Origin of the sequence: Streptomyces aquilus (assembly GCF_003955715.1) — a bacterium.
Classification (GTDB): domain Bacteria; phylum Actinomycetota; class Actinomycetes; order Streptomycetales; family Streptomycetaceae; genus Streptomyces; species Streptomyces aquilus.
This window is the reverse complement of sequence record NZ_CP034463.1, coordinates 5,924,355-5,980,779: the sequence shown is the minus strand read 5'-3', so window position 1 is coordinate 5,980,779 and position 56,425 is coordinate 5,924,355. Positions and strand designations below refer to the sequence as shown.

The window sequence follows — 56,425 nt, the reverse complement described above, 5'->3', positions numbered from 1 at the left end:
TCTCCTGTCGTCCGGGGTTTCACCGTAGGCAGGACGGCCGTCAGGGCGCTTCTCCGGAATTGCGGTCCCTGCGCGGGAATCCGCCGGCCCAGAACAGGGCGTAGCAGCCGGGGATCAGAGCCGCCCCGCGCCCCACATGCTTGGCCCGGTACTCGCTCGGCGCCAGCCCGGTCCGTGGCTTGAAGCGCGCGGAGAAGGTGCCGAGGCTGCTGAAGCCGACGAGGTGGCAGATCTCGGTGACGGACAGATCGGCGCCGCGCAGACACTCCTCGGCGCGCTCGATCCGCCGGTGGGTCAGATACTGCCCGGGTGTCTCGCCGTAGACCTCCTTGAAGGCCCGGATGAAGTGATACCGCGAGTAGCCGGCACGGGCGGCCACGGCCTCCAGGTCGAGACCGGGGTCGGCCCAGTCCCGGTCCATGGCGTCCTTGGCGAGCCGCAGCTGCCGGGTCCTGTCCCTGCGGTCGATGGTGACACGGGGCGCCGACATCGTCGTAGGACATGAAGAAGGCCCCCGGGGCGGACACCGACCGGGGACCTTCAGCTCATCTGCGGCTCTGCGGACCAGACGGGTCAGACGGCCTCGACCATCGCCGCCGGAGCCGCGGCGGACTCCGCGTCCTGCGCCTTCGGCCCCGCGCCCTTCAGCGGAACCTCCTTCACGAACACGGCCGCCACCAGCGCGATCACCGCGACGACGGACCCGAGCAGGAACGCCGAGTGGGTGCCGGAGGACACCGCGTGCTGGTACGCCTCGCGCAGCGCGTCCGGCAGCTTCGCCAGGCTCGCCGCGTCCAGCTGCGCGGACTGCTCGGTCATCTTGGCGCCGGCCGCTCCGCCGCGCTCGGCCATGACGTCCTGGACCCGGTTGTTGAACAGCGCGCCCATGATGGCGACGCCGAACGACGAGCCCAGCGTCCGGAAGAGGGTGGTGGACGACGAGGCGACGCCCATGTCCTTCATCTCGACGCTGTTCTGCGCGACCAGCATCGTGATCTGCATCAGGCAGCCCATGCCCAGACCGACGACGGCCATGAACACACCGGAGGTGAACCGGGACGTGCCGGTGTCCATGAGCGACAGCAGGTACAGGCCGACGACCATCAGCGCGCTGCCGAGGACCGGGAAGACGTAGTACCGCCCGCTGCTCGTGGTCACCCGCCCGGCCACCATCGAGGTCACCAGCATCGCGCCGAGCATCGGCAGGAGCAGCAGGCCCGAGTTGGTCGCGGAGGCGCCCTGCACGGACTGCTGGTAGAGCGGCAGGTAGAGGGTCGCGCCGAACATCACGAAGCCGGTGATGAAGCCGATGACCGACATCAGGGTGAAGTTGCGGCTGCGGAAGATGTGCAGCGGCACGACCGGTTCGGCGGCCTTGGTCTGCCAGAACACGAACCCGATCAGCGAGGTCACGCCGATGCCGATGAGCTCCATGATCCGCGTGGACGTCCAGGCGTACTCGGTGCCGCCCCAGGTGGTGACCAGCACGATCGAGGTGATGCCGACGGTCAGCAGGGCGACGCCGAGGTAGTCGATGCGTGCCTTGGACCGCTTCTTCGGCAGGTGCAGTACGGCGCTGATCGCGGTCAGCGCGACGACGCCGAGCGGCAGGTTGATGTAGAAGGACCAGCGCCAGCCCCAGTTGTCGGTGATGGTGCCGCCGACGAGCGGTCCGCCGATCATCGCCAGCGCCATGACGCCGGCCATCATGCCCTGGTACTTGCCGCGCTCCCGCGGCGGGATGAGGTCACCGATGATCGCCATGACGCCGACCATCAGACCACCGGCGCCGAGGCCCTGGACGGCCCGGAAGCCGATGAGCTGCGTCATGTCCTGCGCCATGCCGCTGAGCGCGGAGCCGATCAGGAAGATCACGATCGACGTCATGAAGGCGCCCTTGCGCCCGTACATGTCGCCGAGCTTGCCCCACACGGGCGTGGAGGCCGCGGTCGCGAGGGTGTACGCCGTCACGACCCACGCCAGATGTTCGAGTCCGCCCAGATCGCCGACGATCGTCGGCATCGCGGTGCCCACGATCATGTTGTCGAGCATCGCGAGCATCATCGTGATCATCAGGGCGAGCAGGACGACCCGCACGCTCCTGGGCTGCTTCTCATCTTCTGGCACTGCTGGCTCGGCTGCCTGCGTGTCCGCCATGATTCCCACTCCCCCGGCACTTACTTGCCGCCCGGCTAGTTAACTACGCTGAGGGAAGGTAGACCCGTAACTAGCCGGGCGTCAAGTAAGTTTTGTTCCAAGCAAGTTTCCCCAGTCAAGGAGTGCGCGAGGATGGGCGGCACCATGGACGGCACCAGGCAGCGGCGCCGCGGGAACACCCGCCAGCGCATCCAGGACGTGGCCCTCGAACTCTTCGCCGAGCAGGGCTACGAGAAGACGTCGTTGCGCGAGATCGCGGAGCGGCTGGAGGTCACGAAGGCGGCGCTGTACTACCACTTCAAGACCAAGGAAGAGATCCTGGTCAGCATCTTCGACGATCTGACCCAGCCGATCCTCGACCTGATCGAGTGGGGCAAGGGGCAGCCGCACACGCTGGAGACCAAGCAGGAGATCGTACGGCGCTACAGCGACATCCTCGCCGACGCCGCCCCCCTGTTCCGCTTCATGCAGGAGAACCAGGCGACGGTACGGGAACTGCGCGTCGGCGAGACCTTCAAGGAGCGCATGCAGGGCCTGCGCGACATCATGATCGACCCGGCGGCGGACCTGGTCGACCAGGTCCGCTACATCAGCGCGATCTTCACCCTGCACGCCGGGATGTTCTTCCTCCAAGACCTGCCCGGCGACGCGGAACAGAAGCGCAAGGCGGTCCAGGAAGTGGCGGCGGACCTGGTCACCCAGGCCCACCGGGGCACCACGAAGAGCTAGCTGTATCGCGGCCTCAGACGGTCACACCCTTGGAGCGCAGGAAGGCGACCGGATCGACGGCCGAGCCGTAGTTGGCGGTCGTACGGATCTCGAAGTGCAGGTGCGGACCGCTGGAGTTGCCGGTGTTGCCGGACAGGGCGATGCGCTGGCCGGTCTTGACGACCTGGCCGACCTTGACCTCGATGCGCGAGAGATGGGCGTACTGCGAGTAGAGCCGGTTGCCGTGCTTGATGACGATGGCGTTGCCGTACGCGGGGCCGTCACCGGCACCGTTACCGCCGGCCTTGACGATGGTGCCGCCGTGCGCGGCGAAGACCTTGGTGCCGCTGGACACGGCGAAGTCCTGACCGCTGTGGGTGGACTGCCACATGCCGCCGGCCTGCGCGAAGCTCGCGCTCAGCGTGTACTTCTTCACCGGGTCGACCCAGGAGGCGGCCTTCTTGGCGGCGACGCCGGTCTCGGCAGCCGCCGCGACCCCGGTCCCCAGCACGGCCGAGGCCCCCAGACCGACGGCCACCAGGGCCGCACGGGTGCGGAGCTTGGACATACGGGAAGAACGGGAAGCGATACGCGGGGACATCGGAACCTCATGGGGACGGGGACAGAAAAACCACCCGGCGCACAGGCATCCGCCGGATGGGGCATCCCTTGGTAACCCCGACCTCCCGAAACGCCCAAACCACTGATCTACGACGGAAGCTAGTACTTCATCGGAAAACTTCCGCTTTCTTGACAGAGGACCCACTAGGGATGAATCACCCCAAGACGGCGAAATGCCGCCAAGGGTTCCAGGTCAAAAGTCCTTTTTGCCCGCATCGGGCCACCCACTAAGCGACTTAGTAACGGACAAATCGCCTGTGCGGCATGTCACCGGGTGCGGAGATCCACTGACGGAGAGATGTGACGGGGGCTACGCCACGGGACCTCCGCGACGGCAGACGGGTACGCGGCGGCCCGCAGGAACGCCCGCATCCACATCAAGTAGCGCAAGCCTCTTCCCACTTACCCCCCAGTAACCTTACGGTTCCCCTCGCGCCACCCACGCCAACCACCATGCCCCCGTCAACGGCAGCAGCACCGGACGTGAGAGGACCCCCCACCCATGACGAACCGACGCCCCTTGGTGCGCCGCATGACCGTCACCGCCGTCTCGACGGCGGCCCTCGTCGCACTCGCCGCCCCCGCCGACGCCGCGACCACCGAGGACGTCGACTACGCCACCTGGCAGCAGGACTGCCAGGCGGTCATGAACCAGGCGCTGCCCTACTTGAAGCAGCGGATCGCCGCCGCCAAGCCCGGCGAGAAGCAGGCGATCGTCTTCGACATAGACAACACCACCCTGGAGACCGACTTCGGCTTCAGCTACCCGCAGCCGGCCAACAAGCCGGTCCTGAACGTCGCCGAGTACGCCCAGGACCACGGCGTCTCGCTGTTCTTCGTGACGGCCCGCCCCGGCATCATCCGCTCGGTCACGGACTACAACCTCGACCACGTCGGCTACGACGTCTCCGGCCTCTACGTCCGCGGCTTCCTCGACCTGTTCAAGGACGTCGCCGCCTACAAGACCGCCCAGCGCGTCGACATCGAGAACAAGGGCTACACGATCATCGCGAACGTCGGCAACAGCGCCACCGACCTCTCGGGCGGCCACGCCGAGAAGACGTACAAGCTCCCGGACTACGACGGCCAGCTCTCCTGACCGACCTGGTCAACTGCAGATATCCTCACCCCCGTTGACGCGATCACGGGGGTGAGGCGGATGGACCCGGCGGTCCTCGGCGGCAAGTTGGCATCCAGCCTGATGGCGTCCCTGGTGCGAAAACTCTTCGCGCCGGACGCCCCCGGAGCGGGCCTGGTCGACAGACCCGTACGCCTGAAGTCACTCGTCTCGTTCCGGGGCGAGCAGCGGAGGCTGGGCGAGAAGGAGATCCACGTCCTGGCGTCCCGTCTGGTGGAGGCGGCGACGGACGTCCCGGGCGAGCCACCGTTCCCGCCCGACGAGACGACGGCGGTCATCGAGGCCCTCGTGCTGCGCCTGCTGGCCCTGGGCGAGTGGAACATGGACGACGTCCAGGCGGTGAGCCTGGGCCACCGCGAACTGGCGAGGCGGCTCGCCCACCGGGCGTCCCCGGCCACCGGGCTGTCCGCCGACGCCGACTACTTCCTGGACTCGGCGACCGAGTGGGCCTGTCTGCACATCCTGGAGCACTTCACCCGCCGGTCCGCCTTCGTGGCCCGCACCCTGGTCGAGCAGACCCGCCGTCAGGCCGAACTCATGGCCAAGGTCGATCAGTTGCTGGAGCGCACCCCCCGCCCGGGCAGCCGCGACCACGCCTTCGAACGCCGCTATCTGCGCCACCTGGCCGACCGCCACGACCACATCACCATCTACGGCATCGATCTGCGCGACTCCCCCGACCGCTGGCCCCTCGAAGTGGCGTACCTCAGCCTGGAGGCGACCACGTCCGAGGAGCGGCCACCGGAGGAGGAGCGCCCTCCCGGCGGCCCGGTGAGCGTTCAACTCCCCGCCGAGGAAGCGCTTCTGGCCCACGACCGCGTGTTCCTGCGCGGGGACGCGGGCTCGGGCAAGACCACCCTGGTCCAGTGGCTGACGGTGACGTCGGCGCGCGACGGCCTCGACATCCCGTACGTCCTCCCGTTGCGCACCCTGATCCGCACCGGCATGCTCCCGGCTCCGGCGGAGTTCCTGGCGGCGGTGAGCTGCCCGCACACCCCGCCCGAGGGCTGGACGGAACGCGTCCTGACGGCCGGCCGGGGGCTGATCCTGGTCGACGGCCTCGACGAGATCCCCGCCCCCGACCGCACCCGCACCCGCGACTGGCTCCTCGCCCTCATCCACGCCTTCCCCGGCAACCGCTGGCTCCTGACCTCCCGCCCCACCGCGGTCCGCCCCGACTGGCTGGCGGGCGAGGGCTTCCACGAGCTGGCCATGGCCCCGATGCGCCGCCCGGACATCGCCACTTTCGTCCACCGCTGGCACACGGCCGCCCGGGCCCCGGAGTACGAGGGCCCGCTCCTGGACTCCCTGCACACCCAACGCGACCTGGCCCGCCTCGCCACCAACCCCCTGATGTGCGGCCTGATCTGCGCCCTGCACCGGGAGCGCCGCGGCTATCTCCCCACCGGCCGCAAGGAGTTGTACGACGCCGCCCTCACGATGCTACTCACCCGCCGGGACCTGGAGCGGGGCATGCCGACCACCTCCGACCTGGGCGAGGAGGCCCAGTTGGAGGTGCTCCAACGCCTGGCGTACGCGCTGGTGCTGAGCGGCCGTACGGAGATGGACGCCGAGACGGCCGAGGGCATCGTGGAGCGCTGCCTGCCGTCGATCGCGGTACCGGGCGACGCGCGGACAGTGCTCCAGTCCCTGCTGCTGCGCAGCGGCCTCCTCCGCCAACCGGCCGCGGGCGTCGTGGACTTCGTGCACCGCACGTTCCAGGACTACCTCGGAGCCCGGTACGCGGTCGAGGAGGGCCACCTCGACGTCCTGCTCAGCCACGCGGAGGACACCCAGTGGGAGGACGTGATCCGGTTGGCCGTGGCCCACGCCCGGCCGCGGGAACGGGCACACCTCCTCAAGGCGCTGCTGTCCCACGACGTCCCCCGGCTGACCTTGCTGGCGCTGGCCTGCCTGGAGCACGCCACGGCCCTGGACCCGGCGGTCCGCACGGCGGTCGAGTCCCGGGCGTCCGCGCTGATACCACCGGGCACGAAGGAGGAGGCCAGGGCCCTGGCCGCGGCCGGACCCCTGGTCCTGGAGCTGCTGCCGGGGCCGGCGGGCCTGACGGAGGAGGCCGCGCTGGGCGTCACGGTCACCGCCTCGGTCCTCGGCGGCGAGGAACCGGCGGGGGCCCTGGCCGTGCTCCGGCGGTTCCGCGACCACCCGAGCCTTGAGGTACGACGCCAGCTCGCGGGGACGTGGCAGCGGTTCGACACCGAGGAGTACGCCACGGAGGTGCTGGACCATCTGGAGCGGGAGCATCTCTTCCTCACCTGCAAGACGGCCGAGGAGAGGGCGGCGCTCGCCAGGATGCGCCCTTGGCACAACCTGGCGTTCCAGGGACCGCAGCGAGCCGAGGACATCCTGGCCGCCGTTCCCGCGCCCGAGGCCGTGGAGCTGCTCGATGTGCAGGGCAACCCGCTGCTCACCGACCTGGCCGCGCTGTCGGCGTTCGGCTCGCTCCGCGTACTGCGGCTGGAGACCTGCCCGACCGTGGCGGGCCTGGACCGGCTGTCCGCGCCGCTCACCAGCCTCACCCTCACCGGCGTCGAGGACCTCAGCGGACTCCGGTCCTTCAGCGGCGCCCGGTACCTGTCGTTGTCGCAGGAACTGCCGGGCGCCGATCTCACCGAGTCCCTGCCGGTGGACGCCCCCTTGGAGTTCCTCTTCCTGGGGAGGAACACCACCGACAGCACGGGCCTGCGCGGGCTCCAGCACTGGTCCGGGCTGCGCACGCTCAGCCTCGGTCCGCTGACCACGGAACTGACCGTCGGCGACTGGCAGGCCGTCGTGGCACTGCCCGAACTGACCGAGCTCCACATCAACGCGGAGATCATCCAGAACTTCCCGCACTCCGTCGAGCTGATGCCGGTGCTTCCCGGCGTCGAGACGCTGCGGGTCTCCGCCATGCACGGTGCCGAAGACGTGTCCCCGCTGGTCGACCGGCTGCCGGGCCTGCACTCGGTGACCTTGCAGAGCTACCCCGGCAAGCTCATCCCCGAGGCCCGCTACGCCGGCGTCTTCCCCGGCGTCGAGATCAACCTCGACCAGCGCTGACAAGGCGAAGGGGCCGGCGCCCGAAGGCACCGGCCCCTCTTCCGCGTCATCCCCGAAGGGCTACGCGTCCTTGCTCAGATTCGGCCCAGCCCCACCGGCCGCCTGCTCGATCGGCGGAACGTCCGGCAGTGCCGACTTCTCCTCGCCGCGGAACGTGAAGGTCTGGGCGTCGCCCTCGCCCTCCGTGTCCACGACCACGATGTGACCGGGGCGCAGCTCGCCGAAGAGGATCTTCTCCGAGAGCGTGTCCTCGACCTCGCGCTGGATCGTGCGACGCAGCGGCCGCGCGCCCAGGACGGGGTCGTAACCCTTCTTGGACAGCAGCTCCTTCGCGGACTGGGAGAGCTCGATGCCCATGTCCCGGTCCTTGAGGCGCTCGTCGACCTTGCCGATCATCAGGTCGACGATCGCGAGGATGTCCTCCTGCGTCAGCTGCGGGAAGACGACCACGTCGTCGACGCGGTTGAGGAACTCGGGCCGGAAGTGCTGCTTGAGCTCGTCCGAGACCTTGTTCTTCATGCGCTCGTAGTTGGACTTCGTGTCGCCCTGGGCCGCGAAGCCCAGGTTGAAGCCCTTGGAGATGTCCCGGGTGCCGAGGTTGGTCGTCATGATGATGACCGTGTTCTTGAAGTCCACGACCCGGCCCTGGGAGTCGGTCAGACGACCGTCCTCCAGGATCTGCAGCAGCGAGTTGAAGATGTCCGGGTGGGCCTTCTCGACCTCGTCGAACAGGACGACCGAGAACGGCTTGCGGCGGACCTTCTCCGTCAGCTGACCGCCCTCTTCGTAGCCCACGTAACCGGGGGGCGAACCGAAGAGCCGCGAGACCGTGTGCTTCTCGCTGAACTCCGACATGTCGAGGGAGATCAGCGCGTCCTCGTCACCGAAGAGGAACTCCGCGAGCGCCTTGGACAGCTCGGTCTTACCGACACCGGACGGACCGGCGAAGATGAACGAACCACCGGGACGCTTCGGGTCCTTGAGGCCCGCACGCGTACGACGGATCGCCTTGGAGAGCGCCTTGACGGCGTCCTTCTGGCCGATGACCCGCTTGTGGAGCTCGTCCTCCATGCGCAGCAGACGCGAGGACTCCTCCTCGGTCAGCTTGAAGACCGGGATGCCGGTGGCGGTCGCGAGGACCTCGGCGATCAGCTCGCCGTCGACCTCCGCGACGACGTCCATGTCGCCGGCCTTCCACTCCTTCTCGCGCTTGGCCTTCGCCGCCAGCAGCTGCTTCTCCTTGTCGCGGAGAGAGGCCGCCTTCTCGAAGTCCTGGGAGTCGATCGCCGACTCCTTGTCGCGACGCACGCCCGCGATCTTCTCGTCGAACTCGCGGAGGTCCGGCGGCGCGGTCATCCGGCGGATGCGCATCCGGGAACCGGCCTCGTCGATCAGGTCGATCGCCTTGTCCGGCAGGAAGCGGTCCGAGATGTACCGGTCGGCCAGCGTCGCGGCCTGGACGAGGGCCTCGTCCGTGATGGACACACGGTGGTGGGCCTCGTAGCGGTCGCGCAGACCCTTGAGGATCTCGATGGTGTGCGGGAGCGAGGGCTCGGCGACCTGGATGGGCTGGAAGCGGCGCTCCAGGGCCGCGTCCTTCTCCAGGTGCTTGCGGTACTCGTCCAGCGTGGTGGCGCCGATGGTCTGGAGCTCACCGCGGGCCAGCATCGGCTTCAGGATGGAAGCCGCGTCGATGGCGCCCTCGGCGGCACCCGCACCCACGAGCGTGTGCAGCTCGTCGATGAACAGGATGATGTCGCCGCGGGTGCGGATCTCCTTGAGCACCTTCTTCAGGCGCTCCTCGAAGTCACCGCGGTAGCGGGAGCCGGCGACCAGCGCGCCGAGGTCGAGGGTGTAGAGGTGCTTGTCCTTGAGGGTCTCGGGCACCTCGCCCTTGACGATGGCCTGGGCGAGGCCCTCGACGACGGCGGTCTTGCCGACGCCGGGCTCACCGATCAGGACCGGGTTGTTCTTCGTACGGCGGGACAGCACCTGCATGACCCGCTCGATCTCCTTCTCGCGCCCGATGACCGGGTCGAGCTTGGACTCACGAGCGGCCTGGGTGAGGTTCCGGCCGAACTGGTCGAGGACCAGGGACGTCGAGGGGGTGCCCTCGGCAGGCCCGCCGGCGGTGGCGGTCTCCTTGCCCTGGTAACCGGAGAGCAGCTGGATGACCTGCTGCCGCACCCGGTTGAGATCTGCGCCCAGCTTGACCAGGACCTGGGCGGCGACGCCCTCGCCCTCGCGGATCAGGCCGAGCAGGATGTGCTCCGTGCCGATGTAGTTGTGACCCAGCTGAAGGGCCTCGCGGAGCGACAGCTCCAGGACCTTCTTGGCACGGGGGGTGAAGGGGATGTGCCCGGACGGGGCCTGCTGGCCCTGGCCGATGATCTCCTCCACCTGCTGGCGGACCGCCTCGAGCGAAATCCCGAGGCTCTCAAGGGCCTTGGCGGCGACACCCTCACCCTCGTGGATCAGGCCCAGGAGGATGTGCTCGGTGCCGATGTAGTTGTGGTTGAGCATCCGGGCTTCTTCCTGAGCCAGGACGACAACCCGCCGCGCGCGGTCGGTGAACCTCTCGAACATCGTTAATCGCTCCTCAGAGCGGTCAGGCAGTGGGGGGAACTTCCCCTCCCTGTCCTTCCGCAGCTTAGTCCCGCAAGCGGGGACCGCTCATTCCAACTGCCGACACCGTCGATGGCCTCCTGACCCCGAACGCCGACATCTGCTCCAACCTGATGGTGCGAGACGATGTTCCCGCAGGCCAGGCAGTTACCCCTACTGTCAGTACGCCGATGGCGAACGTGAGACGGCCTGTCCTGCGTGTCGCCCCCTCCCACTAGGGATGTCTTACCCGCTGGGACTGACACTCCATGCCGAGCGCCCCGGTTCCCTCCGCTATGGGCGAACAACCTTGCGTCTCCCCGCACCCCCGGACGCCCCCTCATTCGCCACGCTGCGCATTCACCGGAACACCCAGCGTAACTCGCACGCTCCTCGGACGGTTGCACTTGGCATGGTTGGCACCCTCCCTCCGGCCGCCCCTCCGCTCACGGCGGCCCCCACGGTCCCGCTCCCCCGCCGGCCGCTCGACGCGAGCGATCAGGTCCGCCGGTGGTACGAGAACGATCTGGGGTGGCCGACGGTGCCCGACGGCCCGGGAACTCCGGTACGACTTTGCGTGGGCCCGCTCTTCGACGTCCTGGACGTCCCGGCCGAGGCGGGCCGGGCCGCGCTGCGCCATCTGGCGCCGGGCTCTCCGGTGGCCGTGCAGGACGGACGGATGCGGCTGCTGCTGGCCGCGGGCAGCGCGGAGGAGGTGCCCGGGGTCCTGGACTGGCTGGAGTGGGGGTCGCTGCGGCTCGACCTGAGCACACTGGGAGAGGGCGACACGATGACCGCGCCCCTGCCCTCCGACGGCGGCGTGACGCCGCCCGGCGGTGCCGGCCCGCGCCCGCCGGACGTACTGCCCTGGTCCGGCGGAACCTGCCCGCGCCCGCTGGAGCCGGGCTCCACCGGCCCTCGGCCGTCGCTCAGCCGGAGCGCGTCCGGCGCCCTGCAGGGGGCCGCCGTGTGGCTGCGGCCCCCCGAGGCGGGGTGCGAGGTCGAAGCCTCGCTGCCGACGCTGTCGGCACTGGGGGGCGGTGGGGGCGCCCCCGATCTCGTAAGAGTGCTGGACACGGTGGCCACGCAGTGCCACCGTCTGCGGCTGCGCGCGTGCGCTCAGCCACCTGCCTTTTCCTGAGCGTCGCGCTCAGGCGTTGGCCTTCTCGTACGCCTCGCGAATAGCCGCGGGAACACGACCGCGGTCGTTGACGTCGTGGCCGTTCTCCTTCGCCCACGCGCGGATCAGCGCGGTGTCCTGGCTGCCGCCGCCGGAAGCGGCGCGCGCCTTTCCGCGACCGCCCGCAGCACGGCCTCCGGTACGACGACCGCCCTTCACGTAAGGCTCGAGAAGGCCACGGAGCTTGTCCGCATTGGCAGTCGTGAGATCGATCTCGTACGTCTTGCCGTCCAGCGCGAACGTCACGGTCTCGTCCGCCTCGCCGCCGTCGAGGTCGTCGACAAGAAGGACCTGAACCTTCTGTGCCACCGGATTTCCTTTCATCGATAACTTCAGGACCAGGGTCTGCGGCGTCCGCCGTTTCGCCACCCCTGTTATATGCAGTACTGCAGTACGTCGGAAAGCAAACCGCTTTTGCTGGAAAAACACAAACCCCTGGGAGAGACAGACCGGCCGACCCCGGTCCGGAAACATGCGCGTTTCGGACATAGGGAACCTGGGCATCGTGCCCGGCCGAATACGCCTTGATCACAGATGCAGAAGCATCCGGCTGTTGCCCAAGGTGTTCGGTTTCACTCGTTCGAGCCCCAGGAACTCCGCGACACCCTCGTCATAGGAACGCAAGAGCTCCGCGTAGACATCGGTGTCGACGGGCGTCTCACCGATCTCGACGAAGCCGTGCTTGCCGAAGAAGTCCACTTCGAAGGTCAGACAGAAAACCCGGCGAACACCGAGCCAGCGCGCAGTGTGCAGCAACTTCTCCAGCAACTGATGCCCGACACCGGCACCCTTCAGGCCGCGCTTCACCGCGAGAGTACGGACTTCGGCAAGGTCTTCCCACATCACGTGCAGTGCGCCGCAGCCGACGACCTCGCCGTTGTCGTCCCGTTCGGCGACCCAGAACTCCTGGATGTCCTCGTAAAGCGTCACCGTCGCTTTGTCGAGCAGGATGCGTCGCTGTACGTACTCGTCGAGGAGACTGCGCACCGCCGGCACATCGCTGGTGCGGGCCCGCCGGACGGTGATGGCTTTTGCGGTGACTTCGGGGCTCTGAGGAGACGAGCTCTCTGCTGACATGTGGGGACGCTATCGCCCGTCGCCGCCCGGCGCCGAGGCGGGGTTCTCACGGCCGGTTTCGGCGACGGTATCCGCCGCGGGCGCTTCCGGGGTTTCCGGTCCTTGGACGATCCGTACGGCGTCGCGCAGCGCCTGTCGCTGTTCGTCGCTCATCATGCCGAAGAAGGCGACGAGAGCGGCGGCGGGGTTGTCGCTCTGCGACCAGGCGTCGTTCATCAGGGCGGCGGCGTAGGCGGCGCGAGTGGAGACGGCCTCATATCGATAGGCCCGTCCTTCGGCCTCCCGGCGCACCCAGCCCTTCTGATGGAGATTGTCCAAAACGGTCATCACCGTGGTGTAGGCGATGGACCGTTCCTGCTGCAGATCTTCCAGGACTTCCCGAACGGTCACCGGGCGGTTCCACTTCCACACCCGCGTCATGACCGCGTCTTCGAGTTCTCCCAATGGGCGAGGCACAGCTCAGCACAATAGTGGGAGATCTCGGTATTGGCGTGCCGGACGTGCACTTCACCGGCAAACAAGAACAAAAAGGGCGTACGACTCGGAAAGCAAGGGAGTCGTACGCCGGTGAGGGCGGGCTCGGGCGCGGGTCAGGCGTCCGTCTTCGCGGAGGCCTGCCGGGCACCCTCCGCGCGCGCGAGAGCGGCGTCGACGACCGCGTCCTCCTTGGCCTTGTTCGCCCCGCCCTGGGTCTTCACGATCACCCTGATCACACCGATGAAGAACACCGCCATGACGACGGGGGGCACGAGCGCGGAGACATAGTCCATGCGTCCAGGGTAGCCAGGGCGCCCGCACGCGCGGGGCCGGGGTGGGCGTACCGGTATTTGCCGACACAGGGGCGTGTCGTGACGGACGCCCGGTACGCCCGGTCGCATCAGCCCGCGGCGAGTTGCTGCGGCGGGTTCGCGGGGGACGGTGGGGTCGGCTTGCGGCGGGGGAAGACCTCACCCGGGGTGGGGATGGGGCGGCTCGGCTTCGGGTCGACAGGGACCGGGCCCGGCTTCTCCGCGGGCTTCTTCGCGGGTGACGCGGGCTTCTCCGGCTGCTCGGCGGACGCTTCGCCCAGCGCTCCGACGAGGGCGTCACCGGAGCCGGCGGGCCCGGCCGAGAGGCCCCCTGGGAGGGCCAGGAGGCGGGTGCGGGAGGCCGGGACGGCCGGGGCGGCCCGGCGGGCCGTACCGCGGGCCAGGCGGGCGCGTACGTCCTGCTCCGCGAGCCTCTGGCAGCGGTCCAGCAGCGCTGCCGCCACGGGGTTGCCGCGCAGGGCGCGCAGCGCGGCGAGGTCGTCGGGGTTCGGGCGGTACCCGGCGCCCAGCGCCTCCTCCAGGAGGGCGAGGTAGCCGGCGGCGGTGCCGGGCAGGGCGTCGCGGTACCGGGCGAGGTCGGCCACCAGGAAGGCGCGCAGCCGGGCGCCCTCGCGCATCGCCTCGTCGAGGGAGTCGGCTAGGCGGAGACAGTCCTGGACGTCCTCGGCCGAGGCGGTTCGGGGGTGAAGGGCGAGGGCGAGAGCGCGGCGGAGCACACGCAGCTCCTCCACACCGAACGCCATGCCGCCGCGGGATCCGTATGGCGTGGGCATGCGGCGACGATACGCGCTAATCAGACAAATTCGACATAGCGGACGGGCGTGGCGCGAGCGGCCACCCGGTTGCCCGCCGCCGCCTCACATCCGGGACACGTTCCGCTCGTACACCAGCCGCAGCCCCACCAGCGTCAGCCACGGCTCGTGCTCGTCGATCACCGACGACTCGCCAAGGACCATCGGTGCGAGCCCTCCCGTGGCGATCACCGTCACGTCGTCGGGGTCCTCCGCCAGCTCCCGGGCCATCCGGTTCACGACCCCGTCGACCTGACCGGCGAAGCCGTAGATGATGCCGGACTGCATCGCCTCGACCGTGTTCTTGCCGATCACGCTCCGCGGCCGGGCCACCTCGATCTTCCGCAGTTGCGCGCCCCGGACGCCGAGCGCCTCGACCGAGATCTCGATGCCGGGCGCGATGACCCCGCCGATGTACTCCCCGCGCGCGGACACCGCGTCGAACGTCGTCGCCGTACCGAAGTCGACGACGATCGCGGGGCCGCCGTAGAGCTCGACCGCGGCGACCGCGTTGATGATGCGGTCCGCGCCGACCTCCTTGGGGTTGTCGGTGAGGATCGGCACGCCCGTCTTCACGCCCGGCTCGACCAGGACCGCCGGCACGTCGCCGTAGTAGCGCCGCGTGACCTCACGCAGCTCGTGCAGCACCGAGGGCACCGTCGCGCAGATCGCGATGCCGTCGATGCCGTCGCCCAGTTCGTCACCGAGCAGCGGGTGCATGCCCATCAGGCCCTGGAGCAGCACCGCCAGCTCGTCGGCCGTGCGGCGGGCGTCCGTGGAGATGCGCCAGTGCTCGACGATCTCCTCGCCGTCGAAGAGGCCGAGGACGGTGTGGGTGTTGCCTACGTCGATCGTGAGGAGCATGGCGACTACTCCGCCTCACGCAGGTCGAGGCCGATGTCGAGGATCGGCGAGGAGTGGGTGAGGGCTCCTACGGCGAGGTAGTCGACGCCGGTGTCGGCGTACGCGCGCGCGTTGTCCAGCGTCAGCCGGCCCGAGGCCTCCAGCGCGGCCCGCCCGTGCACGAGCGCCACCGCCTCCTCGCACTCGCCCGGCGTGAAGTTGTCCAGAAGGATCAGGTCGGCGCCCGCGTCCACGACCTCGCGCAGCTGGTGCAGGGTGTCGACCTCGACCTCGATCGGCACGTCCGGGAAGGCCTCCCGTACGGCCTTGAAGGCCTGGGCGACGCCACCGGCGGCGACCACGTGGTTGTCCTTGACCAGCGCGGCGTCGGACAGCGACATGCGGTGGTTCACGCCGCCGCCGCAGCGCACCGCGAACTTCTCCAGCGAGCGCAGGCCCGGCGTCGTCTTGCGCGTGTCCCGCACGCGTGCCTTGGTGCCGTCCAGGGCGTCCGCCCACGCGCGCGTGGCGGTCGCGATGCCGGACAGCCGGCACAGCAGGTTGAGCGCGCTGCGTTCGGCGGTGAGGAGGTCACGCGTGCGCGTGGTGACCGACAGGAGCTTCTGCCCGGCCGCCACGCGGTCGCCGTCCTCCACGTGCCGCTCGACCTCGAACTCGTCCTCGCAGACCACCGAGACGACCGCCTCGGCGACCCTGAGGCCGGCCACGACGCCCGCCTCGCGCGCGACGAAGTCGGCGGTGGCGACGGCGTCCTCGGCGATGGTCGCGACGGTCGTCACGTCCACGCCGTGGTCGAGGTCCTCCTGGATGGCCACGTTGGCGATGTCCTCGACCTCGACGGGGTCGAGCCCGGCGTCGGCCAGGAGCTGGGCGAGCGCGGGGTCGAGCCCGCACTCCAGGTAATCCTCGCCGCCGTCCGCGCCACAGGCGCAGCCGTCGCCGCAACCGCCGGAGGAGGCGAGGGGAAGGTCGTCGGTGCTCACTGCTGTCACTGCTCCTGAAGGGGCTGCCGGGTCGGGGGGAAGTCTGCGGTATCCGTGGTGTGTACGGCGAGGGTGCGGTCCGGATTCAGCCGTACGACGATGTGGCGCCGCCATGCCGTGTCGTCGCGGTCGGGCTCGTCCTCGCGCCAGTGGCAGCCGCGCGTCTCCTCGCGCAGCTGGGCGGCGGTGACCAGGACGCGGGCCACGCACAGGAGGTTGGTGGCCTCCCAGGTGTCGACGCCGGGCTCGGCGGTCTTGCCGTTCTCGTCGAGGGCGTCCCGGGCGTCGGCGTGCAGCCGCTGGAGCTGCTCGGCGGCCTGCGCCAGGGACTCGGCGGAGCGCAGGACGCCCGCGCCGCTCGACATGATCCGCTGGATCGCGAACCGGGCCTCGGGCGACTGGAGGGGATGCGCGGGCCTCTCGGGGTGCTCGACCGGCTCGGGCACACGCGCGTGGAGGCCGTTCGCGGCGTGCTCCGCCGTGATGTCCGCGACGATGCGCTCGGCGTAGACGAGGCCCTCCAGGAGGGAGTTCGACGCGAGCCGGTTCGCGCCGTGCACGCCGGTGCAGGCGACCTCGCCGCACGCGTACAGGCCCGGGACGGTCGTACGGCCGTGGGAGTCGGTGCGCACGCCGCCGGAGGCGTAGTGGGCGGCCGGGGCGATCGGGATGGGCTCGGTGACCGGGTCGATGCCGTGGGCGCGGCAGGCGGCGAGGATCGTCGGGAAGCGGTGCTCCCACATGTCGGCGCCGAAGTGCCGGGCGTCGAGGTACATGTGCTCGGCGTCCCGCTCCAGCATGCGGCGCAGGATGCCCTTGGCGACGATGTCGCGGGGCGCGAGCTCGGCCAGTTCGTGCTGGCCGACCATGAAGCGCACGCCGTCGGCGTCGACCAGGTGGGCGCCCTCGCCGCGGACGGCCTCGGAGACCAGGGGCTGCTGGCCCTCGGCGTCCGGGCCGAGGAAGAGCACGGTGGGGTGGAACTGGACGAACTCCAGGTCGCTGACCTCCGCGCCCGCGCGCAGCGCGAGGGCCACGCCGTCGCCGGTCGACACGGACGGGTTGGTCGTCGCGGCGAAGACCTGGCCCATGCCGCCGGTCGCGAGGACGACCGCGGGGGCGTGCACGGCGCCCACGCCGTCGTGCTGTCCCTCGCCCATGACGTGCAGGGAGACGCCCGCCGTGCGGCCGTCCGCGTCCGTGAGCAGGTCCAGGACGAGCGCGTTCTCGATCGTGCGCAGGCCGCGCGCGCGTACGGCCTCGACGAGCGCGCGGGAGATCTCCGCGCCGGTCGCGTCGCCGCCCGCGTGGGCGATGCGGCGGCGGTGGTGGCCGCCCTCGCGGGTGAGCTCCAGGTCGCCCTCTTCGGACTCGTCGAAGTGGGCGCCGGTCTCGATGAGGCGGCGTACCGCGCCGGGGCCCTCGGTGACGAGGATGCGGACCGCGTTCTCGTCGCACAGGCCCACGCCGGCGACCAGGGTGTCGTCGAGGTGCTGCTCGGGGGTGTCGCCCTCGCCGAGGGCCGCGGCGACGCCGCCCTGCGCCCAGCGGGTCGAGCCGTCGTCGAGGCGGGCCTTGGTGACGACGACGGTCCGCAGGCCCGCGGCCTCGCAGCGCAGGGCCGCGGTCAGGCCGGCGACGCCGGAGCCGACGACGACCACGTCCGCGTCGATGGACCACCCGGGTGCGGGCGCGTGCAGTCGTATGCCTGTGCTGGTCACGAGGCGGCTCCGAGGTTTCCGAAGGTGAGCGGGAGGTTGTCGATCAGCCGGGTCGTCCCCACCCGGGCGGCGACAGCGAGGACGGCCTCGCCGGTGAAGTCGTCCTCGACCTCGGTGAAGTCGGAGGGGTCGACCAGGGCCAGATAGTCGAGCTCCAGCGGCGGCGAGAGGCGCGCGGCGTCGTCGAGGACCAGGCGGGCGGCGGCGCGTACGGCCGAGGGGGCGCCCGGGATCGCCTTGGCGACGGCGTGCGCGTCGGCGGCCGCGCGGGACTCCCCTATGGCGCTCAGCGCCTCGGCACGCGCGTGCGTGGCGGGCACTTCGCGCGCGCGGGCCCGCAGCGCCTCCTGGGCGGCGTGCCGGTCGCGGCCCGCGAACAGCGCCTGGGACAGCGCGAGGGCCGTGCGGCGCTCCTGGGGCGAGAGGTAGCGGTTGCGGCTGGACAGGGCCAGGCCGTCCTCCTCGCGCACGGTCGGTACGCCGACGATCTCGACGCCGAAGTTCAGGTCCCGCACCATGCGCCGGATGAGGGCGAGCTGCTGGGCGTCCTTCTGGCCGTACAGGGCGACGTCGGGACGGGTGAGGTGCAGCAGTTTGGCGACGACCGTGAGCATGCCGTCGAAGTGGCCGGGGCGTGAGGAGCCTTCCAGGCGCTCGCCCATGGGGCCCGCGCTGATGCGGACCTGGGGCTCGCCGCCGGGGTAGACCTCGTCGACGGAGGGCGCGAACACGGCGTCCGCGCCCGCCTCCTCGGCGATCTTGAGGTCGGCGTCGAGGGTGCGCGGGTAGCGGTCGAGGTCCTCACCCTGGCCGAACTGGAGGGGGTTCACGAAGACGGTGACGACGACCTCGCCCTCGGGCCCCGCGATCTCGCGCGCGGTGCGGATCAGGGTGGCGTGGCCCTCGTGCAGGGCGCCCATGGTCATCACGACGGCACGGCGGCCTTCGCGGACGCGCGCGTGGAGCTCGTCGGCGGTGCGCAGCAGGGTGGTGGTCATCCGGCATCTCCCTCGGTGCCGTCGGTGCCAGGGGTCCCGTCGGTGCCGTGGGTCCCGTTGGCGAGTACCCCGAGGAGGTCCTCGGCGAGCTCGGGCTTGAGCAGCCCGTGGGCGAGCGCCCGGTCGGCGGTCGCGCGGGCCATCGCCAGATAGCCGGCGACGGTCTGCGGGGAGTACTTGCGCAGCTCGGAGACGTGCGCCGCGACGGTGCCGGCGTCCCCGCGCGCGACGGGGCCGGTCAGGGCCGCGTCACCGGAGCGCAGGGCGTTGTCGAGGGCGGCGCCGAGGAGCGGGCCGAGCATCCGGTCGGGGGCCGTGACACCGGCCTCCCGCAGCAGCTCCATGGACTGGGCCACCAGCGTGACGAGGTGGTTGGCGCCCAGCGCGAGCGCCGCGTGGTAGAGCGGCCGGCGCTCCTCGGCGATCCACTCGGGCTCACCGCCCATCTCGATGACGAGGGCCTCGGCGGCCATCCTGAGCTCCTCGGGCGCGGTGACCCCGAAGGAGCAGCCGGCCAGCCGCTGGACGTCCACGGGCGTGCCGGTGAAGGTCATCGCCGGGTGCAGGGCCAGCGGCAGCGCGCCCGCGCGCAGGGCGGGGTCGAGGACCTTCGCGCCGTACCGCCCGGAGGTGTGCACCAGCAGCTGTCCCGGCCGTACCGCGCCGGTCTCGGCGAGGCCCTCCACGAGGCCGGGCAGGGTGTCGTCCGGGACGGTCAGCAGGACCAGGTCGGCACGCTGGAGGACCTCGGCGGGCGGCACCAGCGGCACGTCCGGGAGCATCTCGGCGGCCCGCCTGCGGGAGGCGTCGGACACCCCGGACACGGCCACCGGGCGGTGCCCGGCGAGCTGGAGGGACGCGGCCAGCGCGGGCCCCACGCGTCCGGCGCCGACGACGCCGACGGTGAGGCGCGCGGGGCGGTCCCTCGGGTCTGGCTGTTGGCTTGTACTCACGCGACGGAGGCCTTCCCGTTCCAGTCCGCATCTGGGTACCGGACGATTTCTCGTCATGTTAACGCGATTGGTTCGAGGGCCGTCCGGTTGTCCACAGGCTGTGGGTTTCCCCACGTCGCCCGCGAACGGAAATGGGGGTGCCCGCGGGACGGGCCGCGGGGGATGATCACGGGCATGAGCGATGCTGCGGAGCAGGTGGACGAGACGTCGGCGGAGGAACGGTTGCGGGAGCGCCGCAAGAGTGCCGTCCGCGCGGCGCGGCGGGTCCTGTGGCGGGGCGGGCTGAGCCTCACGATCCGGGAGCGGCTCGCGTCACTGGCGGAGGCCGCCCCCGAGGTCCACGACCTGGAAGAGCAACCGGACATCTACGGCAACGGCGTCGTGGCGGCCGTGGAGGAGCGGGTCGCGTCCCTGCTGGGCAAGGAGGCCGCCGCGTTCTTCCCGACGGGCACGATGGCCCAGCAGGTCGCCCTGCGCTGCTGGGCGGCCCGTACCGGGAACGCCACGGTCGCCCTGCATCCGCTGGCCCACCCCGAGGTCCACGAACGCCACGCCTTCACCCAGGTCAGCGGCCTGCGCCCGGTGCGCCTGACCAGCGAGCCCCGGCTGCCCACCGCCGAAGAGGTGCGCGACTTCGACGAGCCCTTCGGCGCGCTGATGCTGGAGCTGCCGCTCCGGGACGCCGGATTCGTCCTGCCGACCTGGGAGGAGCTCACCGAGGTCGTGGAGGCGGCGCGGGAGCGCGACGCGGTGGTGCACTTCGACGGCGCGCGCCTGTGGGAGACCACCGTCCACTTCGGCCGCCCCCTGGACGAGATCGCGGGCCTGGCGGACAGCGTCTACGTGTCGTTCTACAAGTCCCTCGAAGGCCTCGCCGGAGCCGCGCTCGCGGGCCCGAAGACGCTGGTGGACGAGGCGAAGACCTGGCGGCACCGGTACGGCGGGACGCTCTTCCAGCAGTTCCCCACGGCGCTGTCGGCGCTCGTCGGCCTGGAGCGGGAACTGCCCCGGCTGCCGGACTACGTCCGTCACGCGCGCGTGGTGGCCGCCGCGCTGCGGGAGGGGTTCGCCGAGGCGGGCGTGCCGTGGGCGCGCGTGCACCCCGAGGAGCCGCACACCCACCAGTTCCAGGTCTGGCTGCCCTACGACCCCGAGGTCCTGGTCGAGGCGGCGGTGCGGCAGGCGGAGGAGACCGGGACGTATCTGTTCACCGGCTACTGGGAGCGCGGCGGGCCGGGGCTGGCACTCGCCGAGGTCACCGTGGGCGCGGCCGGCCTGGAGTGGACAGCGGACGACGTGAAGGCAGCGGTCGCCGACTTCGTGGCACGGCTGCCCTAGGGCTCGGCAGGGCTCAGGGGTTGGGGTGCAGCCAGCGGCCCAGGAACCGCCGTGTCCGCCCCCGTGCCGACCGTTCGGCGAGCACCGCGCGGAAGAGGCGGTGGTCCCGCCACTCGCGCACGACCTGCCAGTCGTGGGCGCCGGGCGCGGGCGGGGCGGGCTCGCCGTGCCGCCGGGCGCGGTAGGTGTCGAGGAGGTACTGCTGCGTGATGCTCATGGCTGATCGCCTTCTCGGGAGGTGCTCCGATGGGGCGGGGGCCGCGGCTGCCCCGGTCCTCCCAGGTTGCGCCGGTACGGAGGCGGCGTCGCGTCGATTGACGGCCGCCGTCAATCGAGGGCGGCGTTGTCAGTGGCGGGGTGCACCATGAGGGCATGAGCGTGCGCATCGACATCGCGGGGCTGCGGCCGGAGAGGGTCGCCTTCGTGCCCTCACCGCTGGCCGAGCTCGCCATGGCGCTGCACGCGCTGGCCGAGCCGGGACATCATCCGGGCCTGCAGGGCTGGGTGACCGGCGTGACCGCGCGGCTCGACTCGCACCTCGCCGACCGGATGTGCGAGGCGGACTTCCTGTGGCGGACGACGTTCTCCGACCTGTTCATGCCGTTCGCCGGCATTCCGGGCCGGAGCACGCTTCCGGGGGCGACCATCGCCCAGGAGCTGGACCAGCTCGACAAGCTGACGGACGAGCAGTTCGTGGACGCGGCCCTGGAGTTCACCTGCGCGGTGCCCTACTCGTCGTACGGCCCCACCGTGCTCTCCGACCCCGAGTTGCACCGGCGCGCCCTGGAGCTGGCCGCGTCGCGCGGGCCCCAGCAGGTGCGGTTCACCGAGCGGCTGCTGGCCGACCCGGTGCGGATCCGGACCTGGTTCCGCGAGTTCGTCGAGGACTGCGACGCGGCGTTCTTCGCCGACACCTGGTCCCGGCTGCGCCACCAGCTCGCGGCGGACGCCCGCCACAAGACCGACCTGCTGCGCCACAAGGGCCTCGCCGAGGCGCTGACCGCGGTGTCCACGGCGTTGACGCTCGACGAGGACTCCGCGCGGATCACCGTCGACAAGCTGGGCGACGGCCGCACCGCCACGGAGGACGGCGGCCTGCTGCTCGTCCCGACGAGCCTGGGCTGGCCGCACCTGAGCGTTCTGCACCGCTACGGCTGGCAGCCGACGCTGCACTACCCGGTCGGCTCCCCCGAGCTGGCGTCACCGTCCTCGGTGGAACAGCTGGCCCTGCGGATGACCGCGCTCTCCCACCCCGTCCGGATGCGCCTGTGCCGCCATCTGGCGCGCAGCGCGTACACCACAAGCGAGCTGGCCCAGGCGCACGGCATGACCGCCCCCGAGATATCCCGCCACCTGAGCGTCCTGAAGAAGGCGGGCCTGATCACCACCCGCCGCCGCGGGCGGTACGTCCTGCATCAGCTGGACGTGACCGTGGTGGCGCGGCTGGGCAGCGACTTCCTGGAGGGCATCCTGCGCTGAGCGCGCGGGAGTCCGGCTCAGTCGAACCGGATGTGCTTCACCCCGATCCGCAGCTGCCGGAGCCGTGTCCGCAGCGCGCCCTCGTTGTTCGGCCGCAGTCGCAGCCCGGCGAGGACCGCGATCCGGTCCGCCGTCTTCGGCACGGTCGAGTCGTCCGTCCACAGATGCTCGGCGAACTCCGGCTCGCGCAGCCGCTCCAGACAGTGGTCGAGCTGCCGCAGGGCCCAGGTCTCGCGCCCCAGACCGGCGTTCTTGCCGCCCAGGAACTGAAAGAGGTGCCCGAGGCCGCGCTCCCGGAGCCGCTTGACGACGGTCTCGCGCCGCGCGAGGAGCGTGAAGTGGCGTACGTCATGGCCGAGTTCGCCCAGGCGGCCCACGGTCTCGGCGAAGTAGCCGGAGTCCGTCACCGTCATCGGAGCGATGACCACCCCGTCGTGCTTGGTGAGGGCGAGGTCGAGGACCTCGACGACGCCCTGCCGCCAGGACGTCAGGTCCTGGAAGTCGCCGCGCAGTTCGGGCGGCAGCATGCGGCGCAGCCCGAAGCCGGCGTGCTCGGGGTCGCAGACGACGCTGCCGGGCAGGCGGCGCTGGATCTCGTACGCCGTCTGCGTCTTCCCGCCGCCGAAGGGGCCGTTGATCCACAGGAGCATGCGCAGACCCTAGTGGGCGGCGGTCACGCGGGCGTCACGTTCGCGTGACTCAGCCGTGCCCGCCGGCCCGCACCAGCCCCGTCTCGTAGGCGAGGACGACCACCTGCACCCGGTCCCTGAGTCCCAGCTTGGTCAGGATGCGGCCCACATGGGTCTTCACGGTCGCCTCGGACAGGACCAGCCGGGCCGCGATCTCCCCGTTGGACAGGCCCTGGGCGACCAGCACCATGACCTCGCGCTCGCGGTCGGTGAGCCGCTCCAACTCCTTGTGCTGGGGCTCCTTGCCGGTGCTCGGCAGCATCGGCGCGAACCGGTCGAGGAGGCGGCGCGTGGTCGAGGGCGCCACCACCGCGTCCCCGCTGTGCACCGCGCGGATCGCGGCGAGCAGCTCGCCGGGCGGCACGTCCTTGAGCATGAAGCCGGACGCGCCCGCCTTCAGCCCGGAGAAGGCGTACTCGTCGAGGTCGAAGGTGGTCAGGATGAGCACCTTCGGCGGGTTCTCGTCCTGGCAGATGCGGCGGGTGGTCTCCACCCCGTCCAGCTTCGGCATGCGCACGTCCATCAGCACCACGTCGACATTCGTGGCCCGCAGCACTTGGAGCGCCTCGACGCCGTCGCCCGCTTCCGCGACGACCTCCATGTCCGGCTGGGCGGCGAGCACCATCCGGAACCCGGTGCGCAGCAGCACCTGGTCGTCGACGAGCATCACGCGGATCGTCATCGGGGCCTCTTCCGTCTCTCTACGACTGTTCTGGTTGCGTCGGCAGGGGTGTTACAGGTGTCAACAGGGGGCGTGCGTCGGCGTCAGTGCACCGGTTTCAGCGGGAGCAGCGCGCTGATACGGAATCCTCCGCCCGGCCGCGGTCCCGCATCCAGGGTGCCGCCGACCATACCGACGCGCTCGCGCATCCCGATCAGGCCGTGTCCCTGGCCGTCGGCGCCGCCGTCCTCGTACAGCTCGTGCGGCGCGCCCTTGCCGTCGTCCTCGACCAGCAGACCGAGCCCGTCGTCGAAGTACACCAGGCGCACGCTCGCGCCCGCGTTGGGCCCGCCGTGCTTGCGGGTGTTGGTGAGCGCCTCCTGCACGATGCGGTACGCCGTCAGCTCGACGCCGCTGGGCAGCGGGCGCGGGGTGCCCTCCACCTTGAAGTCGACCGGCAGGCCGGAGGTGCGGCACTGCTCGACCAGGTCGTCGATCTGCTCGACGTCGGGCTGCGGGACGTACTCCCCGACCTCCTGGTGCTCGCCGGTGCGCAGCACGCCCAGCAGGCGGCGCATCTCGGCGAGGGCCTGGCGGCCGGTGGAGGAGATCGTCTCCAGGGCCTTCTTCGCCTGGTCGGGCGCGGCGTCGAGGACGTACGCGGCGCCGTCGGCCTGCACGACCATCACCGAGACGTTGTGCGCGACCACGTCGTGGAGCTCGCGCGCGATGCGGGCGCGTTCGGCGGCGACCGCGACCTTCGCCTGCGCCTCGCGCTCCTTCTCGAGCCGGCTCGCGCGCTCCTCCAGCTGCGCGAAGTAGGCGCGACGGGTGCGCATCGAGTCGCCGAGCACCCAGGCCAGCGCGAACGGCACCGTCTGGAACACGATGAGCGCCGCGTTGGCCAGGGCGCTCGCGTCGTGGTTCCACCACCGCAGATGCGCCACGCACGCCGCGCTCAGGCCCATGGCGAGCGCGAGCCGGGACGCCCAGCGGGCGCCGGTCGCGGCGACGGTGTAGACGATGACCAGGAACGCGAAGTCACCCGGCGTCGTGGGCACGTCCGTCAGCAGTTGGGCGACGCCGATGGCGATGGCCAGGAGCAGCATCTTCTCCGGCATGCGCCGGCGCAGCGCGATCACCACGCACAGCAGGAGGACGATGGGGATGACCGCGGCCTCTGCGTCGGTCCCCTCGTCCGACTGCTCGGCGACTTCGAACACGACCGAGATCCCGAACAGGAAGACGGCCCAGAAGCCGTCGACCCATGTCGGGTGCCTGCGGAGGAAGTCATAGAGGCGCTGCACGTAACCCAGCGTAGGGAAGCGTGATAGGTGCAGGGGTCAACCGGAGGGTCGATCCATGCGCCCCCCGCCTACTCCCCAAGGTGGAGGCTCCGCTCCCCTGTGCGCATAGTCTGGCGCCGTGACGGACGGGACTGCGGAGGAGTGGCGCGGCTGGCGGGCGGCCACGGAGGCCGCCCTGTACGGCCCTGACGGCTTCTACCGCCGCCCCGAGGGCCCGGCGGGTCACTTCCGTACGTCCGTCCACGCGTCGCCGCTGTTCGCCGCCGCCGTGGCCCGGCTGCTGTGCCGGGTCGACGAGGCCCTGGGCCGGCCCCCGGTGCTCGACTTCGTCGACGTGGCGGCCGGCCGGGGCGAGCTGGTCACCGGGGTCCTCGCCGCGCTGCCCGCGGACGTCGCGGCCCGCACGCGCGCGTGCGCCGTCGAGCTCGCCGACCGCCCCCCCGGCCTCGACCACCGGATCGAGTGGCGGCCGAAGCCCCCGCGCGGGATCACCGGGCTGCTGTTCGCCAACGAGTGGCTCGACAACGTGCCGGTGGAGATCGCCGAGGTGGACGCCTCGGGGGTCGCGCGCCGGGTGCTCGTCCGGCGTGACGGGACCGAGCGGCTCGGGGAGCCGCTGTCCGGTGCGGAGGCGGAGTGGCTCGCGCGGTGGTGGCCGCTGCCGGCCGAGGAGGGGCTGCGGGCGGAGGTCGGGCTGCCCCGGGACGAGGCGTGGGCCGAGGCGGTCGGGGCGGTGGCGCGGGGGCTCGCGGTGGCGGTCGACTACGCGCACACCGTGGACGCGCGCCCCCTGTTCGGGTCGCTGACCGGGTTCCGCGCGGGGCGCGAGACGGCGCCCGTGCCGGACGGGTCGTGCGACGTCACGGCGCACGTCGCGCTGGACTCCGCTCTGGACGCCGCGCTGGAGGCGTGCGGCGTGCCCGGGGGGCGCGTACTGACGCAGCGCGCCGCCCTGCGCGCCTTGGGGGTCGCAGGCGCACGCCCCCCGCTCTCACTCGCGACCACACAACCCGCGGCCTACGTACGCGCCCTCGCGAGCGCCGGTGAAGCCGCCGAACTCACCGCATCCGGCGGCCTCGGCGACTTCGGCTGGCTGCTGCAACCGGTCGGCATCGAGAGCGCGTCCCTGGGCGACCTACTTGTCGATGTCCCCGACCACGAAGAACAGTGACCCCAGGATCGCCACCATGTCGGCGACCAGCGTCCCCGGCAGCAGTTCCACCAGCGCCTGGATGTTGTTGTACGACGCCGAGCGCAGCTTGAGGCGGTACGGCGTCTTCTCGCCCTTGCTGACGAGGTAGTAGCCGTTGATGCCGAGCGGGTTCTCGGTCCACGCGTAGGTGTGGCCCTCGGGCGCCTTCAGGACCTTCGGGAGCCGCTGGTTGATCGGGCCGGGCTCCAGCCCGGCGAGCCGGTCGAGGCAGGCGTCGGCGAGGTCGAGGGAGTTGTGGGTCTGCTCCAGGAGGACCTCGAAGCGGGCCAGGCAGTCGCCCTCGGTCCGGGTGGCCACCTTCAGGGTGTCCTGGAGCTCGCCGTAGGCGAGATAGGGCTCGTCGCGACGCAGGTCGAAGTCGACGCCGGAGGCGCGCGCGATGGGCCCGCTCACGCCGTACGCGTGCACGGTCTGCGGCGCGAGCGCGCCCACGCCCCGGGTGCGCCCCCGGAAGATCTCGTTGCCGAGCACCAGGTCGTCGTACACGTCCATGCGCGAGCGCACGGCGGCGACAGCGGCACGCGCGCGTCCCGCCCAGCCGGCCGGGAGGTCCTCCTTGAGGCCGCCGACACGGTTGAACATGTAGTGCATGCGCCCGCCGGAGACCTCCTCCATGACGTTCTGAAGGACCTCGCGCTCCCGGAACGCGTAGAAGACCGGCGTGATGCCGCCGAGCTCCAGCGGATACGAGCCGAGGAACATCAGGTGGTTGAGCACCCGGTTGAGCTCGGCGAGGAGCGTGCGCGTCCACACCGCGCGCGTGGGCACCTCCATGCCCAGCATGCGCTCGACGGCGAGGACCACGCCCAGCTCGTTGGAGAAGGCCGACAGCCAGTCGTGGCGGTTGGCGAGCATGATGATCTGGCGGTAGTCGCGCGCCTCGAAGAGCTTCTCCGCGCCGCGGTGCATATAGCCGATCACCGGCTCCGCGTGCTGGATCCGCTCGCCGTCCAGGACGAGCCTGAGGCGCAGCACACCGTGCGTCGACGGGTGCTGGGGCCCGATGTTGAGCACCATGTCGGTGCTCTCCGCGGCGCCGCCGATACCGACCGTGGTCTCCGTCGTGGGAGTCATGGACACAGTCTCTCCTACGTACGCTGGCCCTATGGAGACGGGGAGCGGGCAGGAAACGGAGTCGGCGGCGGGTGAGCCGGTGTGGATCGGGCTGCCCCCGGGGCTGCTGCGGATGCGACGGCTGTTGCTGGTGGTGTGGCTGGGGCTGATCGCCCTCGCGCTGGGTGGGCTGCTCGGGCTGTTCGCCGGGTGGCCGTGGGCCGCGATCGCGCTGCTGCCGGTCGCCGCCATCGCCTGGGGGTGGGTGATGCTCGGGCGCAACTGGGCTTCTTGGCGCTACGCCGAGCGCGCGGACGACCTGCTGATCAGCCGGGGCGTGCTGTGGCGCGAGGAGACGGTCGTGCCGTACGGGCGGATGCAGCTCGTCGAGGTCACCTCCGGCCCCGTGGAGCGCCACTTCGGGCTCGCCAGCGTCCAGCTGCACACGGCCGCCGCCGCGACCGACGCGACCATCCCCGGCCTCGACCCGGCCGAGGCGGAACGGCTGCGCGACCGGCTCACCGAGCTCGGCGAGGCCCGATCGGCGGGCCTGTGACGACGCCGGGCCTCGACGACGGCGTGCCCGAGCTGCGGGCGAAGCCGCCGGTGACCGAACAGCGGCTGCACCCCGTGACGCCGCTCAGGCGGGCGTGGGCGCCCGTCGCGGTACTCATCGGCTGGGCGGTGCACGACCCCGACCAGGCGCAGCGCCAGCTGACCCGGCTGACGACCACGACCCTGCTGATCGCGCTCGCCGTCCTGGTCCCGGCCGCCGCCCTCTACGGCTTCCTCACCTGGTGGTCCACCCACTTCGCGGTCACCGAGTCCGAACTGCGCATCCGTACCGGGCTGGTGTTCCGGCGCACCGTGCACATCCGGCTGGAGCGCATCCAGGCCGTCGACGTCACCCAGCCGCTCCTCGCGCGCGTGGCGGGCGTCGCCAAGCTGAAACTGGACGTCATAGGCGCCGACAAGAAGGACGAACTCGCCTTCCTCGGGGAGCGCGAGGCGCGTGCGCTGCGCGCGGAACTCCTCGCGCGCGCCGCCGGGTTCGCGCCCGAGACCGCGCACGAAGTCGGTGAAGCGCCGGCGCGCGAGCTGCTGCGCACGCCCCCACGTGACCTCGCGATCGCCCTCGCGCTCACCGGCGCCACCTGGGGCGCGCTGGTCGCCGCCCTCGTCGTACCGCCCGTCCTGTGGTTCGCCACCCACAGCCTGTGGACGGTTCTCGCGACCGGCGTGCCCCTGCTCGGCGCGGCGGGCGCCAGCAGCGTGGGGCGGTTCGTCGGCGAGTACGACTGGACCGTGGGCGAGTCGCCGGACGGGCTGCGGATCGACCACGGGCTCCTGGACCGCACGCACGAGACGGTGCCGCCGGGGCGGGTGCAGACCGTGCGGATCGTGCAGCCGCTGCTGTGGCGGCGGCGCGGCTGGGTGCGGGTGGAGCTGGACGTGGCCGGGTCGTCCAACTCGGTGCTGGTGCCGGTCGCTCCGCGCGCGGTCGCCGAGGCGGTCGTCGCGCGCGTGCTGCCCGGGGTGACGGTGCCGCCGCCGGACGCCCTGTCCCGGCCGCCGCGGCGTGCGGGGCGGTGCGTGCCGCTGTGGTGGCGCGGTTACGGACTCGCCGTCACCGACGCGGTGTTCGCGTCCCGGGAGGGACTCCTCAGGCGCAGCCTCGCACTGGTCCCGCACGCCAAGGTGCAGAGCGTACGGCTCGTGCAAGGGCCCTGGCAGCGCCTGTGGCGGCTCGCCGACGTCCATGTGGACACGGGGGCCGGCAAGACCGTCACGGCCCGTCTGCGGGACGCGGAGGAGGCCGCCGAGCTGCTCCGCTCGCAGGCCGAACGCTCCCGCACGGGACGCCGCGACGCGCTGCCGGACCGCTGGATGGCCTGACGGCGGCGGGCGCTGACAGACGAAAGCCGCGCGCGCAGACGAAAACAGCGAGGCCGCGCGTCCCCACCCGGGAACCACGCGGCCTCGCAGTCAGCCAAGTCGCTCAGGACACCGCGCTCCGCAGCCCCTGAAGGTCGATCTGCTCCGTCTCGTCATGGGCCGTCAGGTCGATGACCTGACCGGCGCCGCGCGACTCCTCGTCGGCCGGCTTGAACTCCGACTCGGCCTCGGCCTTGTGGAGGGCCAGCGCCTCCTGGCCCACCACGTCGGCGAGGTCCTCGTTCTGCACCGCCTCGAAGGCGGCGGACGCCTTCTGGGTGCCGAAGAAGTCGAAGCCGCCCTCGACCGCCGGGCGCCGCACGGGCGCGGCCGGTACGACGGCCACCGCGGTCGGCGCGACGAAGTGTCCGGAGGGCTGCTGCACGGGCTGGCCCGGCTTGGCCGCGGTGCTGGTGACGGCGGCCGCGCGCTCATGCCCGTCGGCCGCCGCGGGCTGCCCCTGCGCCTCGTCCTCCTGCGCGGCCTCCGCTGCGGAGTCGCCGGGGGCGGCGACCTCGGCGGCGACCGGGCCGGTCTGGGCCGGCACGCTCCTCGCGGGACCGTCGCCCTTGGGACCGCCGTCGCCGTCCGGCGTGCCGTCCCCCTTCGGGGAACCGGCGTCCTTGGGCGAACCCTCGCCCTGGGGAGCCTCCTTGGAGACGTCCCGGGAGGCCGCCTCAGTGACCTCGGTGACGTCGTTGGCGCCGACGGCGGCGGTGGCCTCCTCGGGAGCCTCGTCGCCCTTCACCGAGTCACCGGCGTCGGCAGCGGCAGCGGCAGCGGCAGCGGCAGCTACATCGGCAGCCGAGTCATCGGCGTCATCGGCGTCGCCGGACACCTCGTCCCCCTTGCCGGCAGCCCCCGCGTCCTCCGCGTCGAGCCGCGCCAGCGCCACCTTCGCCCGCAGGAACAACTGCGAACCCTCCGGCGAGAAGATCGCGGGGGTCTCCGGCTTGTCGTCGGCGGCCTCCGCACTCTCCACGTCCACATCCGCGTCCACGTCCGCGTCCTCGACCGGGGCAGCCACAGCCTCGGTCTCCTCGACGCCGCCGGCGGGAGCCGGCACCGACACGGGCGGCAGCTCGCGTGCCGGAACCGCGGTCTCTATCTCGAGCAGCCGGCGGCCCTCCAGGGCGCTCGCGCGCTCGGTCTCCGCCGTGGCGTACCGGCGCAGCAGTGCCGCGTGCTCGTTGCGCAGGCCCGCCAGTTCGGAGCGCTTGGCCCGCAGCCGCTGCTCCAGCTTGGCGCGCAGCTCGCGCGACTCCTCGAGGTCGGCCTCCAGTTCGGCGACCCGCTCCTCGAACCGCCACTCGTCGCTGGCACGCGCGCGCGTGAGGTCGGCGACCTGCTTGCCGGCCTGCGCGTCCCAGCGGCGCATGACGGCGGCGCCGACCACCGCCGTCGCCGCGGCGCTCGCGGCGATGACACGCAGCACGGCCTGTTGCGAGAACACCCAGGGGCCGAAAGCGCAGACGAGCGAGACGCCCGCGATCGCCGACGGGGGGAGCAGCCTGTGCAAGGGCGGTGAATGGCGGTGACGTCCACGTGGCATGGCCAGAAACTTACCGCGCGTAGGCGAATCGTGGTGCCCCGGCCCGTAAAAACACAGCCATCCCGAGGCCTTCACACGACATCAGGAATCAGACCGGCCACCGAATTCGACAACGGGAACTCCCGCGACCCCCGAACCTCAAGATCATTTCTGGTCTCACCGGTCGCTCAACCGCCCGCTGATCCACTGCAAGGTCGCCGGAATCTCCCGCCGCCAGGTGTTGAAGTTGTGCCCGCCGCTTTCGAGGATGATCGACGAGATACGGGTCCGGTCGGTCGCCTTGACGCGCTCTATGAACTCCAGGGTGTCCTTGTAGTTCGACTCGCCCACCTTGCTGCTGCTGACGAGCAGTGAGGTGTCGGGCGCCGGCTCGTGCTTGAGGTACCACCACAGGTCGGCGCGATTGCGGAGTTCCTCGTTCCCCTGGAAGAGATCGCCCGTGGTGGGGTCGATCGGCGCCTTGTAGTACGGCGAAAGGCCCGCCCCGGCGGCGTACACCTCCGCGTGGTGCATGGCGAGCTTCAGCGCGCAGTACCCGCCCGTGGAGTCGCCGATGACGCCCCAGCTGCCCGGCTTCTTCCCGACCCGGTAGTGCGCGAGTACGGCGTCCGGCAGATCTTTGGCGAAGAACGACTCCGTCTGCGGTCCGTTCGGAATGTCGACGCACTCCGTGTCCCGCGGCGGCGCCACGGTCGGCCGCAGCATCACCAGGATCATCGGCTGCATACGGCCGTCCTTGGCGAGCTCCAACGCCGTGCTCGGGTAGTGCAGTTTGTCGACCAGCGCCTGCGCGGTGCCCGGATATCCGGTGAGGACCACGGCCGCGGGGAACGTGCGCGTGCGGTACTGCGGCTGGAAGTACTCCGGCGGCAGGTACACGAACGCGGACGTCGCGATGTGCGTCGTACGGCCCACGATGTCGACCTTCTGGATCTGGCCGCCGCGCTGTGGCCGCCCGCTGCCGGTCTCCTTGACCCGTCGTACGTCCGTCACCTGGAGCGGGCCGCCCGAGCCGCGGTTCGCCGTGTGGTCTATGACGACGCCCTGCTCGTCCTCCTGCCCGAACAGGTCGGCCCAGCTCGCGTAGAACCCGAAGGACTGGTTGGCGCCGAGGCCGAGCGCCGCGAACAGCGCCAGCTGGGTCGCGAACAGCAGCCCCACGCGCCCGCTGACGGCCCGCCAGCCGCGCCGCGCCAGCCGTGGCCACAGCCATACCGTGCCGACGAACAGAGCCACGGCCGACGCGATCGCCAGTACCAGCACGGTGTTGCTCGTGAGACCCATGGTTTGCTTCCTGCCTGCGCTTTCTCCCCGTGCCGACGCGCCTCCCGCGGATCTTCGCGAGGGCTTGTCCGGCCCTTTTCCCGGCCTTTGAACCGGCTTTGAGGAAGTGAGTGAACCTCTCTCCCCGAGACACCGTCCTAGAGGGCGCAATGTCGCCGGATGCCCGAAACGGGCACCGGATCCAGGTCTCTCGCAGAACTACGGGATGCGATGTCTGTCAGGACAGATGAGGAAATGTCGGGCGGGGTTCCGAGCCGATCACCGCGTGTGCGGCGCGTACCGCGTGGCCCGCGCCCTGAGGCCGTCCCGGTCCTGGTCGCCAGAGCATGCGCGGTGGTGGGGCTTCTGGACATTGCCGCGGGCGTGTTCCCGCGCTTCCGTCACAGCCGTATGCACACCCTGGCCGAGGTGCTGCCGGGCGCGCTCGGCCCGTTCGCCGCGGCGCTCGCGCTGAGCGCGGGCGTACTGCTGCTCCTGCTGGCGCACGGCCTCCGGCGCCGCAAGCGGCGGGCCTGGCGGGCCGCCGTGGTCCTGCTGCCGGTCGGCGCGGTGGCGCAGTTCACGTACCGCCACTCCCCGGTGGGCGTGCTCATCTCGCTCGCGCTGCTCGCGCCGCTGCTGATCCACCGCGACCAGTTCAAGGCGCTGCCCGACCCGCGCAGCCGCTGGCGCGCGCTGGCCAACTTCGTCCTCATGGGCGCCGGTTCCCTCCTCCTCGGACTGGTCATCGTCAGCGTCCACCCCAAGACGCTGGTCGGCGACCCGAGCCTGGCCGATCGCATTACGCACGTCCTGTACGGCCTGTTCGGCTTCGAGGGCCCGGTCGACTACCAGGGCAACACCTCCTGGACGGTCGCCTTCTCCCTGGGCGCCCTGGGGCTGCTCACGGCCATCACGACGATCTACCTGGCCTTCCGCCCCGAACACCCCGCCGCGCGCCTCACCGAGGACGACGAGGCCCGTCTCAGGGCCCTCCTGGAGAAGCACGGCGGCCGCGACTCGCTCGGCCACTTCGCGCTGCGCCGTGACAAGGCCGTCGTCTTCTCCCCCAGCGGCAAGGCCGCGGTGACCTACCGCGTCGTCTCCGGCGTCATGCTCGCCAGCGGCGACCCGATCGGCGACGTAGAGGCCTGGCCGGGCGCCATCGAGCGCTTCATGGACGAGGCCCAGGCCCACTCCTGGACGCCCGCCGTCATGGGCTGCTCGGAGACCGGAGGCGAGGTGTGGACCCGCGAGACCGGCCTGGACGCCCTCGAACTGGGCGACGAGGCGGTGGTGGACGTCGCGGATTTCTCCCTGGCCGGGCGCGCGATGCGCAACGTGCGCCAGATGGTCAAGCGCATCGAGCGCGCGGGTTACGAGACCCGCGTACGGCGCGTCCGTGACCTCGGCGACGCCGAGCTCGAACGCATCCGCCGGGCCGCCGACGACTGGCGCGGCACCGACACCGAGCGCGGCTTCTCCATGGCGCTGGGCCGCATCGGCGACCTCGCCGACGGCGACTGCCTGATCGCCACCGCCCACAAGGCCGACGAACAGCCGGGCGAGTACGGCGACCTGAAGGCGATCCTGCACTTCGTGCCCTGGGGACACGACGGCGCCTCGCTGGACCTGATGCGCCGCGACCGCTCGGCCGACCCCGGCATGAACGAACTGCTCATCGTGGCCGCGCTCCAGGCCGCCCCGAAGTTCGGCATCACGCGCGTGTCCCTCAACTTCGCCATGTTCCGCTCCGCCCTCGCGCGCGGCGAGAAGATCGGCGCGGGACCGGTGCTGCGCGCCTGGCGCGGGCTGCTGGTGTTCCTCTCGCGCTGGTTCCAGATCGAGTCGCTGTACAAGTTCAACGCCAAGTTCCAGCCCCGCTGGGAGCCCCGCTTCGTCGTCTACCGCGCCTCCGGCGACCTGCCCCGCATCGGCTTCGCCGCCATGCAGGCCGAGGGCTTCGTGAACCTCGCCCTCCCCCTGCCGCGCTTCCTGCGCCGCCGCCGGACCGCCCCGCGCGCGTGCGCCCACTCCGTGGCGGAAAGAGACGTCCGCGCGGCGTGACCCCGAGCGGCCCGGAGCCGCCCAAGGACCGGCGTGACCCCGAGCGGCCCGAAGCCGCCCAAGGACCGGCGTGACCCAGAGCGGCCCGGAGCCACCCAAGGACCGGCCTGCCCCGAGCACCCCGGAGCCGCCCGAGGACTGGCCCGAGCGGAAGCCCCACCCCTCCTCCAGCCCGGGGGCTTCCGCTCGGGCCGCACGCCGGTACGGCTCCCCACGGGGCCTACGCTGAACGTATGAGCAAGCAGAGCGGACGCGGGCGCGTCGTCGGTCTACCGGCATGGGACCGCTGCGCGGTCATAGGAGTCGTGAACGTCACGCCCGACTCCTTCTCCGACGGCGGCCGCTGGTTCGACACGGCAGCCGCCGTCAAGCACGGCCTCGCCCTGGTCGCCGAGGGCGCCGACCTGGTCGACGTCGGCGGCGAGTCCACCCGCCCCGGCGCCACCCGCGTCGACGAGGCCGAAGAGCTCAAGCGCGTCATCCCGGTCGTCCGCGGCCTCGCCGCCGAAGGCGTCACCGTCTCCGTCGACACCATGCGCGCCTCCGTCGCCGCCCAGTCCCTCGCCGCCGGCGCCGCCCTCGTCAACGACGTCAGCGGCGGCCTCGCCGACCCCGCGATGATCCCGGTCGTCGCCGAGGCGGGCGCCCCCTTCGTCGTCATGCACTGGCGCGGCTTCCTGGAGGGCGGCAACGTCAAGGGCGTCTACGACGACGTCGTCACCGAGGTCGTCGACGAACTGCACGCGCGCGTGGAGGCCGTCCTCGCGGGCGGCGTCTCCCCCGACCGCATCGTCGTCGACCCCGGCCTCGGCTTCTCCAAGGACGCCGAGCACGACCTCGTCCTGCTCGCCCACCTCGACCGCCTGCTCACCCTCGGCCACCCGCTGCTCGTCGCCGCCTCCCGCAAGCGCTTCCTCGGCCGCGTGCTCGCCGCCGGCCCGGAGGCGGCGCCCCCGCCCGCCCGCGAGCGGGACGCCGCCACGGCCGCCGTCTCCGCGCTCGCGGCGCACGCCGGCGCATGGGCGGTGCGCGTGCACGAGGTCCGCGCGACGGCGGACGCGGTACGGGTCGCACGCGCCGTGGAAGGGGCGCGCGCAGCGGGCAACGGCGCAGAAGGAGCCCGGTGAGCGCCCCCCACACCGACGTCGAGCAGGTGGAAGCCGCCAACACCGCCTACTACGAGGCGATGGAGCGCGGCGACTTCGAGGAGCTCTCCTCGCTCTGGCTCACCCCGGCCGACCTGGGCGTCGACGAGGAGTACCACGACCCCGCCGACGCCGGCGTGATCTCCTGCGTGCACCCCGGCTGGCCCGTGCTCACCGGTCGCGGCGAGGTCCTGCGGTCGTACGCCCTGATCATGGCGAACACCGACTACATCCAGTTCTTCCTGACCGACGTGCATGTCTCCGTCACCGGCGACACCGCCCTGGTGACCTGCACCGAGAACATCCTCAGCGGCGGGCCCGCCCCCGAAGGCGGCGAGGAGCTCGGCCCGCTCGTCGGCCAGCTGGTGGTCGCCACCAACGTGTTCCACCGCACTCCGTCCGGCTGGAAACTCTGGTCCCACCACGCCTCCCCCGTTCTGGCCGAAAACGACGAGGCCGAAGGAGACGACACCCCCTCCTGAGTGGGTAGGCGCACCACAGGCCACCCACCGGAGGCCCACCGCAGACCCACCGCAGACCGACCGGAGACCCAGCGCAGGCCCACCGACGACCCACCGGAACCGCCCACAGGGACCAAGAAGTGGTTGGAATCACCACCCCTTGGGTAGGGGCGGCTATCAACCCGTGAGCCGCCGGGTTCCCCAGGGGAAACACACCGTGAAACCTTCTGGCCCCGGCCCGGCCCCACGCCCCCGTGGCCCGGTGCTGTCAGTGCCCGCAGGTAGATTCGTTCGAGGCCGGGGTGCCGCCCGCACTCGGCACGAACCGGCCATTACCGACGATTGCAGGAGTGATTCGCGTGGATCGTGTCGCGCTGCGCGGCCTGAAGGCCCGCGGGCACCACGGTGTGTTCCCCAAGGAACGCGAAGAGGGCCAGACCTTCATCGTGGACCTCGTCCTGGGCCTGGACACCCGGCCGGCCGCCGCCGACGACGACCTGGCGAAGACCGCGCACTACGGCATCGTGGCGGAGGAGGTCGTGGCCGTCGTCGAGGGCGAGCCGGTGAACCTCATCGAGACCCTCGCCGAGCGCATCGCCCAGACCTGCCTGAAGCACGAGGGGGTGGAGGAGGTCGAGGTCACCGTCCACAAACCGGACGCGCCGATCACGGTCCCCTTCGACGACGTGACGATCACCATCACCCGGAGCCGAGTATGACCGCGTCCTTCGCCACGGGCCCGAGCGACCCGACCGTCCAGCCGGTGCCCGCCTCCGTCGTCCAGCAGGTGGACGCCGCCGACACCACCCTGCACAACCCGAAACGCGCGGTGATCTCCCTCGGCTCCAACCTGGGCAACCGCCTGGAGACCCTCCAGGGCGCCATCGACGCGCTGGAGGACACCCCCGGCGTCCGCGTGAAGGCCGTCTCGCCGGTGTACGAGACCGAGCCGTGGGGCGTCGAGCCGGGCAGCCAGCCGTCGTACTTCAACGCGGTGGTCGTCGTGAAGACGACGCTGCCCCCGTCGTCCCTGCTGGAGCGGGCCCACGCGGTCGAGGAGGCCTTCCACCGCGTCCGGGACGAGCGCTGGGGCGCGCGCACGCTGGACGTCGACATCGTGGCGTACGCCGACGTCGTCTCCGACGACCCGACGCTCACCCTCCCCCACCCGCGCGCCCACGAACGCGCGTTCGTCCTGGCGCCGTGGCACGACGTGGACCCGCAAGCCCAGCTCCCCGGCCGCGGCCCCGTCTCCGGCCTCCTGGCCGAGGTCACCCGGGACGGCGTGGAAGCCCGCAAGGACCTGGAACTCCGGCTGCCCGAATAGTCGTTAAGGTCAAGAGCACGGGCTCGTTAAGGTCAGAGCACGAGCGTCGGGCACAAGGATCAGGGCACCACACCGTCCCTGCCATCCGGGGGAGCTGAAGGGTCACCGTGAGAGAGCTGCGCATCAGGCTGCTGGCCGGCGTGTTCATCGTCGCCGGAGTCCTGTCCTGGGCGGGCGCCCGCCTGTGGGCCTCGATCGGGACCCTCCCCAGCGTCCCCCTGGCCGCCCCCATCGTGCTGGCCCTGATCGCCGTGGTCCTGCTGTCCACGGCGCTGTCGATCCGCTCCCGCCTCAAGGCCCAGCGCGAGCGCCGCCCCGAGGCCAAGGGCGTGGACCCGCTGATGGCGGCCCGTGCCGTCGTCTTCGGGCAGGCCAGCGCCCTGGTCGCCGCCCTGGTCTCCGGCATGTACGGCGGCACCGGCGTCTTCCTGCTGGAGTCCCTCGACATCCCCGCCCGCCGCGACCAGGCCATCTACGCCGGCTTCTCGGTCCTGGCGGGCATCGGGGTGATAGCGGCCGCCATCTTCCTGGAGCGGGTGTGCAAGCTCCCGGAGGACGACGACAACAACACCGGGGCGACCTCGGCGGCGTGACCCGCAGCGGCGTCAGCGCGCCATGATGAGGCTCATCGCCTCGTTGCGGGTCGCCGCGTCCCGCAGCTGGCCCCGCACCGCCGAGGTCAGGGTCTTCGCCCCCGGCTTGCGGATACCGCGCATCGACATGCACATGTGCTCGCACTCCAGGACGACGATCACGCCACGCGGCTCCAGGATCTCCATCAGGGAGTCGGCTATCTGCGTGGTGAGTCGTTCCTGCACCTGCGGACGCCGGGCGTAGACATCCACGAGCCGGGCCAGCTTGGACAGACCGGTGATCTTCCCGGTGGTGGCCGGGATGTATCCGACGTGAGCGACGCCCCTGAACGGCACCAGGTGATGCTCACATGTCGAGTACACCTCGATGTCCTTCACGAGCACCATCTCGTCGTGCCCCAGGTCGAACGTCGTCGTCAGCACGTCCTCGGGCTTCTGCCACAGCCCCGCGAAGATCTCCTTGTACGCCCGGGCCACCCGCCCCGGCGTCTCCTTGAGCCCCTCCCGGTCCGGGTCCTCCCCGACCGCGATCAGCAGTTCGCGGACGGCGTTCTCGGCGCGCTTCTCGTCGAACTCGCCGATGGAGCCTTCGCCGTCCAGCGTCACGGGGTCGGTCATCTGGTGTGCCTCGTTCCTCGGTGTCCCTGCCTGCACGGCCGAAAAACGCCGCGCCCCCCAGGCTAGAACCTGGGGGGCGCGGCATCCATTCCGGGCCTGGTGAGGCCACCGGGGCCCGGAATCTCAGCTCTCCGGACGGTCCTCGGGGGCCGGCTCGGTCACGGGGGCGGACTCCGCCGCCGTGGCCTTGGCGGTCGAGATCGCCGGGGTGGCGCCGTTGGCACCGTTCGTCAGGGCGAGCTCCTTCGGGGAGAGCACCGGCGGACGGGTGGACGGCGTACGGCGGGAGGAGCCGGTCCAGGCGGGCCGGGCCGGACGCTTGACGATCGCGGAGAAGATCTCGGCGATCTCCTCCTTGCCCAGCGTCTCCTTCTCCAGCAGCTGGAGGACGAGGTTGTCGAGGACGTCGCGGTTCTCGACCAGGATCTCCCAGGCCTCGTTGTGCGCGTTCTCGATGAGTTTCTTTACTTCCTCGTCCACCAGGGCGGCGACCTCTTCCGAGTAGTCGCGCTGGTGGGCCATCTCACGGCCGAGGAACGGCTCGGTGTTGTCGCCGCCGAACTTGATGGCGCCGAGACGCTCGGTCATGCCGTACTGGGTGACCATCGCGCGGGCCGTGGCGGTGGCCTTCTCGATGTCGTTCGCGGCGCCCGTGGTCGGGTCGTGGAAGACCAGTTCCTCGGCCGCGCGACCGCCCAGCATGTAGGCGAGCTGGTCGAGCATCTCGTTGCGCGTGGTGGAGTACTTGTCCTCGTCCGGCAGGACCATCGTGTAGCCCAGGGCGCGGCCGCGGGACAGGATGGTGATCTTGTGGACCGGGTCGGAGTTGGGTGAGGCCGCCGCGACCAGGGCGTGTCCGCCCTCGTGGTACGCGGTGATCTTCTTCTCCTTGTCGGACATGATCCGGGTCCGCTTCTGCGGGCCCGCCACGACGCGGTCGATCGCCTCGTCCAGCATCTGGTTGTCGATCAGCTTCTTGTCCGAGCGGGCCGTCAGCAGCGCGGCCTCGTTCAGCACGTTGGACAGATCGGCACCCGTGAAGCCCGGCGTGCGGCGGGCGACCGCCGACAGGTCGACGTCCGGGGCGACCGGCTTGCCCTTCTGGTGAACCTTGAGGATCTCCAGACGGCCCTGCATGTCCGGGCGGTCGACCGCGATCTGGCGGTCGAAGCGGCCGGGGCGCAGGAGGGCCGGGTCGAGGATGTCGGGCCGGTTGGTGGCGGCGATCAGGATGACGCCGCCCTTCACGTCGAAGCCGTCCATCTCGACGAGCAGCTGGTTCAGGGTCTGCTCACGCTCGTCGTGACCACCGCCGAGGCCGGCGCCGCGGTGGCGGCCGACCGCGTCAATCTCGTCGACGAAGACGATCGCCGGAGCGTTCGCCTTGGCCTGCTCGAACAGGTCACGGACTCGGGAGGCACCTACACCGACGAACATCTCGACGAAGTCGGAACCGGAGATCGAGTAGAACGGGACGCCGGCCTCGCCCGCGACGGCACGCGCGAGCAGGGTCTTGCCGGTGCCGGGAGGACCGTAGAGCAGGACGCCCTTCGGGATCTTGGCGCCGACGGCCTGGAACTTGGCCGGCTCCTGGAGGAACTCCTTGATCTCGTGGAGCTCCTCGACGGCCTCGTCGGACCCGGCGACGTCCGCGAAAGTCGTCTTGGGGGTGTCCTTGGTGATGAGCTTCGCCTTGGACTTGCCGAAGTTCATGACCCGGGAGCCGCCGCCCTGCATCTGATTCATCAGGAACAGGAAGACGACGACGATGAGGACGAAGGGAAGCAGGGAGAGCAGGATGCCGACGAACGCGTTCTGCTTGGTCGGCGAGACGGTGTACCCGTCGGGAATCTGCTTCTGCTCGAACTTGGTCTGCAGTGTCGCGGCGAGGTTCTGGCCCTGGTCGCCGATGTAGCTCGCCTGGATCTTCGAGCTGCCGTCGACCTTTTCGCCGTCCTTGAGCTCGACCTTGATGGTCTGCTCGTCGCCTGTGGTCAGCTTGGCCTGCTGGACCTTGTTGTCATTGATCGCCTGGACCACCTGGCCGGTGTCCACCGTCTTGTACCCACCGGACGAGCCGACGACCTGCATCAACACGACCACGGCAAGGACGGCCAGCACGATCCACATGACCGGCCCACGGAAGTATCGCTTCACGTCCATCCATACGGAGCGGTGTCGCCCCGTCCCTCCTGCCATAGTGAGTTTGATAAGACAGTTCTTCTGACGGTACCCCAGCTTCGTCACGCGAAGCCGCACGGGACGGCTGAACGAGCCCGTCTGCATGCTCCAACGGCGCGAAACCCGCCGGGGTTCCCGATCGTCTTACGAAGAAGGCCCGCTCGGCCCTCAGGCCGGCTCAGCCGCCGTAGACGTGAGGCGCGAGCGTACCGACGAACGGGAGGTTGCGGTACTTCTCGGCGTAGTCGAGGCCGTAGCCGACGACGAACTCGTTGGGGATGTCGAAGCCGACCCACTCGACGTCGATGGCGACCTTGGCGGCGTCCGGCTTGCGCAGCAAGGTGCACACCTTCAGCGACTCCGGCTCCCGGGAGCCGAGGTTGGACAGCAGCCACGACAGGGTCAGGCCGGAGTCGATGATGTCCTCGACGATCAGGACGTGCTTGCCCTTGATGTCGGTGTCGAGGTCCTTGAGGATCCGGACGACACCGGAGGACTGGGTGCCCGCGCCGTACGACGACACGGCCATCCAGTCCATGGTGACGGGGGTGGACAGCGCCCGCGCGAGGTCGGCCATGACCATCACCGCGCCCTTCAGGACGCCGACGATGAGCAGGTCCTTGCCCGCGTACTCCGCGTCGATCTTCGCGGCCAGCTCAACCAGCTTGGCGTCGATCTGTTCCTTGGTGATGAGCACCTCTTTGAGGTCGGTGCCCATGTCTTTCGCGTCCACCCGCATCACTTTCGGTCGTCCCACCGGCCTGCCCGTCACCCCTCGCGGAGGGGTAAGGATTCAGCCTTGCCGAATCACCAGTCTGCCACCCTGCCGCTGGGCGACGACCTTGCCGGGGAGATTGATGGCCCCCTGGCCGCGCCAGCCGGTGATCAGCCGGTCGACTTCCTCGATGTGCCGGGCGAACAGCGAGCCTGCCGGGGCGCCCGCCTCGATGGCGGCGCGGCGCAGCACACGGCGGCGTACGGCGGGCGGCAGGGCGTAGAGCTTGGCGCATTCGAGCAGTCCGGCGGCGTCGCGGACGGCGGTCGCGGCCTGGCTCGCCCAGGCGTCGAGGGCGTCGGCGTCGTCGCGGGAGAGCTGGGCCGTCCGGGCGAGTGCCTCGACGACTCCCTTGCCGAGGGCCTTCTCCAGGGCGGGCAGGCCTTCGTGGCGCAGCCGGGAGCGGGTGTAGGCCGGGTCCGCGTTGTGGGGGTCGTCCCAGACGGGGAGCGCCTGGACCATGCAGGCCTTGCGGGCGGTCTGCCGGTCGAGCTGGAGGAAGGGGCGGCGGTAACGGCGGGCGGCCCCCGGACCCCCGGAAACAGCAGCCATTCCGGACAGGGAGCGGATGCCGGAGCCGCGGGCGAGGCCGAGCAGGACGGTCTCGGCCTGGTCGTCGCGGGTGTGGCCGAGCAGGACGGCGGTGGCGCCGTGGCGTGCGGCGGCGGCGTCGAGGGCGGCGTAGCGGGCGTCGCGGGCGGCGGCCTCGGGGCCGCCTTCGCGGCCGACGGTGACGGCGACGGACTCGACGGGGTCGAGGCCGAGCTGGCGCAGCCGCAGGGCGACTTCCTCGGCGCGGAGGTCGGAGCCGGGCTGGAGGCCGTGGTCGACGGTGACGCCGCCGGCGCGGATGCCGAGTTTGGGGGCCTCGAACGCGAGGGCGGAGGCGAGGGCCATGGAGTCGGCGCCGCCGGAGCAGGCCACGAGCACGAGCGGGGACGGCGGGCGCTCGTGCGGGGAGTCGGAGGAGTTGCCAGAGGGGCTGGTGTGTTCGTTGAGGATGTCGTGGAGGACGCGGCGGACCGCCAGGCGTATCGCCGCGACCGCAGGATGGGGACCCATGTCCGGTTCCCTTCATGAAGTTTTCGGGGGGTGAGCCCGAGGTTCGGTCACTCAGAGTGTGTAGATGGTGACAGAACCGGGCCGTTCCCCGAGCATTGCACGCCTACCCAGGGCTCACGGTCCCTCGGACGGGTGATTGGAGGGGCGTTCGCCTGCCGTCGGCCGGTTTTCTTTCACGACCTTTCCGCCCGGTTCACGACTCGGTCCCGGAGTTCCCCGAATCCGCCTTGCGGTGCACCCGCGCGATCCAGTCCGCCGGTTTGGCGATCTCCGTCTTCGTCGGGAGCGTGTTGGGGGAGGTCCACACGCGGTTGAAGCCGTCCATGCCGACCTCGTTGACGACGGCCCGCACGAAGCGTTCGCCGTCGCGGTACTGGCGGAGTTTGGCGTCCAGGCCGAGCAGTTTGCGCAGGGCCATGTCGAGCCGGGAGGCGCCCTTGGCCCGCCGCTGCTGGAACTTCTCGCGGATCTCCTGGACGCTCGGCACGACGTCCGGGCCCACGCCGTCCATCACGAAGTCGGCGTGGCCCTCCAGAAGGGACATCACCGCGGTGAGGCGGCCGAGGATCTCGCGCTGGGCCGGGGTCTGCACGATCTCGACGAGCGAGCGCCCGCCGTCGTCCTCCTCGCCCTCGGGACGCCCGCCGGCGAGCGACTGGGCGGCCTCCCGGATGCGTTCCAGGACGGTCATGGGGTCGACCTCGGTCTCCCCCAAGAACGACTGGATTTCGCCCTCCAGGTGGTCCCGCAGCCAGGGCACCGCGGTGAACTGCGTGCGGTGGGTCTCCTCGTGCAGGCACACCCACAGGCGGAAGTCGTGGGGCTGTACGTCGAGTTCGCGCTCCACCTGCACGATGTTCGGCGCGACCAGCAGCAGCCGTCCGCCGCCGTTCTCCCCGGCCGGGAGTTCGCGGGTGGCCGGGGCGAAGGTCTCGTACTGGCCGAGGACGCGGGAGGCCAGGAAGGACAGCAGCATGCCGAGTTCGACGCCGGTGACCTTGCCGCCGACGGCGCCGAGGACCGCGCCGCCCGGGGTGTTGCCACGCCGTTCCTGCATCTTGTCGAGGAGGGGTTTGAGGATCTCCCGGAAGCCGGCGACGTTGGCCCGGACCCAGCCGGGGCGGTCGACGACGAGGACCGGGGTGTCGTGGATCTCCTCGGTGGCCATCCGGGTGAAGCCGCGGACGTGTCCCTCCGACGCCTTGGCGTGCCGGCGCAGCTCGGCGACGACGGCCCGGGCCTCGTCACGGCTCACCTCCGGCCCCGGCCGCACGAGCCGGGTCGCGGTCGCCACCGCGAGGTTCCAGTCGACCATCTGAGAAGAAGCAGCACCGCCGATGCTCGTCATGCGTCAACCGTACGTGAGCGTCCGCGCTGGGGGCAGGCCGCGACGGCGTCGGCTCCCTGGCGGCCCGTCAGCCGCAGCCGCACGCCGCGAGCGCCGTCGCCGCCCTGTCCAGGGCCGCCTGGGCGGCGTCCTTGTTCGCCGTGTTCGACGCCAGGAACGCGAAGGCGAGGAGGCGGCCGTCCTGGTCGACGACCGTGCCCGCCAGCGTGTTCACGCCGGTGAGGGTGCCGGTTTTGGCGCGTACGACGCCGGCGGCGCCGTCGGGCGTGTAGCGGGTGGTCAGCGTGCCCGTGAAGCCGGCCACGGGGAGGCCGGTGAGGACCGACCGGAGTTCGGGGTGGTCCGGGTCGCCCGCCTTCGCGAGGAGGGCGGTCAGGAGGTCGGCGGTGAGCCTGTCGTCGCGGTTCAGCCCGCTGCCGTCCTTGAAGGAGACGCCGGCCACCGGGAGTTGGAGCTTCTTCAGCTGCGCCCGGATGGCCTTGCCGCCGCCTTCGAAGTCGGCGCGCGTCTTCGTCGCCACCGCCGTCTGGCGGGCCAGGGCCTCGGCGATGTCGTTGTCGCTGTTGGTCAGCATGCGCTCGACCAGGGTGGACAGCGGCGGCGAGGAGACCTCCGCCAGCGTCTCGGCGCGGTCCGTCGCCTTGGAGGGGCCCGGGGACGTCGTCTCGACGCCCTCGTCCGCCAGGAAGGCGGCGAACTTGCGGGCCGCGTCGTCGGCCGGGTCCGGCGCCCGGACGGCCGTGCCGCTCGTGGAGTCGTCCGTCCGGGCCTCGTCGGCCATCAGGGCGCTGACCAGGGCGAGGTTGGCGTCGACGCCGATGGGGTGCAGGGCGGAACCGGCGTACAGGGTGGTGTCGTACGACAGCGTGACCTTGCGGACGCCGTCCTTCTTCAGGGCCTTCGCCGTCTTCGCGGCCAGGTCGCGCAGGCTCGCCCAGCCTTCGGCGTCCTTGCGGGCGGTGAGGGTGGGGTCGCCGCCGCCGACCAGGACCAGTTCGTGGGTGCCGGGTTCCAGGGCCGTGCGGGTGGTGAGGCGGTGGTCGGGGCCCATCGCCGACAGGGCGGCGACCGCGGTGGCGATCTTGGTGGTGGAGGCGGGGGTGAGCGCGGTGTCGGCCCCGACGCCGTACAGATGCTTGCCGGTGGCCACGTCGACGACCGCGGCCGTACGGCGGCTGCCGAGCGCCCCGTCCTTCAGGAGCGGCCCCAGGACGGCGGAGAGGGCCTCGCCGCTCGGCGCGGACTTCACGGTGTTCGTGGCGCCGCCGAGGCCCGCGAGGACCGAGGAGGCGCTCGGGGCGGGCTCGGGAGCCGCTCCCGTCGTACCGGAACCACGGTCGTGATCTGCGCCACCCGTGTGCTCCAGGGCGACCGCCCGGTCCCGCTCGGCCGTACGCTGACCGGTGGAGTCCCAGGGGCCCGCCGCGGTCACCACCACGGCCGTCAGAGCCAGGCCGGCGGTGGCGGCGCCCGCGGTGTACTGCCAGGTCCTCACCGTCGTCAGACGCTTGACCTGCGGTTTCACCGCGTTCGCGGCGCGTGCCAGCTGGGGGCGTGCGGCTGCCAGACGGGGGCGTACGGCGTTCGCGAGCCGCGTCACATGCGGTCTCGCGGCCCGCCAAGGCCTCAGTTCAGGCACGACCACCAGCCCCTTTCGCGATCACACACCTGCGTGAGGGACACTTAACCACCAGAACTATGTGCTGATCATGGAGGAGCCACCGGTGGAGTTCGACGTCACGATCGAGATCCCGAAGGGTTCGCGGAACAAGTACGAGGTGGACCACGAGACCGGTCGGATCCGCCTGGACCGTCGACTCTTCACCTCGACCGCCTACCCGACCGACTACGGATTCGTCGAGAACACCCTCGGCGAGGACGGCGACCCGCTGGACGCGCTGGTCATTCTTGACGAGCCGACCTTCCCGGGTTGCCTCATCAAGTGCCGCGCGATCGGCATGTTCCGCATGACGGACGAGGCCGGCGGCGACGACAAGCTGCTGTGCGTCCCGGCGACGGACCCGCGCGTGGAGCACCTGCGTGACATCCACCACGTGTCGGAGTTCGACCGCCTGGAGATCCAGCACTTCTTCGAGGTCTACAAGGACCTGGAGCCCGGCAAGTCCGTCGAGGGCGCCAACTGGGTCGGCCGCGTCGACGCCGAGACCGAGATCGAGCGGTCCTACAAGCGCTTCAAGGAGTCCGGCGGCCACTGAGCCCCCTGATGTCCACGGGCCGCACGCGCACGCGTGCGGCCCGTTCGCGTATCCGCTCACCTGCGGGGAACGTGTCTGTGCGCATACTGAGGCGACGGATGGTGCTACAGGGAGCGATAGGCAAGTGACGTCGGCGGAGGACCGCAAGCCGCAGTCGGACGAGGCGAGGAGCGTCTACGACCCCGAGATCACGTCCGAGTTCGCCATTCCCGACGGGCTGGCCGTTCCGAAGACGGCCGGCGGCGAGTCGGAGACGTCCTCGGAGTTCGCCGTACCGGAGGGCCTTCAGGCGCCCGAGGGGCCGGCCACCGAGCCGGAGGGGTCGGCGTTCAGTACGCCGCGCACCTACAGCGCCAAGCACGCCCCGGCCGCGTTCACGCCGCCGACCGGCGTTCCCCTGGTCTCGCTGACCAAGGACGCGCCCTGGCAGGACCGGATGCGCACGATGCTGCGGATGCCGGTGGCCGAGCGGCCCGCGCCGGAGCCGCTGCACAAGGAGGACGAGACCGGGCCGGCCGTCCCGCGCGTGCTCGACCTGACGCTGCGTATCGGGGAGCTGCTGCTCGCGGGTGGTGAGAACGCGGAGGACGTGGAGGCGGCGATGTTCGCCGTCTGCCGCTCGTACGGCCTCGACCGGTGCGAGCCGAACGTCACCTTCACACTGCTGTCGATCTCGTACCAGCCGTCCCTCGTCGAGGACCCCGTGACGGCCTCCCGGACCGTGCGGCGGCGCGGCACCGACTACACCCGGCTCGCGGCCGTCTACCAGCTGGTGGACGACCTCAGCCACCCCGAGACGGCGTTCTCGCTGGAGGAGGCGTACCGGCGGCTCGCCGAGATCCGCCGCAACCGGCACCCGTATCCCGGCTGGGTGCTCACCTCGGCGAGCGGGCTGCTCGCGGGCGCCGCGTCCGTGCTCGTCGGCGGTGACGTCATCGTGTTCGTGGCGGCCGCGCTGGGCGCGATGCTCGGCGACCGGCTGGCGTGGCTGTGCGCGGGGCGCGGGCTGCCGGAGTTCTACCAGTTCACGGTCGCCGCGATGCCGCCGGCGGCGATAGGGGTGGCGCTGACGGTGGCCCACGTGGACGTGAAGGCGTCCGCGGTCATCACCGGTGGGCTGTTCGCGCTGCTGCCGGGGCGGGCGCTGGTGGCGGGCGTGCAGGACGGGCTGACCGGGTTCTACATCACCGCGTCGGCGCGGCTCCTTGAGGTGATGTACCTGTTCGTCGGCATCGTCGTGGGCGTGCTGATCGTCCTGTACTTCGGCGTGCAGCTCGGCGCCGACCTCAACCCCGACGTGGCCCTGATCATCGAGGAGCGGCCGCTGTGGCAGATCGGGGCGTCGATGCTGCTGTCGCTGACGTTCGCGGTGCTGTTGCAGCAGGAACGATCCACCGTGCTGATCGTGACGCTCAACGGGGGTGTCGCGTGGTCGGTGTACGGCGCGCTGCACTACGTCGGCGAGATCTCGCCGGTGGCCTCCACGGCGGTGGCGGCGGGGCTGGTGGGGCTGTTCGGGCAGATGCTGTCGCGGTACCGGTTCGCTTCGGCGCTGCCGTACACGACCGCGGCGATCGGGCCTCTGCTGCCGGGTTCCGCGACGTACTTCGGGCTGTTGTCCATCGCGCGGGACGACGTCGACAAGGGGCTGGTGTCGTTGGCCACGGCCGCGTCTTTGGCCATGGCCATCGCCATCGGGGTCAATCTGGGGTCGGAAATCTCGCGGTTGTTCTTGCGCGTTCCCGGTGGGGCGTCTGCCGCGGGGCGCCGGGCGGCGAAGCGGACGCGGGGCTTCTAGCTAGTAACCCTGGTTGTACGGGTACTGCTGGTTCTGCTGGTTGTCGTAGCCCTGCTGCTGCGGGTACTGCTGGGCGTACGGCTGCTGCGGGGCGTAGTACTGGTCGTCGTAGCCGTACTGCTGCTGTTGGCCCTGGTTGCCGTTGCCGTACTGCTGCTGCTCGTCGTTCGACGGGATGCGGCGCAGCTGTGTCGTCGCGTCGTCCATCGGCGGGGGCTGGTACGCCTGGGGCTCGGGGGCCGGAGGCTGTTCGGCTGCCGCCCGCTTCTTCTTTCCGCGCTCGCGGAGGTACTCGATGATGATCGGGACCACCGACACGAGGACGATGAGGACGAGGATCGCCTCGACGTTCTTGTGGATGACGTCGATCTGACCGAGCCAGTACCCCGCGAGGGTGACGCCGGTTCCCCAGGCGACGCCACCGATGACGTTGTACGTCAGGAAGGTGCGGTACTTCATGCGGCCGGCGCCCGCCACGATGGGGGCGAAGGTGCGGACGATCGGCACGAAGCGGGCCAGGACGATCGCCTTGGGGCCGTACTTCTCCATGAACTCGTGCGCTTTCTCCAGGTTCTCCTGTTTGAAGAGCTTGGAGTTGGGGCGGCTGAAGAGCTTGGGGCCGAAGAACTTGCCGATCATGTAGCCCACTTGGTCGCCGAGGACGGCGGCCAGCACGATCAGGAGGCAGACCAGCCACAGCGGCTGGCTGATGTAGTCGCCCTGCGCCACGAACAGGCCCGCCGTGAACAGCAGGGAGTCGCCCGGCAGGAAGGCGAAGAGACCCGACTCGGCGAAGACGATCAGCAGGATTCCGGGAAGGCTGAACGTCTGGATCAGATAGTCGGGGCTGAGCCACTCGGGGCCTAGCGCGAGCGTGGTCACGGGTCTGTGACTCCTGGTGCTGGGGGACGGGCGGGGGCTGGCTGCCCAAAAGTATCAACGCAGGCCCCGGAGCCCAGGTTCCATGGGGCCGCAGAGGATGCGCTGTGGGCTCTCCGGGAGAAAGCTGTGAGCCATGAGTATCGATGATTTCGGCGGCGGCCAGGGCCCCGAGCCCGATGTGCTCGTGGTGACCACCAACGACGTACCCGGCTTCCGGGTGCAGCGGGTACTGGGGGAGGTCTTCGGGTTGACCGTGCGCTCCCGGCATCTGGGGAGCCAGATCGGCGCGGGCCTGAAGTCGATGATCGGCGGTGAGCTCAAGGGGCTCACCAAGACGCTGGTGCAGACCCGCAACCAGGCCATGGAGCGGCTCGTGGAGCAGGCACGCGCGCGTGGGGCGAACGGTGTGCTGGCGTTCCGCTTCGACGTGACGGAGGCGGCCGACGTCGGCACGGAGGTGTGTGCCTACGGGACCGCCGTGGTCCTGGCCCGGGAGTGAGCCCCGGGCCAGGACGGACTACGAGGTGTGCCGGGCGGCGTTCGCCCTGATCGCGTCCCTCAGGTGCTCGGCCAGGCCGTCGCCCATCGCGTCGTAGAACGCCTTGAAGCGCTCGTCGGATACGTACATGTCGCCGAAGCACAGGTGCATCTCGTAGGGGACCTCGAAGTAGTACCGGCTGATGTGCTGCCGGTGTTCCTCGGCGAGGTCCATGGCCGCCTCGGCGGACGGCTGCTCGCCGGCCGTCACCAGGGCGGCGTAGCGCCGGCCCCAGTCGTCGACCTCGGCCTGGATGCGCTTCCAGTCCTCCTTGGTGTACGTCGCGGCGCGGCGCTGGGACTCGGCGTACGCCTCGGTGCCGCCCCAGCGCTGTTCCGCCTCCTCGGCGTACTGCTCCGGATCCTTGTCGCCGAAGACCTCGAAACGTTCCTCCGGCGTGAGGTTGATGCCCATCTTGCGTGCCTCCATGGCCTGCTCCACGGCCGCCGCCATCTTCCGCAGCTTCTCGATCCGGGCGGTCAGCAGCTCGTGCTGGCGGCGCAGGTGGACGCGCGGGTCCGTGGCCGGATCGTCGAGGAGGGCGGCGACCTCGTCGAGCGGGAAGCCGAGCTCCCGGTAGAACAGGATCTGCTGCAACCGGTCGAGGTCGGCGTCGCTGTAGCGCCGGTGGCCCGCACGGCTGCGCTCGCTGGGTGCGAGCAGGCCGATGTCGTCGTAGTGGTGCAGCGTGCGCACCGTCACTCCGGCGAAACCGGCGACCTGTCCCACGGAGTAGCTCACTTCGTCCGCTCCTTCCCTTCTCGGTACGGCGTCCACGGTGCGTCCTCACGCCACGTGAGGTGCAAGCCCCGGGGTCGACTCCGGATGTGGTGCCCGTTTTGCCCGTTTATCGTGAGCCCGTGGCCCAGGACACCGCGCAGCAGGCACCCGCAGCTCCGGCGACCCCGGCCCGTGCGCTGCTGCCCCTGATCCTCCCCGCTCTCGTGGTGGGCGTCGGCGCGAGCCTGATCCTCCTCGGGGTGAGCGCGGCGGCCGAGGCGTTGCAGGACGTGCTGTGGCAGAACCTGCCCGACGCGCTGGGCGTGGGCCGGTACTCGGTGCTCTGGATGCTCGTCATGCTCACCGCGACCGGCGTGGCCGTCGGCCTGGTGGTGTGGAAGGTGCCGGGGCATGCCGGGCCCGACCCGGCCACCATGGGCCTGGACGCCCCCGTGCTGCCGCCCGTCGTGCTGCCGGGGCTGGTCCTCGCGACCGCGCTGATGCTGGCCGGCGGGCCGAGCCTCGGCCCCGAGAACCCGATCATCGCCGTGAACGTCGCGATCGTCTTCTGGCTCGGCCGGCGGTTCCTGCCCCGGGCGCCGGGCGGGCTGTGGCCGGTGCTGGCGGAGGCGGCGACGATCGGCGCGCTGTTCGGTACGCCGGTGGCGGCGGCCCTGGTCATCTCCGAGGCACTGGCCGGACGGCAGGTCACGGGCGCGCTGTGGGACAACGTCTTCGCGCCCCTGATGGCCGCCGCCGCGGGCGCCCTGACGACCACCCTGGTGGCCCATCCGTCCTTCGATCTCCATCTACCCGCGTTCGGGCGGCCCGGCTGGGGCGATCTGCTGGCGGCGCTGGTGATCGCGTCCGCGGCGGCCGTGTTCGGCATGTGTGCCGTGCGCGCCTTCCCGTACGTCCACGGCGCGTTCTCCCGGCTGCGGCACCCGATGCTGATGCTGCCCGTCGGCGGCCTCGTCCTGGGCCTGCTCGCGGCCGTGGGCGGCCATCTCACGCTCTTCAAGGGGCTGGAGGAGGTCGGGGAGATCGCCGCCGACCCGGACGGCTGGTCGGCCGGGGAGTTCGCCACGATGACCGCGGTGAAACTGGCCGCGCTGCTCGTCGCCGCGTCCTGCGGCTTCCGCGGCGGGCGGATCTTCCCGGCGGTGTTCGTCGGCGCCGCCTTCGGCCTGTGCGCCCACGCCCTGGTGTCGGGCGTCCACCCCTCCGTCGGTGTCGCCGCGGGTGTGCTGGGCATGCTCCTCGCCATCACCCGGCAGGGCTGGGTGAGCCTGTTCACCGCCGCCGTCCTGGTGTCCTCGCCGGCGATCATCGCCTTGCTCTGCTTCGCCTCGCTGCCGGCCTGGCTGCTGGTGACCGGGCGGCCCCAGATGCAGTTGCGCGACGACGGAACCCCGGTCCGCTGAACCCACTTCGAGGAGTCCATCGATGCCGCTCCACCAAGGTCCCGAGAAGCGCGACGAGCGCCCGATGTCCGTCAACCCCTTCTACGGGGAGGCCAATCCGGTCGGCGGCATGACCGAGGCGCCGCCCAAGCACCGGCTGCCGGACACCCCGCTGCCGCCGATGACGGCGTACCAGCTGGTGCACGACGAGCTGATGCTGGACGGCAATTCGCGCCTCAACCTGGCCACCTTCGTCACCACCTGGATGGAGCCGCAGGCCGGCGTCCTGATGGCGGAGTGCCGGGACAAGAACATGATCGACAAGGACGAGTACCCGCGCACCGCCGAGCTGGAGCGGCGCTGCGTGGCGATGCTCGCCGACCTGTGGAACGCACCCGATCCGGCCGCCGCCGTGGGCTGTTCGACGACCGGATCGAGCGAGGCGTGCATGCTCGCCGGTATGGCGCTGAAGCGGCGCTGGAGCAAGCGGAACCCGAAGCCGGGCGCCCGCCCCAATCTGGTCATGGGCATCAACGTCCAGGTCTGCTGGGACAAGTTCTGCAACTTCTGGGAGGTGGAACCCCGGCTGATCCCGATGGAGGGCGACCGCTTCCATCTCGATCCGCAGGCCGCCGCCGCAATGTGCGACGAGAACACCATCGGGGTCGTCGCGATCCTCGGCTCCACCTTCGACGGCTCCTACGAGCCCGTCGCCGACCTGTGCGCCGCCCTGGACGCGTTGCAGGAGCGCACCGGCCTCGACATCCCGGTGCACGTCGACGGGGCGTCCGGCGGCATGGTCGCGCCCTTCCTCGACCCGGACCTGGCCTGGGACTTCCGGCTGCCGCGCGTCGCCTCCATCAACACCTCGGGGCACAAGTACGGCCTCGTCTACCCGGGCGTCGGCTGGGCGCTGTGGCGCGACCAGGACGCCCTGCCCGAGGAGCTGGTCTTCCGCGTCAACTACCTGGGCGGCGACATGCCGACCTTCGCGCTCAACTTCTCCCGGCCCGGCGCGCAGGTCGTCGCGCAGTACTACACGTTCCTGCGGCTGGGCCGCGAGGGCTACCGGGCCGTGCAGCAGACCACCCGGGACGTCGCCGGGCGCCTCGCCGAACGCATCGAGGCCCTCGGCGACTTCCGCCTCCTCACCCGGGGCGACCAGCTGCCGGTGTTCGCCTTCACCACCGGGCACGACGTGACGGCGTACGACGTCTTCGACGTGTCCCGGCGGCTGCGCGAGAGCGGCTGGCTGGTGCCGGCGTACACCTTCCCGCCCCACCGCGAGGACCTGAGCGTCCTGCGTGTCGTCTGCCGCAACGGCTTCTCCGCCGACCTGGCCGAGCTGTTCGTGGACGACCTGCGGCGGCTGCTGCCCGAACTGCGCCGCCAGTCGCACCCGTTGACCCAGGACAAGGGCGCGGCGACGGGCTTCCACCACTGAGGACGGCTACCTGCCGAGCCCCGCGAACCGCCGTACCGCCAGCGGGAAGAAGACCGCCAGCAGCGCCAGCGGCCAGGCCACGGCCGCCCACACGTGGTCCGTGCCGAGGCCGCCGAACAGGTCCCGTACGGCTGTCGCCGTGCGGGACATCGGGTTCCACTGGACCACCGTGCCGAGCCAGTCCGGCATGGAGGCGGGCGTGGCGAGCGCGTTGGACAGGAAGCCGACCGGCCAGACCAGGATCTGCACGGCCTGCACCATCTCGGGCTTCCCGGCCACCAGCGCCAGGAAGATGCCGATCCACAGCATGGCGAAGCGGAGGAGCAGCAGCAGTCCGAGGGCGCCCACGAACGCCCCCGGGCCGCCGCCCGGCCGCCAGCCGAGCGCGAACCCGACACCGACGAGGACCCCGAGCCCCACCGTCGACTGGAGCATGTCCGCCACCGAACGCCCCACCAGTACCGCCCCGTTGGCCATGGGCAGCGAGCGGAAGCGGTCGATGACGCCCTTGTCGAGATCCTGGGTGACGGCGATCATCGTGCCCTCCAGGCCGAAGGCCATGGTGAGCGCGAGCATCCCGGGGACCAGATAGTCGACGTACTCCCCCTCGACACCCCGCCCGCCGCCGATGAGGTAGCCGAACATCAGCAGCAGCATCACCGGGAAGACCAGGCCGACGACGACCCGTACCGGCTGCCGTGCCCAGTGGGCGAGTTCGCGCCGGGTCATGGTCCAGGAGTCGGTCAGCGCGTACGTGGTCACGCGGCTCCCTCCGTGAGGTGCAGGAACGCCTCGTCCAGCGTCGGCCGGCGCAGCACCACGTCCTCCGCCTCGACACCCGCGTCCTGAAGCGCCCGTACGACCCCGGCGAGCGCCGCCATCCGGTCGGTGACCGGGGCGCTGAGCAACCGGCGGTCGGGGTCGACGGAGACCCCGGCCGGGTCGACGGGCAGCAGCGCGACCGCCGCCCCCAGTTGCCCCGCGTCGCGCAGCACGACGTCGATGCGGTCGCCGCCGGTCGCCTTCTTCAGCTCCTCCGGTGTGCCGTCCGCGACGACCCGGCCGGCGTCCACAACGGAGACGCGGTCGGCGAGCTGGTCGGCCTCCTCCAGGTACTGCGTGGTGAGCAGGACCGTCGTACCGCCGCCGACCAGGGAGCGGACCGACGCCCACACCTCGGCGCGGCCGCGGGGGTCGAGGCCGGTGGTGGGCTCGTCCAGGAAGAGCACCTCCGGTTCGGTGATCAGGGAGGCCGCGAGGTCCAGGCGGCGGCGCATGCCTCCGCTGTAGTGCCGTACGGCCTTGCGGCCGGTGTCGGTCAGGGCGAACCGCTCCAGGAGTTCGTCGGCACGCGCGCGTGCGCGGCGGGCGCCGAGGTGGTGGAGGCGGCCGAACATCTCCAGGTTCTGCCGGCCGCCGAGCTCCTCGTCGAGCGCCGCGTGCTGGCCGAGCAGGCCGATGCGCAGGCGGACGGCGTAGGCCTGGCGTACGACGTCGTGCCCGGCCACCTCGATGCGGCCGGCGTCCGGGCGCAGCAGGGTGGAGAGGATGCGGACCAGGGTGGTCTTGCCGGCGCCGTTCGGGCCGAGCACTCCGTGCACCGTGCCGCGGGCGACCGTGAGGTCGAGCCCGTCCAGGGCCTGTTTCGCGCCGTACTTCTTGCGTGCTCCGTCGACGGTGATCGCCTCGTCGGTCATGCCGCTCCCTCGTTAGTCAAACTTGACTACCCGATCGAAAGTAACCCGGCGGAGCCCATTGGTCAAACTTGATTAGCCTGCATCCCGCATCAGCTCGCGTCCTCCGGATGCCGCTGGCCCGTCGCGTACGGGTTCTCCTCGCCCTCGGCGAGGACCCCGACGAACGGCTCGCCCTCCCCCGCGAAGGTGTACGCCCCGTCCTCGACGCGCCCGATCAGGCCCTGGATCCAGGCGAGTTCGGCGTCGGCCGTGTGGATCCAGAGGTTCATGATCTCGCCGATGTGACCGAGCTGCTCGGGGCCCTCCTCGGGGACGTAGTGCTCGGTCACGGAGCCGCGCCACTGCTCGATGCGCCGGATGCGCTCCTTGAGCAGGGACACCGCCTCGGCGCGCGGAAGGTCGACCATGAAGCCGATGGCCGCCGACTTCACGTCCATCTTCTGGTCGTACGAGGTCAGCGCCTCGCGCAGCAGCCGCAGGAACTCCTCGGTGCCCGCCTCCGTGATCTCGTACTCGGTACGGGGCGGGCCACCGGCGGTGGACGGCGCGATCTCGTGCGCGTGCAGCAGTCCCTGCTTCGCCATCTGCTTCAGGGCGTGGTAGATCGAGCCGGGCTTGGCGTTGGACCACTCGTGCGCGCCCCAGTACTCCAGGTCGTTGCGCACCTGGTAGCCGTGGGCCCGCCCGTGCTGGCGGACCGCGCCGAGCACGAGGAGACGGATCGCTGACATGGGGCCAGCGTAGGACGCTTGACGTCAGCTCCAGCGGCCTCCCCCGACCCGCTTAGCTCGTGCCCTGCTCTTTCGCCACCAGCTCGAAGGCGGTGGCGCCGTCCAGGGACTCGCGGATGATGTCGGCGTGGCCGGCGTGCCGGGCCATCTCGCGGATCAGGTTGAGCAGCATCCAGCGGACGGAGACCCGGCTGTCCGGCGGGAACCAGGGGTCGTTCGGCAGCGCGAAGGTGTCGTCGAGGCTCGGGACCGAGCGGGCGTACGCCTCCGTCTCGGCGGCGACCTTCTCCCAGTAGGCCAGCTGGGACTCGACCGTCTCGCCGTCCACGAGGGCGAAGCACTCGTGCCAGTTCTCCTCGGTCCGCCGCACCGCCGGCGGCTCACCCTGGGCGCGGGCCACCCAGCCCTGCTCGACCTCGGCCACGTGCTTCAGCAGCCCGGCGAGGGACAGGTCGCTCGCGCTGGGGCGGGAGGACGCCTGCTCGTCCGTGAGCCCCAGCAGCGCCCGCCGGATGGCGCCGCGCTCCGCGGCCAGATAGCCGAGCAGCGCTCCGCGCTCGTCGCCGGGTGCTTCCGCGGGAACGTGGGTGACCATGGCGGCCGCCTTTCATCGAGTGCCTTGCCGACACCGACGAAGCTACGGGCCCTTGCGGTCAGCTTCTGTCCGCAAGGGCCCCGGCGCGCTCAGGAAACGCCTGGAAGCTCAGGAAACGCCTAGAAGGGGAAGCCGCTCCGGCCGTGCTGCACGGAGATCCACTTCAGGGCGGTGAAGGAGTCCAGCATCGTGTCGCCGTTCAGGCGGCCGATGCCCGAGCTCTTCTCGCCGCCGAAGGGCACGATCGGCTCGTCGTGGACGGTGCCGTCGTTGACGTGGAACATGCCGGTGTCGATCTGCTTGGCGAAGTTCACGCCGCGCTCGATGTCGCCGGTGTGGACGGCACCGCTGAGGCCGTACGGGGTGTCGTTGACGATCCGGACCGCCTCTTCCTCGCCGTCGACCGGGATGAGGAAGGCGACCGGGCCGAAGACCTCCTGCCGGAGCAGGGCGGAGTCGGCGGGTACGCCGGTCAGGACCGACGGCGACACCAGGTTCTCGTTGGTCCCGCCGCGCACCAGGGCCGTCGCGCCCTCGGCGAGCGCCTGCTCGACGACGCCCGAGACGGCGTCCGCCTGCGAGGAGTTGATGACCGGGCCGATGACGGTCTGCGGGTCGCGCGGGTCGCCGACCTTGAGGGACTTCACCTTGGCGACGAACTTCTCGGTGA

54 protein-coding genes (1 of these 54 running past the window's edge) are annotated in these 56,425 nt (G+C 71.1%); 20 read left to right on the top strand and 34 right to left on the bottom strand.

Translation table 11 applies throughout. The annotated features are described in order from the left end of the window. Window positions 1-40: 40 nt before the first annotated feature. Window positions 41-490, bottom strand: coding sequence for a helix-turn-helix transcriptional regulator (locus EJC51_RS27515; protein WP_126273538.1), 450 nt, complete (start codon window positions 488-490; stop codon window positions 41-43). Between the two features lie 83 nt (window positions 491-573). Then, window positions 574-2,157, bottom strand: a complete 1,584-nt coding sequence (locus tag EJC51_RS27510) for an MDR family MFS transporter (RefSeq protein WP_126273537.1) — start codon at window positions 2,155-2,157, stop codon at window positions 574-576. Between the two features lie 132 nt (window positions 2,158-2,289). Here EJC51_RS27510 and EJC51_RS27505 point away from each other — a divergent pair, with 132 nt between their 5' ends. Then, entirely contained in the window at window positions 2,290-2,886 is a 597-nt protein-coding gene (locus tag EJC51_RS27505) for a TetR/AcrR family transcriptional regulator (protein WP_126273536.1), read from the top strand. 13 nt (window positions 2,887-2,899) lie between these two features. On the opposite strand, the gene EJC51_RS27500 is transcribed toward EJC51_RS27505, so the two are convergent. Further along, complete coding sequence (locus tag EJC51_RS27500) at window positions 2,900-3,466, bottom strand: M23 family metallopeptidase (protein WP_126273535.1); 567 nt, start codon at window positions 3,464-3,466, stop codon at window positions 2,900-2,902. 522 nt (window positions 3,467-3,988) lie between these two features. On the opposite strand from EJC51_RS27500, the gene EJC51_RS27495 reads away from it, so the two are divergent. Further along, window positions 3,989-4,585 (top strand): HAD family acid phosphatase, encoded by a 597-nt coding sequence (locus EJC51_RS27495; RefSeq protein WP_126273534.1) that lies wholly within the window; start codon window positions 3,989-3,991, stop codon window positions 4,583-4,585. A gap of 60 nt (window positions 4,586-4,645) precedes the next feature. After that, window positions 4,646-7,684 (top strand): NACHT domain-containing protein, encoded by a 3,039-nt coding sequence (locus tag EJC51_RS27490; RefSeq protein ID WP_126273533.1) that lies wholly within the window; start codon window positions 4,646-4,648, stop codon window positions 7,682-7,684. 60 nt (window positions 7,685-7,744) lie between these two features. Here the strand turns inward: EJC51_RS27490 and EJC51_RS27485 are convergent, their stop codons facing one another. Next, on the bottom strand, window positions 7,745-10,270 hold the full coding sequence (locus tag EJC51_RS27485; protein WP_059193963.1) for an ATP-dependent Clp protease ATP-binding subunit: 2,526 nt from the start codon (window positions 10,268-10,270) through the stop codon (window positions 7,745-7,747). Window positions 10,271-10,700: 430 nt separating this feature from the next. Between EJC51_RS27485 and EJC51_RS27475 the strand changes: the two genes are divergently transcribed. Beyond that, window positions 10,701-11,429 carry an SCO3374 family protein gene (locus tag EJC51_RS27475; RefSeq protein WP_126273532.1) on the top strand — a complete coding sequence of 243 codons (729 nt, stop codon included), beginning with the start codon at window positions 10,701-10,703 and terminating at the stop codon, window positions 11,427-11,429. 9 nt (window positions 11,430-11,438) lie between these two features. Here EJC51_RS27475 and EJC51_RS27470 read toward each other — a convergent pair whose 3' ends face one another. The 10 genes from EJC51_RS27470 to EJC51_RS27425 all read right to left on the bottom strand — a co-directional run bounded on the left by EJC51_RS27470 (window position 11,439) and on the right by EJC51_RS27425 (window position 19,664). Continuing rightward, entirely contained in the window at window positions 11,439-11,777 is a 339-nt protein-coding gene (locus EJC51_RS27470; protein ID WP_059193965.1) for a histone-like nucleoid-structuring protein Lsr2, read from the bottom strand. Between the two features lie 219 nt (window positions 11,778-11,996). Then, entirely contained in the window at window positions 11,997-12,545 is a 549-nt protein-coding gene (locus EJC51_RS27465) for an amino-acid N-acetyltransferase (protein ID WP_079309682.1), read from the bottom strand. 9 nt (window positions 12,546-12,554) lie between these two features. After that, on the bottom strand, window positions 12,555-13,001 hold the full coding sequence (locus EJC51_RS27460; protein ID WP_279631356.1) for a BlaI/MecI/CopY family transcriptional regulator: 447 nt from the start codon (window positions 12,999-13,001) through the stop codon (window positions 12,555-12,557). 134 nt (window positions 13,002-13,135) lie between these two features. Further along, a complete protein-coding gene (locus tag EJC51_RS27455; protein WP_126273530.1) occupies window positions 13,136-13,315 on the bottom strand; it encodes a hypothetical protein in 180 nt (59 codons plus the stop codon). A gap of 107 nt (window positions 13,316-13,422) precedes the next feature. Next, entirely contained in the window at window positions 13,423-14,097 is a 675-nt protein-coding gene (locus EJC51_RS27450) for a hypothetical protein (RefSeq protein ID WP_126277154.1), read from the bottom strand. 114 nt (window positions 14,098-14,211) lie between these two features. Continuing rightward, the gene (locus tag EJC51_RS27445; RefSeq protein WP_126273529.1) at window positions 14,212-15,009 is read right to left on the bottom strand and encodes a type III pantothenate kinase; all 798 of its coding nucleotides are present in this window, start codon (window positions 15,007-15,009) and stop codon (window positions 14,212-14,214) included. A gap of 5 nt (window positions 15,010-15,014) precedes the next feature. Further along, complete coding sequence (gene nadC / locus EJC51_RS27440; RefSeq protein ID WP_126273528.1) at window positions 15,015-15,992, bottom strand: carboxylating nicotinate-nucleotide diphosphorylase; 978 nt, start codon at window positions 15,990-15,992, stop codon at window positions 15,015-15,017. A gap of 5 nt (window positions 15,993-15,997) precedes the next feature. Then, entirely contained in the window at window positions 15,998-17,713 is a 1,716-nt protein-coding gene (locus tag EJC51_RS27435) for an L-aspartate oxidase (RefSeq protein WP_126273527.1), read from the bottom strand. Continuing rightward, window positions 17,710-18,711, bottom strand: coding sequence for a pantoate--beta-alanine ligase (panC, locus tag EJC51_RS27430; protein WP_126273526.1), 1,002 nt, complete (start codon window positions 18,709-18,711; stop codon window positions 17,710-17,712). Before panC ends, EJC51_RS27435 begins: the two co-directional genes overlap by 4 nt. Further along, the gene (locus EJC51_RS27425) at window positions 18,708-19,664 is read right to left on the bottom strand and encodes a Rossmann-like and DUF2520 domain-containing protein (protein ID WP_126273525.1); all 957 of its coding nucleotides are present in this window, start codon (window positions 19,662-19,664) and stop codon (window positions 18,708-18,710) included. Before EJC51_RS27425 ends, panC begins: the two co-directional genes overlap by 4 nt. A gap of 174 nt (window positions 19,665-19,838) precedes the next feature. Here EJC51_RS27425 and EJC51_RS27420 point away from each other — a divergent pair, with 174 nt between their 5' ends. Further along, a complete protein-coding gene (locus tag EJC51_RS27420) occupies window positions 19,839-21,002 on the top strand; it encodes a threonine aldolase family protein (protein WP_244362874.1) in 1,164 nt (387 codons plus the stop codon). Between the two features lie 13 nt (window positions 21,003-21,015). On the opposite strand, the gene EJC51_RS27415 is transcribed toward EJC51_RS27420, so the two are convergent. Then, entirely contained in the window at window positions 21,016-21,219 is a 204-nt protein-coding gene (locus EJC51_RS27415) for a hypothetical protein (RefSeq protein ID WP_126273523.1), read from the bottom strand. 155 nt (window positions 21,220-21,374) lie between these two features. Between EJC51_RS27415 and EJC51_RS27410 the strand changes: the two genes are divergently transcribed. Then, a complete protein-coding gene (locus EJC51_RS27410; protein WP_126273522.1) occupies window positions 21,375-22,481 on the top strand; it encodes a DUF5937 family protein in 1,107 nt (368 codons plus the stop codon). Window positions 22,482-22,498: 17 nt separating this feature from the next. Here EJC51_RS27410 and EJC51_RS27405 read toward each other — a convergent pair whose 3' ends face one another. The 3 genes from EJC51_RS27405 to EJC51_RS27395 all read right to left on the bottom strand — a co-directional run bounded on the left by EJC51_RS27405 (window position 22,499) and on the right by EJC51_RS27395 (window position 25,138). Then, complete coding sequence (locus EJC51_RS27405) at window positions 22,499-23,131, bottom strand: AAA family ATPase (protein ID WP_126273521.1); 633 nt, start codon at window positions 23,129-23,131, stop codon at window positions 22,499-22,501. A 49-nt stretch (window positions 23,132-23,180) separates the two neighbouring features. Next, a complete protein-coding gene (locus EJC51_RS27400; protein WP_126273520.1) occupies window positions 23,181-23,852 on the bottom strand; it encodes a response regulator transcription factor in 672 nt (223 codons plus the stop codon). Window positions 23,853-23,935: 83 nt separating this feature from the next. Next, window positions 23,936-25,138: a sensor histidine kinase gene (locus tag EJC51_RS27395; RefSeq protein ID WP_126273519.1), complete on the bottom strand. Its 1,203-nt coding sequence runs from the start codon at window positions 25,136-25,138 to the stop codon at window positions 23,936-23,938. 118 nt (window positions 25,139-25,256) lie between these two features. Between EJC51_RS27395 and EJC51_RS27390 the strand changes: the two genes are divergently transcribed. Next, the gene (locus EJC51_RS27390; RefSeq protein WP_126273518.1) at window positions 25,257-26,309 is read left to right on the top strand and encodes an SAM-dependent methyltransferase; all 1,053 of its coding nucleotides are present in this window, start codon (window positions 25,257-25,259) and stop codon (window positions 26,307-26,309) included. On the opposite strand, the gene EJC51_RS27385 is transcribed toward EJC51_RS27390, so the two are convergent. Continuing rightward, window positions 26,274-27,425, bottom strand: coding sequence for an NADH-quinone oxidoreductase subunit D (locus EJC51_RS27385; protein WP_126273517.1), 1,152 nt, complete (start codon window positions 27,423-27,425; stop codon window positions 26,274-26,276). The genes EJC51_RS27390 and EJC51_RS27385 overlap by 36 nt on opposite strands. Window positions 27,426-27,456: 31 nt before the next feature. Between EJC51_RS27385 and EJC51_RS27380 the strand changes: the two genes are divergently transcribed. Further along, entirely contained in the window at window positions 27,457-27,960 is a 504-nt protein-coding gene (locus EJC51_RS27380; protein ID WP_126273516.1) for a PH domain-containing protein, read from the top strand. Then, window positions 27,957-29,300 carry a PH domain-containing protein gene (locus EJC51_RS27375; protein ID WP_126273515.1) on the top strand — a complete coding sequence of 448 codons (1,344 nt, stop codon included), beginning with the start codon at window positions 27,957-27,959 and terminating at the stop codon, window positions 29,298-29,300. Before EJC51_RS27380 ends, EJC51_RS27375 begins: the two co-directional genes overlap by 4 nt. A gap of 103 nt (window positions 29,301-29,403) precedes the next feature. On the opposite strand, the gene EJC51_RS27370 is transcribed toward EJC51_RS27375, so the two are convergent. Together EJC51_RS27370 and EJC51_RS27365 are read right to left on the bottom strand one after the other, a co-directional pair. Next, the gene (locus EJC51_RS27370; protein WP_425276808.1) at window positions 29,404-30,858 is read right to left on the bottom strand and encodes a hypothetical protein; all 1,455 of its coding nucleotides are present in this window, start codon (window positions 30,856-30,858) and stop codon (window positions 29,404-29,406) included. Between the two features lie 189 nt (window positions 30,859-31,047). Further along, complete coding sequence (locus EJC51_RS27365) at window positions 31,048-32,175, bottom strand: alpha/beta hydrolase (RefSeq protein WP_126273513.1); 1,128 nt, start codon at window positions 32,173-32,175, stop codon at window positions 31,048-31,050. Window positions 32,176-32,409: 234 nt separating this feature from the next. Between EJC51_RS27365 and EJC51_RS27360 the strand changes: the two genes are divergently transcribed. The 6 genes from EJC51_RS27360 (at window position 32,410) to EJC51_RS27335 (ending at window position 37,747) form a co-directional block, all read left to right on the top strand. Beyond that, window positions 32,410-34,221, top strand: a complete 1,812-nt coding sequence (locus tag EJC51_RS27360; protein ID WP_126273512.1) for a phosphatidylglycerol lysyltransferase domain-containing protein — start codon at window positions 32,410-32,412, stop codon at window positions 34,219-34,221. A 233-nt stretch (window positions 34,222-34,454) separates the two neighbouring features. After that, window positions 34,455-35,348, top strand: coding sequence for a dihydropteroate synthase (gene folP, locus EJC51_RS27355; RefSeq protein ID WP_126273511.1), 894 nt, complete (start codon window positions 34,455-34,457; stop codon window positions 35,346-35,348). After that, the gene (locus tag EJC51_RS27350; RefSeq protein ID WP_126273510.1) at window positions 35,345-35,848 is read left to right on the top strand and encodes a nuclear transport factor 2 family protein; all 504 of its coding nucleotides are present in this window, start codon (window positions 35,345-35,347) and stop codon (window positions 35,846-35,848) included. Before folP ends, EJC51_RS27350 begins: the two co-directional genes overlap by 4 nt. Before the next feature lie 338 nt (window positions 35,849-36,186). Continuing rightward, window positions 36,187-36,546 carry a dihydroneopterin aldolase gene (gene folB, locus EJC51_RS27345; RefSeq protein ID WP_059193990.1) on the top strand — a complete coding sequence of 120 codons (360 nt, stop codon included), beginning with the start codon at window positions 36,187-36,189 and terminating at the stop codon, window positions 36,544-36,546. After that, on the top strand, window positions 36,543-37,154 hold the full coding sequence (folK, locus tag EJC51_RS27340) for a 2-amino-4-hydroxy-6-hydroxymethyldihydropteridine diphosphokinase (RefSeq protein WP_126273509.1): 612 nt from the start codon (window positions 36,543-36,545) through the stop codon (window positions 37,152-37,154). Before folB ends, folK begins: the two co-directional genes overlap by 4 nt. Before the next feature lie 107 nt (window positions 37,155-37,261). Beyond that, window positions 37,262-37,747 carry a DUF3180 domain-containing protein gene (locus EJC51_RS27335; RefSeq protein ID WP_126273508.1) on the top strand — a complete coding sequence of 162 codons (486 nt, stop codon included), beginning with the start codon at window positions 37,262-37,264 and terminating at the stop codon, window positions 37,745-37,747. A gap of 12 nt (window positions 37,748-37,759) precedes the next feature. Here EJC51_RS27335 and folE read toward each other — a convergent pair whose 3' ends face one another. The 6 genes from folE to dacB all read right to left on the bottom strand — a co-directional run bounded on the left by folE (window position 37,760) and on the right by dacB (window position 45,376). Then, window positions 37,760-38,365, bottom strand: coding sequence for a GTP cyclohydrolase I FolE (folE, locus tag EJC51_RS27330; RefSeq protein ID WP_126273507.1), 606 nt, complete (start codon window positions 38,363-38,365; stop codon window positions 37,760-37,762). 123 nt (window positions 38,366-38,488) lie between these two features. Beyond that, window positions 38,489-40,528 (bottom strand): ATP-dependent zinc metalloprotease FtsH, encoded by a 2,040-nt coding sequence (ftsH, locus tag EJC51_RS27325; protein WP_059193994.1) that lies wholly within the window; start codon window positions 40,526-40,528, stop codon window positions 38,489-38,491. A gap of 196 nt (window positions 40,529-40,724) precedes the next feature. After that, window positions 40,725-41,285: a hypoxanthine phosphoribosyltransferase gene (gene hpt / locus EJC51_RS27320; protein WP_079311400.1), complete on the bottom strand. Its 561-nt coding sequence runs from the start codon at window positions 41,283-41,285 to the stop codon at window positions 40,725-40,727. 54 nt (window positions 41,286-41,339) lie between these two features. Continuing rightward, the gene (tilS, locus tag EJC51_RS27315; RefSeq protein WP_126273506.1) at window positions 41,340-42,383 is read right to left on the bottom strand and encodes a tRNA lysidine(34) synthetase TilS; all 1,044 of its coding nucleotides are present in this window, start codon (window positions 42,381-42,383) and stop codon (window positions 41,340-41,342) included. 193 nt (window positions 42,384-42,576) lie between these two features. Then, a complete protein-coding gene (locus EJC51_RS27310; RefSeq protein WP_126273505.1) occupies window positions 42,577-43,731 on the bottom strand; it encodes a zinc-dependent metalloprotease in 1,155 nt (384 codons plus the stop codon). A gap of 67 nt (window positions 43,732-43,798) precedes the next feature. After that, window positions 43,799-45,376, bottom strand: coding sequence for a D-alanyl-D-alanine carboxypeptidase/D-alanyl-D-alanine endopeptidase (gene dacB / locus EJC51_RS27305; RefSeq protein ID WP_126273504.1), 1,578 nt, complete (start codon window positions 45,374-45,376; stop codon window positions 43,799-43,801). A 79-nt stretch (window positions 45,377-45,455) separates the two neighbouring features. Here dacB and EJC51_RS27300 point away from each other — a divergent pair, with 79 nt between their 5' ends. Continuing rightward, window positions 45,456-45,947 carry an inorganic diphosphatase gene (locus EJC51_RS27300; protein ID WP_126273503.1) on the top strand — a complete coding sequence of 164 codons (492 nt, stop codon included), beginning with the start codon at window positions 45,456-45,458 and terminating at the stop codon, window positions 45,945-45,947. A gap of 124 nt (window positions 45,948-46,071) precedes the next feature. Continuing rightward, a complete protein-coding gene (locus EJC51_RS27295; protein ID WP_126273502.1) occupies window positions 46,072-47,745 on the top strand; it encodes a threonine/serine exporter family protein in 1,674 nt (557 codons plus the stop codon). Here the strand turns inward: EJC51_RS27295 and EJC51_RS27290 are convergent, their stop codons facing one another. Then, window positions 47,746-48,627, bottom strand: coding sequence for a DedA family protein (locus EJC51_RS27290; protein WP_126273501.1), 882 nt, complete (start codon window positions 48,625-48,627; stop codon window positions 47,746-47,748). A gap of 133 nt (window positions 48,628-48,760) precedes the next feature. Here EJC51_RS27290 and EJC51_RS27285 point away from each other — a divergent pair, with 133 nt between their 5' ends. Continuing rightward, window positions 48,761-49,126: a YbjQ family protein gene (locus EJC51_RS27285; RefSeq protein ID WP_126273500.1), complete on the top strand. Its 366-nt coding sequence runs from the start codon at window positions 48,761-48,763 to the stop codon at window positions 49,124-49,126. A gap of 18 nt (window positions 49,127-49,144) precedes the next feature. Here the strand turns inward: EJC51_RS27285 and EJC51_RS27280 are convergent, their stop codons facing one another. Next, entirely contained in the window at window positions 49,145-49,906 is a 762-nt protein-coding gene (locus EJC51_RS27280) for a MerR family transcriptional regulator (protein WP_126273499.1), read from the bottom strand. A gap of 119 nt (window positions 49,907-50,025) precedes the next feature. Here EJC51_RS27280 and EJC51_RS27275 point away from each other — a divergent pair, with 119 nt between their 5' ends. Both EJC51_RS27275 and gad read left to right on the top strand, forming a co-directional pair. Beyond that, window positions 50,026-51,309 (top strand): ion channel protein, encoded by a 1,284-nt coding sequence (locus EJC51_RS27275; protein WP_126273498.1) that lies wholly within the window; start codon window positions 50,026-50,028, stop codon window positions 51,307-51,309. Window positions 51,310-51,331: 22 nt separating this feature from the next. Beyond that, a complete protein-coding gene (gene gad, locus EJC51_RS27270) occupies window positions 51,332-52,732 on the top strand; it encodes a glutamate decarboxylase (protein WP_126273497.1) in 1,401 nt (466 codons plus the stop codon). 6 nt (window positions 52,733-52,738) lie between these two features. Here gad and EJC51_RS27265 read toward each other — a convergent pair whose 3' ends face one another. The 5 genes from EJC51_RS27265 to EJC51_RS27245 form a co-directional block, all read right to left on the bottom strand. After that, window positions 52,739-53,494, bottom strand: a complete 756-nt coding sequence (locus EJC51_RS27265) for an ABC transporter permease (RefSeq protein ID WP_165951252.1) — start codon at window positions 53,492-53,494, stop codon at window positions 52,739-52,741. Next, a complete protein-coding gene (locus EJC51_RS27260) occupies window positions 53,491-54,429 on the bottom strand; it encodes an ATP-binding cassette domain-containing protein (RefSeq protein ID WP_126273496.1) in 939 nt (312 codons plus the stop codon). Before EJC51_RS27260 ends, EJC51_RS27265 begins: the two co-directional genes overlap by 4 nt. Before the next feature lie 89 nt (window positions 54,430-54,518). Beyond that, entirely contained in the window at window positions 54,519-55,160 is a 642-nt protein-coding gene (locus EJC51_RS27255) for a PadR family transcriptional regulator (RefSeq protein WP_126273495.1), read from the bottom strand. A gap of 52 nt (window positions 55,161-55,212) precedes the next feature. After that, entirely contained in the window at window positions 55,213-55,755 is a 543-nt protein-coding gene (locus EJC51_RS27250; protein WP_126273494.1) for a DinB family protein, read from the bottom strand. A gap of 119 nt (window positions 55,756-55,874) precedes the next feature. After that, window positions 55,875-56,425 carry the end of an aldehyde dehydrogenase family protein gene (locus EJC51_RS27245; RefSeq protein ID WP_126273493.1) on the bottom strand. Its footprint extends 910 nt past the window's final position, so only the last 551 of its 1,461 coding nucleotides appear in the window; its start codon lies beyond the right edge, outside the window; the stop codon is at window positions 55,875-55,877.

Bases quoted from the DNA above. Each gene is read 5' to 3' on its own strand.
- EJC51_RS27465 (WP_079309682.1), bottom strand. From the start codon at position 12,545: ATGTCAGCAGAGAGCTCGTCTCCTCAGAGCCCCGAAGTCACCGCAAAA.
- EJC51_RS27405 (WP_126273521.1), bottom strand. From the start codon at position 23,131: ATGCTCCTGTGGATCAACGGCCCCTTCGGCGGCGGGAAGACGCAGACG.
- EJC51_RS27415 (WP_126273523.1), bottom strand. From the start codon at position 21,219: ATGAGCATCACGCAGCAGTACCTCCTCGACACCTACCGCGCCCGGCGG.
- EJC51_RS27380 (WP_126273516.1), top strand. From the start codon at position 27,457: ATGGAGACGGGGAGCGGGCAGGAAACGGAGTCGGCGGCGGGTGAGCCG.
- EJC51_RS27505 (WP_126273536.1), top strand. From the start codon at position 2,290: ATGGGCGGCACCATGGACGGCACCAGGCAGCGGCGCCGCGGGAACACC.
- EJC51_RS27490 (WP_126273533.1), top strand. From the start codon at position 4,646: ATGGACCCGGCGGTCCTCGGCGGCAAGTTGGCATCCAGCCTGATGGCG.
- folE (WP_126273507.1), bottom strand. From the start codon at position 38,365: ATGACCGACCCCGTGACGCTGGACGGCGAAGGCTCCATCGGCGAGTTC.
- folK (WP_126273509.1), top strand. From the start codon at position 36,543: ATGACCGCGTCCTTCGCCACGGGCCCGAGCGACCCGACCGTCCAGCCG.
- EJC51_RS27510 (WP_126273537.1), bottom strand. From the start codon at position 2,157: ATGGCGGACACGCAGGCAGCCGAGCCAGCAGTGCCAGAAGATGAGAAG.
- EJC51_RS27500 (WP_126273535.1), bottom strand. From the start codon at position 3,466: ATGTCCCCGCGTATCGCTTCCCGTTCTTCCCGTATGTCCAAGCTCCGC.
- EJC51_RS27410 (WP_126273522.1), top strand. From the start codon at position 21,375: ATGAGCGTGCGCATCGACATCGCGGGGCTGCGGCCGGAGAGGGTCGCC.
- EJC51_RS27515 (WP_126273538.1), bottom strand. From the start codon at position 490: ATGTCGGCGCCCCGTGTCACCATCGACCGCAGGGACAGGACCCGGCAG.
- EJC51_RS27495 (WP_126273534.1), top strand. From the start codon at position 3,989: ATGACGAACCGACGCCCCTTGGTGCGCCGCATGACCGTCACCGCCGTC.
- EJC51_RS27475 (WP_126273532.1), top strand. From the start codon at position 10,701: ATGGTTGGCACCCTCCCTCCGGCCGCCCCTCCGCTCACGGCGGCCCCC.
- hpt (WP_079311400.1), bottom strand. From the start codon at position 41,285: ATGCGGGTGGACGCGAAAGACATGGGCACCGACCTCAAAGAGGTGCTC.
- EJC51_RS27285 (WP_126273500.1), top strand. From the start codon at position 48,761: ATGAGTATCGATGATTTCGGCGGCGGCCAGGGCCCCGAGCCCGATGTG.
- EJC51_RS27485 (WP_059193963.1), bottom strand. From the start codon at position 10,270: ATGTTCGAGAGGTTCACCGACCGCGCGCGGCGGGTTGTCGTCCTGGCT.
- EJC51_RS27250 (WP_126273494.1), bottom strand. From the start codon at position 55,755: ATGGTCACCCACGTTCCCGCGGAAGCACCCGGCGACGAGCGCGGAGCG.
- EJC51_RS27255 (WP_126273495.1), bottom strand. From the start codon at position 55,160: ATGTCAGCGATCCGTCTCCTCGTGCTCGGCGCGGTCCGCCAGCACGGG.
- EJC51_RS27360 (WP_126273512.1), top strand. From the start codon at position 32,410: ATGTCGGGCGGGGTTCCGAGCCGATCACCGCGTGTGCGGCGCGTACCG.
- EJC51_RS27400 (WP_126273520.1), bottom strand. From the start codon at position 23,852: ATGACGATCCGCGTGATGCTCGTCGACGACCAGGTGCTGCTGCGCACC.
- EJC51_RS27385 (WP_126273517.1), bottom strand. From the start codon at position 27,425: ATGACTCCCACGACGGAGACCACGGTCGGTATCGGCGGCGCCGCGGAG.
- gad (WP_126273497.1), top strand. From the start codon at position 51,332: ATGCCGCTCCACCAAGGTCCCGAGAAGCGCGACGAGCGCCCGATGTCC.
- EJC51_RS27420 (WP_244362874.1), top strand. From the start codon at position 19,839: ATGAGCGATGCTGCGGAGCAGGTGGACGAGACGTCGGCGGAGGAACGG.
- EJC51_RS27450 (WP_126277154.1), bottom strand. From the start codon at position 14,097: ATGGCGTTCGGTGTGGAGGAGCTGCGTGTGCTCCGCCGCGCTCTCGCC.
- EJC51_RS27260 (WP_126273496.1), bottom strand. From the start codon at position 54,429: ATGACCGACGAGGCGATCACCGTCGACGGAGCACGCAAGAAGTACGGC.
- folP (WP_126273511.1), top strand. From the start codon at position 34,455: ATGAGCAAGCAGAGCGGACGCGGGCGCGTCGTCGGTCTACCGGCATGG.
- EJC51_RS27445 (WP_126273529.1), bottom strand. From the start codon at position 15,009: ATGCTCCTCACGATCGACGTAGGCAACACCCACACCGTCCTCGGCCTC.
- ftsH (WP_059193994.1), bottom strand. From the start codon at position 40,528: ATGGACGTGAAGCGATACTTCCGTGGGCCGGTCATGTGGATCGTGCTG.
- EJC51_RS27455 (WP_126273530.1), bottom strand. From the start codon at position 13,315: ATGGACTATGTCTCCGCGCTCGTGCCCCCCGTCGTCATGGCGGTGTTC.
- tilS (WP_126273506.1), bottom strand. From the start codon at position 42,383: ATGGGTCCCCATCCTGCGGTCGCGGCGATACGCCTGGCGGTCCGCCGC.
- panC (WP_126273526.1), bottom strand. From the start codon at position 18,711: ATGACCACCACCCTGCTGCGCACCGCCGACGAGCTCCACGCGCGCGTC.
- EJC51_RS27365 (WP_126273513.1), bottom strand. From the start codon at position 32,175: ATGGGTCTCACGAGCAACACCGTGCTGGTACTGGCGATCGCGTCGGCC.
- EJC51_RS27310 (WP_126273505.1), bottom strand. From the start codon at position 43,731: ATGACGAGCATCGGCGGTGCTGCTTCTTCTCAGATGGTCGACTGGAAC.